The organism is Paenibacillus sp. N22P23 (assembly GCF_059383735.1).
This window is the reverse complement of record NZ_JBXENT010000005.1, coordinates 288,358-346,028: the sequence shown is the minus strand read 5'-3', so window position 1 is coordinate 346,028 and position 57,671 is coordinate 288,358. Positions and strand designations below refer to the sequence as shown.

General features: G+C 49.0%; 36 protein-coding genes (1 of these 36 running past the window's edge). All 36 read left to right on the top strand.

Annotated elements, in window-relative coordinates; all coding sequences use genetic code 11:
* The first annotated feature begins 1,065 nt into the window (after positions 1 to 1,065).
* Positions 1,066 to 2,859 (top strand): sensor histidine kinase, encoded by a 1,794-nt coding sequence (locus AC506A_RS21620; RefSeq protein WP_495463080.1) that lies wholly within the window; start codon positions 1,066 to 1,068, stop codon positions 2,857 to 2,859.
* Positions 2,852 to 4,270 (top strand): response regulator, encoded by a 1,419-nt coding sequence (locus tag AC506A_RS21615; RefSeq protein WP_495463079.1) that lies wholly within the window; start codon positions 2,852 to 2,854, stop codon positions 4,268 to 4,270. The genes AC506A_RS21620 and AC506A_RS21615 overlap by 8 nt, the downstream gene beginning before the upstream one ends.
* A 197-nt stretch (positions 4,271 to 4,467) precedes the next feature.
* Positions 4,468 to 5,367, top strand: a complete 900-nt coding sequence (locus AC506A_RS21610) for an ABC transporter permease (protein WP_495463078.1) — start codon at positions 4,468 to 4,470, stop codon at positions 5,365 to 5,367.
* Positions 5,367 to 6,293, top strand: a complete 927-nt coding sequence (locus AC506A_RS21605) for a carbohydrate ABC transporter permease (RefSeq protein ID WP_495463077.1) — start codon at positions 5,367 to 5,369, stop codon at positions 6,291 to 6,293. The genes AC506A_RS21610 and AC506A_RS21605 overlap by 1 nt, the downstream gene beginning before the upstream one ends.
* A gap of 54 nt (positions 6,294 to 6,347) precedes the next feature.
* Positions 6,348 to 8,036 carry a type 2 periplasmic-binding domain-containing protein gene (locus AC506A_RS21600; protein ID WP_495463076.1) on the top strand — a complete coding sequence of 563 codons (1,689 nt, stop codon included), beginning with the start codon at positions 6,348 to 6,350 and terminating at the stop codon, positions 8,034 to 8,036.
* 465 nt (positions 8,037 to 8,501) lie between these two features.
* Complete coding sequence (locus AC506A_RS21595; protein ID WP_495463075.1) at positions 8,502 to 10,778, top strand: glycosyl hydrolase family 95 catalytic domain-containing protein; 2,277 nt, start codon at positions 8,502 to 8,504, stop codon at positions 10,776 to 10,778.
* A complete protein-coding gene (locus AC506A_RS21590; RefSeq protein ID WP_495463074.1) occupies positions 10,771 to 12,954 on the top strand; it encodes a glycosyl hydrolase family 95 catalytic domain-containing protein in 2,184 nt (727 codons plus the stop codon). Before AC506A_RS21595 ends, AC506A_RS21590 begins: the two co-directional genes overlap by 8 nt.
* Positions 12,951 to 14,648 (top strand): right-handed parallel beta-helix repeat-containing protein, encoded by a 1,698-nt coding sequence (locus AC506A_RS21585; protein WP_495463073.1) that lies wholly within the window; start codon positions 12,951 to 12,953, stop codon positions 14,646 to 14,648. Before AC506A_RS21590 ends, AC506A_RS21585 begins: the two co-directional genes overlap by 4 nt.
* Positions 14,645 to 16,417, top strand: coding sequence for a glycoside hydrolase family 35 protein (locus tag AC506A_RS21580; protein ID WP_495463072.1), 1,773 nt, complete (start codon positions 14,645 to 14,647; stop codon positions 16,415 to 16,417). The genes AC506A_RS21585 and AC506A_RS21580 overlap by 4 nt, the downstream gene beginning before the upstream one ends.
* A gap of 22 nt (positions 16,418 to 16,439) precedes the next feature.
* Complete coding sequence (locus AC506A_RS21575) at positions 16,440 to 18,566, top strand: alpha-galactosidase (protein ID WP_495463071.1); 2,127 nt, start codon at positions 16,440 to 16,442, stop codon at positions 18,564 to 18,566.
* Positions 18,563 to 19,324: an SDR family NAD(P)-dependent oxidoreductase gene (locus AC506A_RS21570; RefSeq protein WP_495463070.1), complete on the top strand. Its 762-nt coding sequence runs from the start codon at positions 18,563 to 18,565 to the stop codon at positions 19,322 to 19,324. Before AC506A_RS21575 ends, AC506A_RS21570 begins: the two co-directional genes overlap by 4 nt.
* A 35-nt stretch (positions 19,325 to 19,359) precedes the next feature.
* Positions 19,360 to 20,457: a mandelate racemase/muconate lactonizing enzyme family protein gene (locus AC506A_RS21565; protein ID WP_495463069.1), complete on the top strand. Its 1,098-nt coding sequence runs from the start codon at positions 19,360 to 19,362 to the stop codon at positions 20,455 to 20,457.
* Positions 20,458 to 20,647: 190 nt separating this feature from the next.
* Complete coding sequence (locus AC506A_RS21560) at positions 20,648 to 20,920, top strand: hypothetical protein (protein ID WP_495463068.1); 273 nt, start codon at positions 20,648 to 20,650, stop codon at positions 20,918 to 20,920.
* 561 nt (positions 20,921 to 21,481) lie between these two features.
* Positions 21,482 to 24,565, top strand: coding sequence for a discoidin domain-containing protein (locus tag AC506A_RS21555; protein ID WP_495463067.1), 3,084 nt, complete (start codon positions 21,482 to 21,484; stop codon positions 24,563 to 24,565).
* Positions 24,566 to 24,737: 172 nt separating this feature from the next.
* Positions 24,738 to 26,699 (top strand): right-handed parallel beta-helix repeat-containing protein, encoded by a 1,962-nt coding sequence (locus AC506A_RS21550; RefSeq protein ID WP_495463066.1) that lies wholly within the window; start codon positions 24,738 to 24,740, stop codon positions 26,697 to 26,699.
* Positions 26,700 to 26,852: 153 nt separating this feature from the next.
* On the top strand, positions 26,853 to 27,779 hold the full coding sequence (locus tag AC506A_RS21545) for an ABC transporter permease subunit (protein ID WP_495463065.1): 927 nt from the start codon (positions 26,853 to 26,855) through the stop codon (positions 27,777 to 27,779).
* Between the two features lie 15 nt (positions 27,780 to 27,794).
* Positions 27,795 to 28,679, top strand: a complete 885-nt coding sequence (locus tag AC506A_RS21540) for a carbohydrate ABC transporter permease (RefSeq protein WP_495463064.1) — start codon at positions 27,795 to 27,797, stop codon at positions 28,677 to 28,679.
* Positions 28,680 to 28,749: 70 nt separating this feature from the next.
* Complete coding sequence (locus AC506A_RS21535) at positions 28,750 to 30,528, top strand: type 2 periplasmic-binding domain-containing protein (RefSeq protein ID WP_495463063.1); 1,779 nt, start codon at positions 28,750 to 28,752, stop codon at positions 30,526 to 30,528.
* Positions 30,529 to 30,678: 150 nt separating this feature from the next.
* Positions 30,679 to 32,298, top strand: coding sequence for a response regulator transcription factor (locus AC506A_RS21530; protein WP_495463062.1), 1,620 nt, complete (start codon positions 30,679 to 30,681; stop codon positions 32,296 to 32,298).
* On the top strand, positions 32,291 to 34,132 hold the full coding sequence (locus AC506A_RS21525; protein ID WP_495463061.1) for a cache domain-containing sensor histidine kinase: 1,842 nt from the start codon (positions 32,291 to 32,293) through the stop codon (positions 34,130 to 34,132). Before AC506A_RS21530 ends, AC506A_RS21525 begins: the two co-directional genes overlap by 8 nt.
* Before the next feature lie 193 nt (positions 34,133 to 34,325).
* Positions 34,326 to 35,309, top strand: a complete 984-nt coding sequence (locus AC506A_RS21520; protein WP_495463060.1) for an ABC transporter permease — start codon at positions 34,326 to 34,328, stop codon at positions 35,307 to 35,309.
* A 34-nt stretch (positions 35,310 to 35,343) separates the two neighbouring features.
* On the top strand, positions 35,344 to 36,237 hold the full coding sequence (locus AC506A_RS21515; RefSeq protein WP_495463059.1) for a carbohydrate ABC transporter permease: 894 nt from the start codon (positions 35,344 to 35,346) through the stop codon (positions 36,235 to 36,237).
* Between the two features lie 99 nt (positions 36,238 to 36,336).
* Complete coding sequence (locus AC506A_RS21510; RefSeq protein ID WP_495463058.1) at positions 36,337 to 37,989, top strand: extracellular solute-binding protein; 1,653 nt, start codon at positions 36,337 to 36,339, stop codon at positions 37,987 to 37,989.
* A 104-nt stretch (positions 37,990 to 38,093) separates the two neighbouring features.
* Complete coding sequence (locus tag AC506A_RS21505) at positions 38,094 to 39,893, top strand: cache domain-containing sensor histidine kinase (protein WP_495463057.1); 1,800 nt, start codon at positions 38,094 to 38,096, stop codon at positions 39,891 to 39,893.
* A gap of 1 nt (position 39,894) precedes the next feature.
* Positions 39,895 to 41,478, top strand: a complete 1,584-nt coding sequence (locus AC506A_RS21500) for a response regulator (RefSeq protein WP_495463126.1) — start codon at positions 39,895 to 39,897, stop codon at positions 41,476 to 41,478.
* A gap of 186 nt (positions 41,479 to 41,664) precedes the next feature.
* Complete coding sequence (locus AC506A_RS21495) at positions 41,665 to 43,011, top strand: ABC transporter substrate-binding protein (protein WP_495463056.1); 1,347 nt, start codon at positions 41,665 to 41,667, stop codon at positions 43,009 to 43,011.
* A 73-nt stretch (positions 43,012 to 43,084) separates the two neighbouring features.
* Positions 43,085 to 43,966, top strand: a complete 882-nt coding sequence (locus tag AC506A_RS21490; protein WP_495463055.1) for a carbohydrate ABC transporter permease — start codon at positions 43,085 to 43,087, stop codon at positions 43,964 to 43,966.
* Between the two features lie 27 nt (positions 43,967 to 43,993).
* Positions 43,994 to 44,836: a carbohydrate ABC transporter permease gene (locus AC506A_RS21485; RefSeq protein ID WP_495463054.1), complete on the top strand. Its 843-nt coding sequence runs from the start codon at positions 43,994 to 43,996 to the stop codon at positions 44,834 to 44,836.
* Positions 44,837 to 44,921: 85 nt separating this feature from the next.
* Positions 44,922 to 47,237 (top strand): glycoside hydrolase family 95 protein, encoded by a 2,316-nt coding sequence (locus AC506A_RS21480; protein WP_495463053.1) that lies wholly within the window; start codon positions 44,922 to 44,924, stop codon positions 47,235 to 47,237.
* Positions 47,234 to 48,367 carry a mandelate racemase/muconate lactonizing enzyme family protein gene (locus tag AC506A_RS21475; protein ID WP_495463052.1) on the top strand — a complete coding sequence of 378 codons (1,134 nt, stop codon included), beginning with the start codon at positions 47,234 to 47,236 and terminating at the stop codon, positions 48,365 to 48,367. Before AC506A_RS21480 ends, AC506A_RS21475 begins: the two co-directional genes overlap by 4 nt.
* A gap of 19 nt (positions 48,368 to 48,386) precedes the next feature.
* Entirely contained in the window at positions 48,387 to 49,223 is an 837-nt protein-coding gene (locus AC506A_RS21470; RefSeq protein WP_495463051.1) for an amidohydrolase family protein, read from the top strand.
* Between the two features lie 24 nt (positions 49,224 to 49,247).
* A complete protein-coding gene (locus AC506A_RS21465) occupies positions 49,248 to 50,048 on the top strand; it encodes an SDR family NAD(P)-dependent oxidoreductase (protein WP_495463050.1) in 801 nt (266 codons plus the stop codon).
* Between the two features lie 59 nt (positions 50,049 to 50,107).
* Positions 50,108 to 54,289 carry a X2-like carbohydrate binding domain-containing protein gene (locus tag AC506A_RS21460; RefSeq protein ID WP_495463049.1) on the top strand — a complete coding sequence of 1,394 codons (4,182 nt, stop codon included), beginning with the start codon at positions 50,108 to 50,110 and terminating at the stop codon, positions 54,287 to 54,289.
* Between the two features lie 119 nt (positions 54,290 to 54,408).
* The gene (locus tag AC506A_RS21455) at positions 54,409 to 55,605 is read left to right on the top strand and encodes a TIM barrel protein (RefSeq protein WP_495463048.1); all 1,197 of its coding nucleotides are present in this window, start codon (positions 54,409 to 54,411) and stop codon (positions 55,603 to 55,605) included.
* A 27-nt stretch (positions 55,606 to 55,632) separates the two neighbouring features.
* On the top strand, positions 55,633 to 57,126 hold the full coding sequence (locus AC506A_RS21450) for a rhamnulokinase (RefSeq protein ID WP_495463047.1): 1,494 nt from the start codon (positions 55,633 to 55,635) through the stop codon (positions 57,124 to 57,126).
* A gap of 220 nt (positions 57,127 to 57,346) precedes the next feature.
* Positions 57,347 to 57,671, top strand: the beginning of a protein-coding gene (locus tag AC506A_RS21445) for a sensor histidine kinase (RefSeq protein WP_495463046.1). It continues 1,466 nt past the right edge of the window; only the first 325 of its 1,791 coding nucleotides appear in the window; the start codon lies at positions 57,347 to 57,349; its stop codon lies beyond the right edge, outside the window.

Below are 57,671 nucleotides of genomic sequence, written 5' to 3'. Positions count from 1 at the left end.
GTGTTACACACAACTTACTTTAGCTTGAATCACACAAAAATAATTGTAATCTGATATCGTCTCCCCAAAAGTTGTGTTACTCGGGCAGCAGATTACAAATCCTCTTTTGTAGCAACCAATACTCCCTAGAGGGACATGCCGCTTAAAAGCAGATAATTTGTGCCATTTATACTTACAGAAATTATTACTTTGTGCCAGAAGTCCATACAACTTGTGCCATTTAAATTTTACAGAATACTACTTTTTAGTACGAAATTTGTGCCAAAGTGAATTACAACTCACATATGATGTGAGTTGTAATTCACTTTGACACTAGTTGTAACATTGTTTGGCACAACAAAGTCAGTCCTGATATTCAAGAATCCTTGATATATCAGGACTTTTTAGTTTAGCAGATCTTACTACATAAAAACGGTTGACTCATCTACACGAAAATTTGCTGGGCATTCATGTTGTCAAAAATCCGGATTAACAATTGACACAGTAGTTTCCATTTATCACACGTTCAATTGTTCGTTAGAAATGCTTCTTACGGGAAATGAACGAACGGAAGATAAGGACCTATCTGATCTGGAATCTCGATTGCTACAGATATATCGTGAGCTAGATAATAAAGATAAAATTGAACTATTAGAGATTGCATCCCTGAAGTTCAAGATTCGTTAATGGTCTCTTACTCTAAGTACTCCATCCTTGCATATGGATTATTTTTAGCTGAATATAGAATATCTTTAGAGAACTCTCCCCCCGGAGAGTTTTTTATTTCTAAATATGTGTTTTTTGCAGGAGTAGGAGATAGAACAGGTACATACTCGGCGGGATTGGTATACAGCATAATGAATTATAATAGCGCTTGCAGTTAGGCTACAGAGCGTCCGAAATTTAAAGACGGCAGACCCTATCGGCACTGCCGTCTTATTGTTTATTAATAGATAGCTTTCAAGTTATATCATATATGGATATAGATATTATACATTCAGCCTCATCCTCACTATAATTAGAACACATTATCGAACCTAATTATGCAATCGCTTTCAATATTTCAGAAGATTGGATTGAGCATGAATGGCTTACTTGAGAAAGTTATCTATTCGATCGCAGTTAATGATTCTTGCGGGTTCAACTGTTGCGGTCATCTTGTTCATTATTTTCTTTACCTACTCCATGATGTCCGGGATGATTACCAGAAATCATGAGGAATACGTGAAGCAAACCGTTTCAGAAATCAATAAGAACGTAACCGCGAATAAGGACGTTATATTCAGGCTGATGCAGAACATTTCGTATAACGAAGATGTTCAAACCTTCTTCGTCGAAAAGAATGAATTAAAGAGATTTCAACTTTACCAGAAGCTGAATAGTTGGTTATCGAATCAAAAAGAGTTGAAAGATGGTATTTTGGACATTGTGGTCGCGGGCAATAACGGAACATGGCTGGATATAAACAGCGGGATGAAGATCGTTTCGAGGTTGAAGACGACCGTTCCGCCGAAGGAGAATGCCTATTATATCGGCATGGTCAATTACGATGAAACCAAGGGTCTTAATATCAACTATTGTACGAATAGCTGCATGATCTTCGCTACCGCGGTCTACTACATGAAGCCGGGAGAAATGTTTAATAAGGCGATTGGGACCCTGTATTTTATTATCGACCCAAAAGCGCTTGTTGGAGAAAAGAAGTACGAGTCAACGGAGTCCTCTGCAACGGAAATCTACTTACTTGACCGGCATCAAATCGTCATTATAAGTAACCAGCAAGTAAAAGCTGGACAAGGACTGCCCGAGATCACCCCGAGTATGCTGCACGCTAACAATGAAATCATCTCGTGGAGAGATAGGCAGTATGTTGTTCAGTCTGTAGAACTACCTGAGATTCAGGGCAGCATACTGACGATGGCTCCCAAGAATAAACTGCTTAGCGAGTTGCTCCAAATACGCAGATTGGAACTCATTATTTTGAGCATCTGTCTCTTGATTCTCGTGATTCCCTTTACCGTTATCATTAATAACATCCTGCTCCCTTTGAAAAAGCTAATTTCGTTTATGACCATGGTCAAACGCGGCGATCTAAGCACATTAAAACGAAACATATCGTTGCACGGTTACATGGAGATAAGTGTCATGGCAACCGAGTTAAACAGTATGCTCGACGAGATCGATCATCTGACCCGTTCATTGCTGGAAACGAATACGAGATTGCATGGGATCGAGCTGGAGAAGAAGAAGTCTGAGCTCGCGTTTTTGCGTAGCCAGATCAACCCTCACTTTTTGTACAATACGCTCGAAGCAATCACTGGTATAGCCGTTGTTGAAGGGCAAAGCAAAATCAAATTAATGACGCGAGCTTTATCAAGCATCTTCCGTTACAGCATCAAAGGGGCAAATAAGGTACCTCTTCGGGATGAAGTGAAAATGATTAATTCCTACATCCAAATCCAGCAAGTACGTTTCGCGGAGCGATTCTCGGTAGAATATGAAATTACTGAAGATGCACTTGAAGTTGTAGTACCAAAGATGATTCTTCAGCCTCTAATTGAAAATGCCGTTTTTCACGGATTTGAGCCTACCTTGAAAAAAGGAAGGCTTCTTGTAAAGGGATTCGTGAATGAAACGAGGCAGCTGATCATTATTGTAGAGGACAATGGTGTCGGAATTGATGCGAATCGATTAACTGAAATTAGAAATCTGCTTTCAGGCGTTGAGCAGGACGAACAAAAAAGCATCGGTATGGTCAACGTAAATAACCGGATTCGCTTAATGGATGGGAACGATTGCGGCATGACAATAGATAGCACGCTCGGCATCGGAACCAGAATACAGTTAACGCTTGCCGCACAGGGGGAACAGCATGTATAAAGTGTTACTTGTTGATGATGAAAGCTGGGTCGTGGAAAGTTTGAAGGATTTTGTGGAGTGGGGTCAGTATGGGTTCGAAATCATCGGTCAGGCTTATAACGGATTCGATGCACTTGAGTTGATAAAGATTCATCGGCCTGATGTTGTGTTTACCGATATCCGCATGCCCGAAATGAGCGGCTTGGAATTGATCCAGAGGGGGAAAGCCCTCTTGCTTCCAATTCATTACATTGTTATAAGTGGTTACGCCGAATTTGCTTATGCGCAGAAAGCGATGAGCCACGGTGCGGCCGCCTATTGCTTAAAACCGTATGATGAATCGGAAATCATTGGCGTATTGCTGAGAATAAAGAAAATTCTTGGTCAAGAAGCAACTCAGAACGTTTCGCCGTTTATCGAGCTATTGGACGCTCAAGATCCGGGGTTGCAGCTGCAGGCGGCGTTAACGAATAAAGGGATTCATGATTGGCAAAAGGAGGGGCTTGTTGCGTTTGTCTCCATCGGCGCTGCCGATCTATTTGAGACGCAAGAAGGTGTGATTCAACTGAAATTAGGCAAATCCAAAGCGGCCTATATTATGAGATACAAGCAAGCGAAAAATAATCAGAAGAGATGGAGCAGCGATATGCCACAAGGGGTATCGTGTATCGGCGTTAGCGATATAATTATGGATCTTGCAGAAGTCCGGCAGGCAATTGAGCAGGCAGATATGATGGCCTATCAATCTTTTATTGCGGCGGACAGGAGAATCCATGCGTTTCAACCGTTTGATCAGACTAACTTGAACGCCAATATGCTGCAACTAAGCGAAGCGATTAACAACAAGAATCATCATGAGGTCAAACAAGCGTTTGAAGAGCTTGGAACGCTCTTTCAGGCAGGTGTGCTGTCAATCCAACATGCATTCCAAGTTTACAATATGGCCATCTCGTTTCTCTTCAACCTAGGGAAGACCGAGAGCATGCTTTACAGCTTTGATCAGCTAACGCAGCATTTCCAGCATGTATACGACATGCTCGAGCATTTAAATCAGATGACCTCTGAGCATATCAAGAACGTGAATGCAGTGCCAGCAGAGTCGAAAAACCATACGATGAATGCCATTTTGGAATATGTACGGCAGCATTTTCATGCTGATATTTCACTTCAAGATTTGTCGGAGCAATTTCATATGAATCCAAGTTACATCAGCCAGTTATTTAAGAAAGAGGTTGGAGAGACGTTGACCGCTTATTTGTCCGGGCTGCGCATTGCGTATTCTTGCGAGCTGCTCGGCAGCAGCGACAAACCGGTTTATGAAATTGCAGAACAAGCGGGCTACAATGATTACTTTTATTTTACGCGTTCCTTCAAAAAGGCAACCGGCTTGACGCCAACGCAATATCGAAACAAACAGCACGAGACGGGCTAAAGCTGTATGGACTTTTTTTAGATCAATATAGCGTATTTTTAGGAAAACCCTCTTGAGAGGGTTTTCTTTTTGTTAAGTATGCGTTTTTTGAATAGGAAACCGATAGAGCGCGTGCATACTCGAACAGGCCATAATCTCGGATAATACAAATATGATAACGCTTGCAGAAAACGATTTCGGAGGTGCCGCAGCACAATATGGTAGGGAACAAATTTTATAAAAATAGATACTTGTATCTTCTCCTTACGCCAACCATTCTTTATTATCTGCTCTTTCAGTATTTGCCGATGTATGGCGTCGTTCTCGCCTTCAAGGAATTTCATATCGGGGAAGGAATCATGAAGAGCCCTTGGGTTGGCCTAAGCAATTTCAAGGAGTTAATGAAGCAGCAAGATTTCTGGAAGGCATTTAACAATACGATCATCATTAGCGGAGGAAGATTACTGTTTGAATTTCCTGTCGCGATCATACTTGCTCTGCTCATCAATGAGGTAACCAGGGAGAAGATGAAGAAGTTTTATCAAACGGTCTATACGTTTCCCCACTTCATCTCTTGGGTCATCATTAGCGGTATTATGCTGAACTTGCTTGGAGACTCAGGCGTTCTGAATCAAATGATCACATACTTGGGCTTCGAGAAGGTGAATCTGCTGACTGAGCCGGGTACATTCAGACCGCTCTTGTTCATCTCAAGTATTTGGAAGGAGATCGGCTGGAGCGCGATCATTTATATCGCGGCGATTGCCGGCATCAATCCTGAACTGTATGAAGCGGCTCATGTTGACGGAGCGAATCGGTTTCAGAAGCTAATGGCCGTAACGTGGCCTTCGATACGCGGAACAGCCGCGATTCTGTTAATTCTCGCCGTAGGCAACACGATGAATGGCGGTTTCGAGCAAATATTCAACCTGTACAATGCAGGTGTATATGAAACGGCTGACATTATCGATACTTATATCTTCAGAACGGCCTTCGATTCCGGGGCAAGCTTTGGAATTACGACGGCGGTAGGGTTATTCAAGGCAGTTATTAACTTCACGATGCTATACGTAGCAAATTACATGGTGAGAAAACTAGGCGGAGAGGGGTTAGTGTAATGGAAGCCGCTATGGCGAATAAGAGTGTTGGTGCGATGCAGCTTACGAAGAAGCGAAGCAGGCTTAGTGTAGTGGATGTCATTATCCATACCATTCTCATGCTGCTCACGCTGCTCACGCTATTCCCTTTCTACAATGTCATTCTGATGTCGTTCAGCGACTCGGCAGCGATATCGAAGCAAGTCGTTTATCTAGTACCGACGACGTTTGATCTCTCAGCCTATAAATATATTTTGCATGATTCCCGGATATTGAAATCCTTTAATGTCACTTTATTTGTAACGGTCGTAGGCACAATTATTAATATGATCACAACTTTATCAGGTGCCTATGTGCTGTCGAAGAGAGGGATTCCGGGGCAAAAGCTCGTTATGGGAGGCATCATCTTTACGATGTTCTTCAACGGCGGATTAATCCCCTTCTACTTAACGATGAAGGATCTGGGGCTTATCAATAACTTGTTCGTCATGGTGCTTCCTGTAGCCGTCAACACCTTCTATCTGATTATCTGTCTTGCGTTCTTCAGGACTTTGCCTGCGGCGCTTGAGGAATCAGCCAAGATCGATGGAGCGAATGACATTCAGATTCTGTATAAAATCGCGCTTCCGATCTCAATGCCCATGATTGCTACGATAGCATTATTTTACGCTGTAGATCGCTGGAATGAGTGGTGGCTCGGTGTCCTGTTTATGACAGATATCAATAAGCTTCCTTTGCAGGCGCTGCTTCGGGAAATACTGACGAACTACCAACAGCTTCTAAATGGTATAAACGCAAGCTCGGTTATGACACAGAATCAGAGCTTGCAGCCGGAAATGATCAAAATGGCCGTATTGGTCGTCAGCGTATTGCCGATCGTGTGCTTGTATCCGTTCCTGCAGAAATATTTCACGAAGGGCGTCATGCTCGGTTCTGTTAAAGGTTAGTAGAAGCCATCGGCTTTTATTATAAAAAAAAGATAGAGGGGAAGGAATTTCAGTATGAACAAACGAACAACGATGAAATCAGCTGCTGCATTAACTGCATTACTCGTACTGCTCACCGGTTGTGGCGCAAAGTCGAATTCTTCAAATGAAAGCAATGAGAATACTGCAACAACGAATGAGGGCACTAACAGCAATACTGCAACGAGCGATAATACTGCCGCTGCAACCAACGAGGCTCCGGTAGAGGATCCGTTGAAAGATCATATGGACATTACGGTTTCTTGGTGGGGAATCGGAGCTGCTTTCCAACCTCACGATGAAGTATTGCAATCAATTGAGAAGAAATTTAACGTTACGTTCCAAGCAATGGATGTAGGTTGGGACAACTGGGCGCAGAAATCCCAAGTGTGGGCGGCTTCCGGCCAATTGCCTGATATTATTACCCATGACCTAGCGAGCGGCTATAACGCGGCTGGTTATAGCGACTGGATTAACCAGAAGCTGATTCGCGCGCTTCCGGACGATTTGAGTCAATATCCGAATGTCGAGAAAGTAGCTACGCTTGAGGATGTTAAGCAAGGTATTGCAAGAGAAGATAAATTGTATGCGTTTCCGCGTTTGACGTATCCAAATAACGATATGTGGGCACTGGATCGAGGTATCTTCGTACGCAAAGACTGGATGGAGAAACTCGGGATCCAGGATCCGAAAACGTTCGATGAATTTGCAGCTATGCTGAAAGCGTTCGAGGAAAAAGATCCGGATGGCAACGGCAAGAAGGATACGGTTGGTCTCGTAAGCAATAATATGAACTTCTTTACAGCAGCTCTCATGCCGCTATTGCCACAGCTTGGAAACAACGGTTGGTTGAAGGAAGACGACAAATGGATACCATTCTATGCGTCTAAGCAAATGGATACCGTCGTAACAGATGCACGTAAGTTGTATGCTGAAGGCGGCATGGATAAGGACTTCGCTGTCGCTAAAGCTGGCGAAGCGAATCAGAAATTTTATTCAGGCAAAGCAGGAGCGCTTGCTGCCGGCATCATTAATCTAGCGGTTAAAAATGAGTGGGAGAAAGCAAATCCGGGTAAAAACTTCTTTGATGCTGTAAAACCTCTGCACTTGTGGCCATCAGCAGACGGAAGCACATACCGCTTCACGACGCTCACTTGGTGGTCTGAAAGTATGTTCAACGCTAATGTAGATGACAAGAAGATGGATCGTATTCTAAGAATCTACGATTACCTGATCTCGCCCGAAAGCAAGGAACTCTTCAACTATGGTATTGAAGGCAAGGATTACACGAAATCCGGCGACGCGATAACAATTACTCGTGCGAAGGATGAGAAAACAAGTAAATTCACAGATATTAAAGGAATGTATCCTTCGATTGATGTTATTAGCCAACTAGCGGTTTGGGCGAATGCCAACGTATTCGATGACAGTGAAGCAAATAAAATCAACATGGGTCAAGATATGATGGACTTCATCAAGAACGAAATGTCATGGCAGATGACGAATGCACAAGCAATTCCAACAGAGTTCCAAATCCTCACAATGTCTACGCCAGGCAAAGACAAGCTTAGCGCGGTTAACTTCAACGACGACTTAACGAAAGTCATACTTAGCAAAGAAGATCCGGTTAAGATGTGGCATGATATTGTGAAGGGCTATGAAAGCAAGGGGCTTTCCGAGGCTATTACGGAAGTTACTGCTGAAATGGCAAAGTCGGGTAAATAAGTTTCTTACAAGCTTGGAGATGCCCTATGAAAGTAGGGTATCTCCAATTTAATAGGATGCAGAATGAACAAAAACCAACTTTAAAAAGGGGAAGAATAATGGAAATGCGAATGTGTATATCGATGGCGTTTTGCAGTCACAGGTAAACACTTACAACCCGACAAGGTTGTTACAGCAATCATTCTTTGAAAAGACAGGACTCGCAAGTGGAGCCCATACGATTAAAGTAGAGTGGCTAAGTGGGAACTGCATTTAGATGCATTTGAAGACAACTGATGTGTTAGAAATAATAAGGGAGCGCTGAAAAGGCGCTCTTCTATTATGGGTTGAAGCACTTTATCACGTATTTATAGAAATGCTCCATAATTCATGCCAGCGCTAAGCTAGATTTTGCATAAATATCCCTTTTTTATAGTTGTTGGGCATCTAGGGTTTTGTTAACGTGGGGATAAAGGGGGCGATTCAATGTTCATATACAACGTTACTCATAAGATGCCTATGGAACTGCACGATCTCCTCTTTCATGAACCAATCGATCGGTGGGACGAGGCGCTTCCACTTGGAAGCGGATTGACTGGATGCTTAGTGTGGGGAAACGGAGCACCACTTTGCTTAAGCCTTGATCGGGGAGACTTGTGGGATACAAGGCCGGTTCCGGAAGTGCTTGATGCGGATTTTTCGTATCAGAACCTAATCGAGCTGGTACGAAAAGGGGATCAGCAGCAAATCTCACGTAGATTCAGCGATTTCTTCTCTGAGTATCCGAACCCGACGAAGCTGCCAGCCGGCCGAATTGAATTGCACGGCAAAGCAGCGGATGCGATGTCCAGCCGGCTAAAACTTCGCGAAGCGATTGCGGAGGTGAGTTGGCAAACCGCAGGTGGTGAATCTTATCGGCTCGAGACGTTCTTACATGCTGAGAACGGACTTGGCTATATCCGACTTCACGGCGGGGAACAGGCAAACCTAATTCGATTAAAGTTGAGTGCACCGGCTTATTCGCAGTCTTCCAACATATCTCAAGAATCTCTGGCTTTGCTAGGATATCCTAATGCGGAATTCGGTAAGGAAGGCGATCTGTCTTGGTTCATTCAGCGAACAAGCCATGAGTTGGAATATGCCATCATTGTGGCCGAACGAATAACTTCCGAACTCATCACGGATTGGGTTTATTTCGTAGCAGCCAAGCACGACGGTGAGGAATGGTTCGAACAGGGAAAGTCCAAGGTAGTCGAAGCCGTACGTACGGGATACGATGCTGCTCTTCCATCCCATTCGGCATGGTGGGTGCGGTATTGGCAGCGGAGTGAGCTAACATTGCCTGATTTCGAGATGGAGAAACAATGGTATGTCACTAATTATTTGTTCGGATCCTGTTCACGGAAATGCGCTCCACCTATGCCGCTTCAAGGCGTTTGGACGGCTGATGAAGGGAAATTACCGCCGTGGAAAGGTGACTACCACCACGATCTGAATACGGAACTAAGCTACTGGCACTATTTAAAGGCGAACCATCTGGAGGAAGGGGAGAGCTTTCTCGACTTCCTATGGAATTTGCGTCCAGCGGCACAGGAATTCGCACAATCGTATTATGAATCTGCTGGCATCAATTTGCCTTCCGTTATGACTCTCGACGGCAAACCACTCGGCGGCTGGCCAATGTACTCGCTCAGTCCGACCAATCAAATATGGCTCTGTCAGTCATTCGATCATTACTGGCTGTATACCGGAGATCGGGAATTCCTTGCCACAAAGGCGTACATATATTTCAAAGAAACAGCGCTTTGTCTGCTGGACTTGCTGATAAAGGGTGAGGATGGCATGCTGAGGCTGCCTATTTCGAGTTCACCGGAAATTCACGACGATAGTTTACAGTCCTGGCTTACTCCAAACAGTAATTACGATTTGGCTTTGCTTCGTTACCTCTTTGAGCGACTATCGCATATGTCTGAGGTTCTTGAGTTGGCAGAAGATTTCGAACGTTGGTCTGCAATCACGGAGGCGCTACCCGAGCTTGCCGTCGATGAGTCTGGATTCATGCTCAGTCCGGACGAAAGGCTGCTCGAAAGTCATCGGCATTTCTCACATGCGATGTCCATTTATCCTTTACAAACCGTCCAATATCGACGCTCCGAGGCAGAGAAGAAAATCATCGATGATACAATAGCTCATCTTGAAGTGCTCGGCAAAGGGATGTGGGTAGGCTATTCGTTCGCCTGGATGGCGGCTCTCTATACAAGACAGGGCAACGGGGAGGCAGCACGGTATCATTTGCGTCAATTTTGGGAGCATTTATGTTCGCCGAACGGCTTTCATCTTAACGGTGATTACCGAAGAACGGGATTGACGCAGTTTCATTATCGTCCTTTTACGCTGGAAGGAAATATGGCGGCTGCCGATGCCTTGCAAGAGATGCTCTTGCAGACAAACGGCGGAATTATAAGACCTTTCGCGGCCGTGCCAAAAGAGTGGCTCGAGAAGGGGGCCGAGTTTCAACGCTTCAGAGGTGAAATGGGTATTGTTATCTCAGCCAAAGCAACCGGAGGCCGTTTGGATTACGTGAGATTGCAGGCAGAGCGTGGTGGAGTATTCTTGCTCGAGAACCGTTTTAATACCGAAAAACTTACTCTTGAGCGAGATGGAATACTGACGGAAATGGAATGTCTGATCGGTGCAGAAATCGCTATTTCTCTAGCAACAGGAGAGCAATGCGTGGCGAGGGGAGCAGATAGTAGTGCATAGTTGGTTCAAAGCTGAAGATAAAGTTTCACGATACAAGGGCGTTTATAACCAGCCTCCGCAGCACGTGCCGTCTACCAAAGTTGTTGATGGACCTATCATCGGCAACGGAGATGTAGGCGTCGTCGTGAGCGGCGAGCCGGAACAGCAGCGATTTTGGATCTCTAAGAACGATTTTTGGAAGGCGAAACGCGTGTTTCCAAACGGAAGTCCCTGTTTGCTTGGAGGCGTCGATATACATATTCCCGAATTGAAGGACAGTTCTTATTATAGCGAACAGCGTTTGTACGAGGCGGAGATTCACTCAAACTTTCAAACCAGCTCATCTCAAGTCGCCATGCGATCATGGGTGGCAGCCTCGCGAAACGTATTGGTCATTGAGCTGTCCTGTTTCGGAGCTCCTGTATCAGTCAGCATTAAATTGCGCTCGGAGTCTGGGAACGAATCCGTCGTACAGAATGGCGGAACCGGCAGTGTCAGTTGGATATCACGGCAATTCACTGGAGAGGACTTGGATTGGCCTACGCAAGGCTGCTTGGCAATGAATGTCTTGTCAGGAACTGGTGATACATTCATGCTCCAAGAGGAACATCCGACCATAATTGTCGTTGCGGTGGGTACGAACCATGATTCGGAAGATTGCCATAACGAAGCTATTCGATCTGCAGAGAAGTCTAGCAAGGAATCGATTGCTTCCGTTCGGGTGGAACACGACCAATGGTGGAGACAGTTTTGGTCGAAATCCGCAATCGAGATTGATGACGATCTGCTTGAACGATTCTGGTACGGATCGCAGTACATTATGGCGAGTTGCAGCCGGAATAAAGCTTTTCCTCCCGGTCTGTTCGGCAATTGGATCACGACTGACAGTCCTGCCTGGGCTGGGGATTATCATTTGAATTATAACTATCAAGCGCCATGGTGGGGAACGTATTCTTCTAATCATATCGAACTAACGGAACCATATGATACGCCGATTCTTGAATACATAGAGAACGGCAGGCAATACGCAGCCCAATATTTGGGCTGCCGTGGCGTCTATTACGATGTTGGTATTGGACCGAAGGGTCTTCCTACGGCGTTATGCGATACCCCTTACGAAGACGGGCACATGTTCTGCGGACAGAAGAGCAATGCCTCGTATGGCGCAATTAATATGCTGATGCGGTTCTATCATACGTATGATCTCGAATACGCAGAGCGGATTGCCTATCCCTATTTGCTGCAGGTCGCTGCCTTTTGGGAAGATTATTTGAAGTTTGAGAATGATCGGTATGTCGTATACAACGACAGCATCAATGAGGTTGATGTTTGGACGACGGATCATGAGGACGACAGTTGGTCAGACGGATTCCACGATATGAATCCGATTCTATCCATTGGATTTATTAAGGTTATTTTTAAAGGATTAGTAGAGATGAGCGTCGAGCTTGGTAGGGATATGGATCGCCGAGCTCATTGGTCACATATTGCTTCGAGCATCAGCGAGTTTCCGACTTTTGAGCGAGAAGGGAAGACCGTGTTTCGTTTGACGGAACGGGGGAGAGAGTGGGGGACGTCAAATTCGTTGGAGGTGCAGCACATCTTTCCGGCCGGAGCGCTAGGACTGGGAGCTGGGCCCGATTTGCTTGGAATCGCTCACAATACGTTGACAGCCATGAATCGCTGGAGCGATTACAATGGCTTTCCGACGATATTCGCGGCGGCCGCGAGGGTTGGTTACGATCCCGAGGTCATTTTGCGGGAGCTTCGGATGCAATGCTCGGAGCATAGCTTTCCTAACTTGTTCATTTTCTTCGGAGGCGGGGGCATCGAGTGCTGCAGCGGAGTACCGACGGCGATCAACGAAATGCTTATGCAAAGCCATGAGCAGATTATCCGGTTGTTCCCTGTGTGGCCAGCTGATCGAAATGCTAGATTCGAGCATCTGCGTGCCGTCGGCGCGTTTCTTGTGTCTAGCGAGCAGGCAGATGGTGAAATCGTCGATGTGAGAATCGTAAGCGAGAAAGGGAAAACATGCAGAATCGTGAACCCTTGGATCGGAGACACCTGCGAAGTGATTGAGGCAGAAGGTGATCTGCAACGCGTAGTCCCATACACAGTCAAGGACGGGACGGTTTCTTTTCATACGGAAGCCGGAAAACAATATCTGCTAAAGAAAGCGGTCGATAGAACATGATTGTTGTTCGTCTAACGGATTATGGAGCCAATCCCAACAGTGGGGAAGATACGGTTGTTCCGATGCAGCGTGCTCTTGAAGCTGTTGCTGCCATAGACGCTCCGGTTGTACTGGAATGTGCTGAAGGCTGCTATGACTTCTATCCGGAACATGCTGCAAAGGTACCGTTCTGTATTTCGAATAGTGCCAGCGAGCAAGAGAATCCGGATGTAACAAAGACGATCGGAGCGCTGTTTCAAGGGCTGAACGATGTCACTATTGAGGGAAATGGAGCGTTGTTCAGATTCCACGGTAAGTTTACGATGTTTGTCTTCGAGCAATGTGAGAACATCGAAATTCGTAACTTGCGGACGGACTTCGCAAGACCGACGATGTCTGAAATGACTGTAGAGGCGATAGCTTCAGGATTTATCGAAGTCAGCGTTCATCGCGATTCGTGGTATGAGCTGGTTGATGGTCAGCTGCGCTGGATAGGAGAAGGTTGGTCCTATCAAGAAGGTCCGACACAACTCTTCGAATCGGCTAGCAATACTACTTGGCGTGTGCCTAATCCGATATCATCAGCCATTCATATCGAAGAGATCGAGCCCGGGCGGCTGAGGCTTCATTATGATCATGGCTTTATACCGGAAACAGCTGTAGGCCTAACCTATCAAATGCGTGACGGCATCCGCGATCAAGCAGGTGTATTCATCCATAGGAGCCGCAACATAACTTGGCGAAACGTGAACCTTCACTATACCCACGGGCTTGGCGTAGTTGGTCAGTTCAGCGAGAACTTGACGTTTGACGGATTAACTCTTGCACCTTGTAAGGATTCGGGGCGAACGGCGGCCGCTTTTGCCGATGGTATTCATATTTCCGGCTGCCGAGGGCTTATACGAATCGAGAACAGCCATATCGAGGGCACACACGACGACCCGATTAACATTCACGGTACTCACTTGCAGGTGGTCGACAAGCCTGCTTTCAATCAGGTGCTTGTCCGATTCATGCACGGTCAAAGCTATGGCTTTGATGCTTTTTACCCGGGAGACGACATCGAATTCGTTAACGCCAAATCTCTTGCTGCATACGAAAGCAATACCGTACTTGCGGTCAAAAAGATAAGCCCGTGGGATATCCTATTGACCCTTCATAAACCAGTCCCCGAGCATCTTGCAACCGAGGATGTTATCGAAAATACGACATGGACGCCGGAAGTGGAAATTCGAAACAATCGGTTTACGCGAATTCCGACGAGAGGCATCCTGGTCACAACCCGCCGTAAAGTCGTCATCGAGCAGAATCAATTCGATAGGCTAACGATGAGCGCCATTCTGATTGCAGATGATGCGGAGAGTTGGTTCGAGTCCGGCCGAGTAGAGGATGTCACGATCAGACAGAACACGTTCAACCATTGCGGGGGGAGAGAGCATCCCGTTATTTATATTGCTCCTGAGAATAGACACGTCGATCTCGATACCCCTGTTCACCGGAACATTCGGATCGAAGGAAATACCATTTTAACTTCTGATGCGCTTCTGCTCGATGCGAAGTGTACACGTGGACTGACATTTCGGAAAAATAAAATCTCATTCACGGATGTTGCTCGTAAACCGGTCGATTTGACTGGGGCGGTTCGTTTAACGGCTTGCAGTGGCGTTCAGATTCAAGGCAACAAGGTCATACAGAATAACGAGGTGCGACAATGAGCGATTTCACAACAGAGGGCAGTCAGTTTTATTACAACGGTCAGCCAGTCCGAATATTGAGCGGAGCCATGCATTATTTTCGAATCGTTCCAGAGTACTGGGAAGATCGGCTGTTAAAGCTCAAGGCGTGCGGCTTCAATACGGTGGAGACATATATTGCTTGGAACTTACACGAGCCTAGGGAAGGTCAATTTTGTTTTGAGGGTATTGCGGATATCGTGCGCTTTATCGGTATTGCGGCAAAGTTGGACTTGTTCGTCATCGTTCGTCCGAGTCCGTACATATGTGCGGAGTGGGAATTCGGAGGGTTCCCGGCTTGGTTGCTTGCCTCTCCGGAGATGAGATTGCGCTGCATGGACGAGAAGTACCTGGAGAAGGTGGACAACTACTACGACAAATTGATCCCGTTGTTAAAGCCACTACTGTGTACCAACGGCGGACCAATAATTGCCATGCAAATCGAGAACGAGTACGGAAGTTACGGCAATGACCATATCTATTTGGATTATTTGCGTAGAGGAATGATAGATAGAGGTATTGATGTCCTCTTATTCACGTCCGACGGTCCGGAAGACCATATGCTTCAAGGCGGATCTCTTCCCGGTGTATTGGCGACTGTCAATTTCGGATCGCGACCGGAGGAAGCATTCGATAAGCTGCAGCAGTATCAGCCCAATGGGCCGCTCGTCTGCATGGAATACTGGAATGGTTGGTTCGACCATTGGGGTGAAGAACATCATGTCCGTGGCTTCGACGACGTAGCGGACGTGCTTGACCGGATTTTGAGATCGGGGGCTTCCGTCAACTTCTACATGTTTCATGGCGGAACGAACTTCGGATTCTATAATGGCGCCAACGACTTCGGCAGCTACGAACCGACAGTTACGAGCTACGATTATAATGCGCTGCTGAACGAGTCAGGTGACATCACGGACAAGTACCGGGCGATTCGTGATGTTATCGCCAAGTATGTGGATATCCCGGAGGTTGCGGTCTCCGATTCGCAGCCGAAACGACATTATGGAAGCGTGCAGCTCACCGAGCAGGCGTCATTATTTGATTCACTTCCACAGCTGTCTTCTCCGGTACGTCGGACTTGCCCGGATACGATGGAAAGCCTCGGTCAAAATTACGGCTTCATCCTATACTCGACCCGAGTAACGGGTCCGCGGGAGAAGAGCAAGTTAGCGATTCAGAATGTGCGAGATCGCGCGCTTGTATTCTTGGATGGGCGCTATCAAGGCGTCATCGATAGAAACACGCATGACATTACGTTAGCTATTAAGGAGAACGACATACTGCTTGAGATTCCTCCGGAAGGAGCGACGCTAAGTATTCTTGTTGAAAACATGGGACGTACTAATTACGGCTGGATGTTAAAGGATAAGAAGGGAATTACGGAAGGCGTTAGGCTGGAACGGCAATTCCTCTATGATTGGACCATTCATACGCTTCCGCTGGACCGATTGTCGGAGCTTGAGTTCCATTCGATTCAGCAGGGCGAAGAGCCTTCCACACCTACGTTCTACAAAGGGAAGTTTTACGTTGAAGAAGCAGGAGACACGTTCCTCAAATTAGAAGGTTGGACGAAAGGCGTGGCCTATGTAAATGGCCTTAATTTGGGACGTTACTGGGATAGAGGTCCGCAACAAACCTTGTATGTGCCTGCTCCTCTCCTGCATAAAGGTGAAAATGAATTGATTCTCTTCGAATTGCACGGTACACATGAGGCTGTCGTTACGCTGCAGGACTACGCCGAGTTAGGATAGCGAATGGTTTAGGAGGAAAACAATGATTCGTTTTGACGAGCAGAGAACGATATGGGTCATGGAAACCAAAACGGCGGCATACGCGATAGGGCTATGCGATACGGGGACGATCAATTACATTTATTTCGGCGAGAAGCTTCCATACCTCTCCGATTACCCAAGCGCTGAGATTGAGGCGAAATATCCCTATACGTTAGGGAGTGAATTAGGCGCCGAGGAATTCATGGGGTGGTCCAAGGCTAAATTTACGGAGCCGTGCTTGAAAGCAACCTTTGCCGATCAGGTAAGGGATGCCGTGCTCGACTATACATCATGGAGTATGACGGAAGATTCGTTGACGATCGTGCTCAAGGATCGGCACTATCCATTATCGGTGCTATTAACTTATAAGCTCTATGAGGATCTCGACATTATCGAGCGAGCTGCGGTGATCGTGAATGAAGCCGAAACCAGCATAACGTTAGAAGCGATTCTCTCCGGTTCGACGTTCGTACCGAAACACCGGAATTACCGGCTCGGTTACTTAACCGGTAAATGGGTCGGTGAGATGCAATTCGATCAGATGATGCTGCCAACGACGAAAGTCGTGTTGGAAAGCAGAAGAGGTACGACGAGTCACTTTGCCAATCCCTTCTATACATTGGACCCGGATGGACAAGCGACGGAAATGTCCGGCGAAGTGTATTTCGGCGCGCTTGCGTTTAGCGGGAATTGGAAAATTACGCTGGAGAAGGATCACTTCGGACTCGTTAAAATAAGCGCAGGCGTGAACGATTTCGATTTTAGCTGGGATTTGAAGTCGCAGAGCAGCTTCAAAACCCCGAGCTATTTTATCGGCTACTCGAATTCCGGATTCGGTGAAGCGAGCCGCAATATGCACCGGCTGCAGCTGCAGCACTTACTACCAGCCCCAGCAAGAAGCGAGCTTAGAAAGATTCTTTATAATTCGTGGGATGCGACTTATTTTGACTTTGACGAAGAACTGCAGGCGAAGCTCGCAGATGAGGCCGCTTCCATCGGCGTGGAGTTATTCGTCATCGATGATGGATGGTTCGGAAAGCGCATGAATGACAAAGCCGGATTAGGCGATTGGCATGTGAACCCGGAGAAGTTTCCTCGAGGATTAAACGCTTTAATCGATAAGGTAAATGCGCTCGGGATGGATTTCGGCTTGTGGGTAGAACCCGAGATGGTGAACCCGGACAGCGATCTATATCGCGCGCATCCCGATTGGGTGTACCATTTCCCGACGCGGCAGCGGACGGAAATCCGCAATCAACTCGTCTTGAATTTGGCGAGGGAAGATGTCCGCGACTATATTTATAGTTTTATGGATGATCTATTAAGCAAGCATTCGATCACATTTATCAAGTGGGACATGAATCGGAATTTCAGCGAACCGGGATATCCCGAGGCGCCCGTCTCCGAACAGCGTGAAATCTGGGTGAGGCATGCCCTAGGCGTATATGAGATCGTGAGAAGATTAAAGGAATGTCATCCTGATGTGATCTTCCAATCTTGTTCCGGCGGCGGAGGAAGAGTCGATCTTGGTATTATTCAGTACTTCGATCAAGTGTGGACCAGCGACAATACGGATGCCTATGACAGACTTCGCATTCAGGAAGGCTTCTCATTCGCTTATTGCGCAAAAATCATGGAGGCTTGGGTGTCGGATGAAGTCCATCCCTTGAATCAAAGAAAGCTTTCTCTGAAATACAGGTTCCATAGCGCCATGATGGGGAACTTGGGGATTGGTGACAATTTGCTGAAATGGTCCGATGTGGAGCGAGCTGAAGCACGCGAACTGATCGAGCTGTATAAGAACATTCGTCCAACGGTTCAACATGGCGATCAGTACAGACTGCTATCGCCGAGAGACAATGAGCTATCCGCGACGATGTATGTGAGCAAGTCGAAGGATGAAGCAGTCGTATTCGCTTTCCTGCGTTCGAACTCTTTCGCAAATACGCTGCCTAATCTTCGCTTGGCTGGTTTGGAAGATCAGGCTATTTATTTAGTCGAGGGCGTGACGGAACCCGTAAGCGGCAAGGCTTTAAAGGAAATCGGGCTTAAGCTGAACCTGGTTGGCGATTATGCCAGCGCACTTATTCGCATCTATAAGCAAACAACAGGGGAGGCAAAAAAATGAGCTTAGCGGGTAAAGCGGTTATTGTCACCGGTGGCGGCTCGGGAATCGGCGAAGCAATTGTAAGATTGTTTGCGGCAGATTTTGCGAAAGTAGTCATTGCCGACTGGAACGATAACGATGGGACAAGGCTCGCCGACGAACTGCGCTCATTCGGAATGGACGTAATTGCAGTGAAGACGGACGTTTCGAAAGAAGCGGACGTTCAAGCGCTCATCCAGGAGACCATCCGGCAATTTGGTCGATTGGATGTGCTGGTCAATAACGCCGCTGTTATTATGCCTAAGTACCTGGAGGACGTTCAAGAGGAAGAATTCGATCGTCTTGTTAGCGTTAACCTGAAAAGCGTGTTTCTCATGATTAAGCACGCGATCCCAGAATTGCGGAAGACGCGAGGAACAATCGTCAACATGGCTTCCCTAAACGGATTGGTCGGGCAGAAGATGAATCCGGTCTATGCCGCAACGAAAGGCGGCGTAATTGCGATGACGAAATCTCTGGCATTGGATTACGCGCATGACGGCGTACGCGTCAATTGCATTTGCCCGGCTGGCGTGTCTACTCCATTATTGCAGCAATGGATTCGGCAGCAGGATAATCCGGAAGCCGCGGTGCAAGCCCTTAACGACATGCACGCATTTGGCCGTCCAGCTAACTCTGATGAGATCGCACAGTCGGCGCTCTTCTTGGCGAGCCACCAATCAGGTTTTGTAACGGGCGTCGCGCTTCCCGTCGATGGAGGAGCATCGCTAGGCTACTAATTACATTCATATCACACGACTGGGAGATGGAACACATGAAAATTACCAAAGTTGAAAGTTTTGTTTTGCATGTGCCGATCACGCCACCGATTACAGATGCCATCAATGTCGCTACGCATTGGGGCTTAGCAGGCGTGCGCATCTATACCGATGAGGGATACGTAGGATATGGTTACACCGGAACATGCGCTCATGGCGACGATATGATCGTCGATACGATTGAGAAGTACTATGCGCCGCTGCTCATAGGTAAAGATCCGTTTATGGTAAAGGAACTGTGGGATGACATGCGATTTGGCAAAATGCATTGGATCGGAAGAGCCGGCGTAACCCATATGGCGTTGGCTGCGGTGGATGTGGCTTTGTGGGATATCATGTCGAAAGCATCAAACAAGCCATTATGGCAATATCTTGGCGGAGCGAAGTCCAAGCGAATTAAAGCTTATAACACGAATGGCGGCTGGTTGAACTGGTCAAAGGAACGGCTGCTGAAGGATGTTACGGAGATCGTGGAATCAGGATTTACGGGTGTGAAGATCAAGGTTGGCAAGCCAGATCCGCGTGAAGACTACGACCGGTGCAAAGCAGTGCGAGAGGCAATCGGAGATGATGTGATCTTCATGATCGACGTCAATCAGCAATGGAACATCAATACGGCAATGACGTGGGGCAAGAAGCTGGAAGAATTCGATCTGTTCTGGCTAGAAGAGCCACTGAACCCGGATGATATCATGGGTCACAAGAAGCTCGCGGATGCACTAAACGTGCCGATTGCGCTAGGCGAACATGTCTACAATAAATATGCTTTCCGTGATTATATTCACCAAGGTGCCATCGAGTATTGCCAAGTGGACGTAACGCGCGTGGGCGGAATTACAGAATGGCTGCAGGTAGCGGGTCTCGCGGCTTCCTATGATATTCCAATCTGCCCTCACGTTGGCGATATGGGACAGATTCATCAGCACCTAGTCGCTTCCACGCAGAATGCAATCATGTTAGAGTACATACCTTGGATTCGCCATATCTTTGAAGAGCCAGCTACTGTGAAGGAAGGGCACTATGTGCTGCCTGAACTGCCGGGCGCATCTACGACGATACTTCCGAAGTATTTTGAAGAGTATCGGGTGAGGTAAGATGGATTAATAAACGGACTACATGCCGCCGTATGGCCAGACTATTTCAGATGATCCATCTGTGTAAAAAATTGGTCAAATTGTTGTCTTAACGTTACACGCCGCTTCCATGCAGAATGCAAGTCATGCTTCCTTAGATTTTCCTTGTTTTTGAAGAGCCGGCTATCAGGCGGAGGCGCAACATTCAATAATGATCTGGATGCCATCTATCATTGGGAAAGTCAACCGCGAGTATGCCTGGGGCATGTCTCTCGGAACACTCCAAAGTGATGGTATTATGAATGAGGTTATTCTACCTCTCCCATCTCAGCCTAAATATGGAGCAGAGCTTGATAAAATCAGATCAGAGGCATACGTGGATATCATTACAGGAAAGCAGCCGATCGAGTATTTCGACAAATTTGTAGAAAACTGGAGAGATGCAGGCGGTAAAGTGCTCGAAGAGGAAGCTGCTGCAAGATAATGTTCTAAGGAAGAAATAGAGATAAGCTGCCGATCAAATTCGGCAGCTTTTTTGTTTGATGAAAGTTAAGCATAGAAAAGACGTGTGAAACGGATCAACTTTTTGTTTATGCTTCATGAACCAAACTTTAACGGTTATCAGCGTGGCTATATCATGAAAATAAGCCTTTTTATAAGTCTAACGGTTGTGACAGACGTTATTTGCAGCAAATTGGTCGATTCCTAATGGAAAACGTTCAATTAAGCTCGCTGGCAACCGTTAGAAAATAAAAAGGGTGTATGTATGCCAAATAAGCACTGTCACAACCGTTAGAGTCAAATAGGAGATAGAGAAAGTACTGAAAGTCATAATTAAATCCATTCCTATTTTAAGTATCTTTTTCTATAATTACCGTGAATTCGACCAGAAGATAAGAGAATTCAACGACGGAGACGAGATGTCACAGACGCGAATCTGCAGAAATCAAAGGAGTTGATGGGTTAATGTCCGGGAGACATAAGAAATCTCCCATGTAATTTCGCGAAGTTTCTTAGCGTTATCAATTATGGGAGGCGAAATCTAATGATCGGTAAAAGGGTCGGGAACGTAATGAAAATGATCGCCGTAATGTCTCTTCTTTTGTTAGGTATATTGCAATTCGGTACTTCGGAGACGTTTGCTGCAGCTGTCAACATTTCGCAAAGCGGCAGCGTCGTTACGGCAACGAACGGAACGATAACGATTACTTACGATTTATCGATAGGCAAGGGGAATTTTAATGCCGGTGCGACAACGATCATGAGTGATTTTTACTCCGATTACACCGTAGCGGGCAATTCTACAAGAATCAGTTCTTACGATGCCGGAACAAGAACGGCTGCTTGGAGTACGATCGGAACGGACGGTTATGGGACGAACGGTATGAAGCTTACGATTACGAACGCGTTGACCGCAGGCAGCACGATTATTCTGAATATTGTTCTGTACGAAGATAAGCCGTTCGTCATTGCGGACATGCAGGTCACGAAAAGCACTTCTCAAACCATTGACTTCTTGGAACCAATCGCCGCATCGAATTTGGACATCGGTTCCGGGTCGGACAAGAGGATTTACACGACTCCTTACACGAATAACTATGACTTTGGCGTTGCGCCGGTCAACGATTTTGGCAACAGCGAAAACGGAGATGACCGTGCGCAAGGCACGCCTGTTCCATGGAGTGCATTTAACGGCAAAAGCTACTGGGTAGCCGCGATGTTTGACAACACGAACAAGCACGGCTTTATCGCCGGAGCGGCGACAACTTTCAAATGGAAGAGCATGCAATCTTTGAACCAAGCCAGCACGGCGAATGGGCCGTTAACCGGCTTCTCTGTCTACAACGCAGGGGGGAAACAAAGCGGAACGTCGGTTTCCTCGGATAAGTTTTTTCTAGGGTACTATGATGACTATCAAGACGGTTTAGAAAAGTTTGGAAGCGTTTACGCTGTCGGAGAACCGATGATGACTTGGAGTGGAGGCGTACCGAAGGGCTTTAATACTTATTACGGCTTTTTGAATTATCCTACCGTTGAAGCGATGAAGGCTACGGTTGATTATTATGCAAGGGTATTACAGCCTCTAGGGTATACCTACTTGAACTTGGATTGCTGTTATCGCGGGGCATCTACGCCGACAACGAAGACCGATTTAACAAATTATGCGAGTTACGTTCATAGCAAAGGGTTGAAAGCGGGGAGTTATACTTCTCCGTTTACGATTTGGGATCCGCTGACGGCTCCGGTTCCAAATGCGCCGACCTACACGTTCCAAGATATCGCGCTCAAGGATGCCAGCGGTAACCCCATTATTTCTTATATCAACACGCCTATCGTGGATGCAACGCATCCCGCCGGTCAAATCTATCTCAAGTATCTTATGAAGGAATATTTCGTGGATCCGGGATTCGACTACGCCAAGCTGGATTTCTTAGATGTGGGGATGTTTGATGGAAGTTTTTACGATTCCTCGAAAAATGGTATGCAGGCTTATCGCATCGGCATGCAAGCGATGAAAACCGAACTGCTTGCCGCAGGCAGACCCATCTATATAGACGAATCGATTGCGCCGTTGCTCCCTTCGGGATATGCGCATGGTAGAAGAACAGGGTGCGATACGAGCATCGGACTACAAAATACGCTCTATTCGGGCATAGAACGGCAAGCTTTCAATACCGCCGCCTCATGGTGGACGAATGGCACGCTGTATCAATACAACGACCCTGACATGATCATGCCAGCTGGTTTTACGAGCGGTTTTAATCAGTATTCCTTCAGTAAGAGCAGGCTGTTATCAACAGCGGTCGTACTCGGTGGAGGTCACCTCCTTGTCGGTGATAACACGCCTTTTCTTCCGGAGGACCGAATGGCGACCTTGTTGAATACCTCCCTTATAGACGTCGTTAATATGGGGAAAGCGGCAAAACCGGTTAAGATGACGAATTTCTATCATAAGCTCGAGCATTCTCCGGCCGCTATTTATTTAACCGCTACGAATGGAGATAAAATCGTAGGGCTCTCTAACTGGGATTTAAACAATTCGGCGACGAATACGATTACGTTCTCCGACCTCGGGCTGAGTCCAAGTGCTACCTATACAGTTACAGAGTTGTATAGCGGAAATAAACTCGGAACTTTCAGTGGAAGTTACACCCGCACGCAGACTCCGGGAGAGTCCGTCATTCTGAGAATCTCGACCAACACGTCTTCGTTGCCATTACCGCCTACCAATCTGGCAATCGGAAAATCCGCTGCTGCATCGACGACGTATCCTGGGGGTTACGGGGCTGCCCTAGTAACGGACGGCAATTTGGGAACGAGATGGAGCGCCGACGGAAGTTCAAACAACAATCAATGGGTCGAAGTGAACTTCGGTACCGCTACGAACGTAAACCGCGTCGTTATCAAAGAATACGGCTACGGGAACCAAAACTTCCAAGTCGATACCTTCCGGCTTCAGTATTGGGACGGTTCGGCATACAAGAACCTGTCGAACGGGTTCACTATTGGGGATGTAAAGATGATCGATTTTCCGACCGTATCGACAACCAAGATCAGGCTATACGCGACGCATGCCCGCTTTATTCCTTCCATTAACGAAATAGAAGCCTACAATATCACCGGAAATACTGGCAATGTAATTAACCAAGATGATAGTACTTCAGCCTACTCCACTTATTCGGATATCCGCGCGAATGTTCAACGCATGCAGACGTTCAAGGTTACGCAGTCCAGTTTGCCGAAAATCGATATGTGGCTGTACGAGAGCTATGTCAACAAACTTCCCGAGGATAATCTGTACGTGGACATTGTTTTGCTCAATGCAAGCGGCAATCCGTCGCAGAAGCTCTTTACGGCGGCACTTCCGCCATTTAACGTCCAGGCCGTCCTTACACCTTACTCGATTTATCCGAAATTGACGGGTCTGGATACGACCAAAACGTATGGCATTATTCTTAGATCTCCGGGCACGCTCGACGACGCTTCCACAAACAATAAATATGGCTTCGGCTATAGCGACAGCAATCCGTATTCGAACGGTCTGGAGAAGCTGTCTGTTGATGGAGGCGTTACTTGGGGCACGGAAAGCGGAGGAAACAGAGATTTGACTTTCACGATTTATAAATAAACAAACCGAAACCGGTCATGCTGAGCAGCTGACCGGTTTTTTATTTGCGCCTAGCATAGGCGACATCTCGGGGTGAAGGGAAGATACTGAAAGTCATAATTAAATCCATTCCTATTCGCACCTTACCTTTTTATAATAACCCTAAATTGCAGAAAAGGAGTCGAGGTGTTCCATGATGGAAACGAGAGCGGCACAGAACGAAAGGTTTGTTTCTACGAGAGGGGACGATAGGAACCCGGGTACGGTTGAGCGTCCTTATCGTACGATAGAACGGGCCAAACAAGTTGCCGGAAGCATGGAGAACAGTAGGGAAGGCGACTTCACAGTTTGGATCAGGGAAGGCATTTATACCTTGTCGAAACCACTCTATTTTGACTCCAAAGATTCCGGAGCAAGTATTCATAGAACAGTCTATCAAGCGTATCCGGGAGAGTCGGTTGTCATTAGCGGTGGAATTAGGCTTGAAGGGTGGGAGGCGGTTGACGACTTGCTCGGGCGTAATTTGTACAAAGTGTCTATTCACGGACTTCCTTACAGCCGGCATCTTTACGTGAATGGCGAACCGGCTCCCCGCCCAAGAAGCCGGGCATTGCAGACAAACGGCTGGGACAAAGCGGAAGACAGTCTGACTTCTTTCTGGAATCTGAAGGAGACGGTGACGACTTACCAGGGCCAGCTATCCGTCTATGAAGGCTACCGTTTGGCAAACCAGGAAGCGCTCGCCTGGAGAAATCCGCAAGACATCGAAGCCGTGTTCGATGTCGGCTGGACACACAGCATTTGTCCGATCGAATCGGTTGAGCCGGATGGAGAGGAAGGCGCGATTATCCGCATGCGAATGCCCTGCTTCCGCGATTGCCAGATTAAAGCAGGCGTGCAGGTTGGCGCGCCAAGCTACTACGAGAATGTGTACGAGTTAATGCATTCGCCGGGAGAATGGTACTACGACCGTTCGGCGGAAGAAATTTACTATTTCGCCCATGAGCACGAGAACGTGCACGAGCTGGAAATTACGATGCCGTTGACCGAACGTCTGATTGACATCAGAGGAACGCTGGAAGCGCCTGTTCGCGGAATATCGTTTATCGGATTGGAGTTTTGCCATACGACTTTCCTGCAGCCCGTTCAGATGGGGCATCCGGAGGTTCAGTCCAACTTGCTCAAGGATAGCCAAGATGATAGGAATGCTCACTCGGCTTATGTAAAAGTGCCTTCGGCAATCGTACTGCATGCGTCGGAAGATGTCCGTTTTGAAAACTGCCATTTTCATCGATTGGGCAGCGGTGCCGTAGATATAGAGTTCGGATCGCGTAACAATGCGTTTGTCGGCAATGAATTCTATCGAATTGCCGGCAGCGGCGTTCAAATTGGAGATTTCTCGTTTGCGGATGCGCATCCGGAAGATCTTCGGGAGATCGTGCAGGACAATCGTATTGAAAACAACTACTTTCATGAAATCGGAACCGATTTTAAAGGAAGCGTTGCCATCATCACAGGCTACGTTGCTGACATTGTCATCGCGCATAATGAAATAACTGAAGTTGCTTACAGCGGAATTTCACTCGGCTGGGGATGGGGATACGCCGATCCGGGAATCGAGCGGCTTGCCAACTTTCCGCCCGAGCAATATCCGGAGTTCCGAGAACCGACTGTTATGAAGGGAAATCGTGTAGCGTACAACCACATTCACCATGTGCTTCGCAAGCTTCATGACGGTGGCGGGATATATACGCTTTCAGCACAGCCGGATTCGGTCATCAAAGGCAATTACGTTCATGATAACGGCAGCCAAGAGGATGTTTGTGTCGAGGACATCGTGCGGCTTACATTCGGTCACTATGAAAAGTATGGTCATTATATCCGTATTCACGGATCTCCCGGAGGCATCTACATGGATGAGGCTTCGGCACATCTGGAGATAGCGGAAAACATCGTCCATAACGTGGTCATTCCGATTTTATACCATGAAGGCGTGAAAAACACGTTTAAGACCATTTCGATTTACGCCAATATTACCAACATCGGGCCGGATTCTCCGAGCTTTCCACACGAGAAGGCTGCCAAAGCGGGATTGGAGGACCGGTATCGTCATTTACTCCTTCGTCCGGATAAGAAAAAAAGCGCATTAATCTGAAGATTATCCAAACCTGTTGAAGACAGATGTTCCCGTATTCCAATTGAGGAACGGACTTCGATACAAATATCCAAGAAGACGGAAAAAGGTCAATTCAGATAAGGCTCAGGCTTTTCTATAATGGATTTGCAGCACATAGAAAGGGGCTTTACCATGATTTCAAGTACTGCGTGGAAATCCGGACAAGGTAAGAAGAGTAGGGACGGATGGAACTTATTTCTCCTCTCGACACCGTTTATCGTCCTGATGATTTTGTTCAATTTTTTTCCGGTGTACGGTTGGGTATACGCGTTCTTTGATTATAGACCCGGCGTACCCTTGTCCGAAACACCATTCTCGGGACTGAAGCACATTCGCGAGATATTCAATTTTTCTGCGGATTTGAAAAATGCACTTGTTAATACGCTAGCGATGAACTTCCTGAATATCCTGCTCTCTCCGCTAGCCATCGTGTTTGCCATTATGCTGAACGAACTGCGATCCGTCCGTTACCAGAAATTCATCCAGACGTTCTCGACGCTGCCGAATTTTATTAGTTGGGTTCTCGTCTATGCGCTTTCTTATGCCATATTCTCGGCGGAAGGGCTTGTCAATACCGCACTGATGCTGCTCGGTATTGATCATGCTGTCGATCCGATGGGCAATGCGGGCGCAACCTGGTATTTTCAAGCGGCGATTACCATATGGAAGGGCCTAGGGTGGAGCGCCATCATCTACATTGCGGCTATCGCAGGCATCGACTCCGAGCTTTATGACGCTGCCAAGGTTGACGGGGCGAACCGTTTCCGGACCATTTGGCACATCACCATTCCCGGTGTCATGCCGACGTTTCTGGTACTGCTGTTGTTAAATATAAGTGCAATGCTGTCCAGTTCCTTCGATCAATATTTCGTATTCTACAATCCGCTCGTTGCCGACAAAATCGAAGTGCTTGATTACTATGTGTATCGTTCGGGGATCAAAGTCGGAGATTATCCTTTCGCGACTGCGGTCGGCATGTTGAAAACGCTTGTCAGCGTTGTGCTTCTGTTTACAGTGAATGTCATTTCGAAACGCGTTCGCGGTCAATCTATGATTTAGGAAGGAGGTCTATCTATGAGTTCGATGCGCCTCAGCAGCAGGTTGTTCGACGCCGTCAATTACATCGTATTGACCGCCTTCGTCCTCCTGTGTATCTATCCCTTTTACTATGTCCTGATTTATTCTGTCAGCGATCCGGCCAAAGTCGTTCAGGGCATTTTCTTCATTCCGGCAGGCTTCAAGTTGGATACCTATCAGAACATGCTCTCGTTGCCTAATATAAAAGATGCTTTTATCGTATCGATCTCTCGCACTGTCATCGGTACACTGCTTACCGTGGTCTGTTCCAGCTTCTTTGCCTACTTGCTGACAAAAGAAAAAATGAAGTTTCGCAAGCTTGTCTACCGGCTGTTGGTTGTGACCCTCTACATTAACGCGGGCTTGATTCCGTGGTATATCACGATGAAGATGCTTCGATTGGACAACAGCTTCCTGCTCTATGTGCTGCCTACGGCCGTAGTTGGATTTTTCGTTATTCTGATCAAGACCTACATCGAGCAGCTTCCAGTCGCTCTGGAGGAATCGGCGATGATGGACGGTGCGGGCTATATCACTTTGTTTACCAGGATAATATTTCCGCTTTGTATGCCGATTGTCGCAACCGTGGCGATTTTCGCTTCTGTCGGTCAATGGAACACATGGATGGATAACTACTTTCTTGTACACAGTCAACATTTGAAAACGCTTCAACTGACCCTGTACGAATTTTTGAGCCAGGCGAGCTCGTTCACGAATATGGATCCTTCCAGCATCACTAGAAATGCGAAGGACATTAAAATGACCCCGGAGACGATCAAAATGAGTATCACCATGATTGTCACGTTTCCGATTCTACTGGTGTATCCGTTTATGCAGCGCTATTTTGTCAAAGGAATCATGCTTGGCGCAATCAAAGGTTAAAAATCGAGTCCGTTATACCGCCATATTGGGCTGTATATAGATTACAATTAACTGGGAGGGTTCAAGGGACATGACAAAGAAAAAAGCAAATCCGATTTCACGGCTTGCTATCGTTCTGAGCTTTGCATTCGTTCTTGGCGCATGCAGCAACGGCGGCAACAACGAGCCGATCAGTAGTTCGACCGAGGCCGGCAGTTCAACGGCTGCCAATACGGAGGGGACTGCCGCATCTGAAAACGCAGCACCGGTCGTGCAGGAACCAATTACGCTCCGTATGAGTTGGAATCAGCAGTTCAACGGCGTCCCAGGGGTTCAAAGCAACCCGGTGGCAGATGCCATCAAAGCCAAAACGGGTGTAACCTTGGATATTACGAGCATGGATCAGGATAAAATCAAGGTGATGCTCGCAGGCGGGGATCTTCCGGATATTATGCTGTTGCCGCCGGATCGGGCCAAGGATGCGCTTGATGGCAAACTCGCCATGCCGCTGAATGAATTCCTTGCCAAAGCACCGAACATCTCGAAGTACAAAAGCGCACTGGATGTCATTAACGCGCGATTGGGCAACGCGGACGGCAACTACTACTTTCTGCCTGTTGCAATCACCCCTGAAGCAAAGCCTTACAGCAATTATTCTCCTTGGATCGGCTGGTTTACTCGCTGGGACTACTATAAAGAAGAGGGCTACCCGGAACTGAAGTCGTATGACGATTTGATCCCCATGATTGCGAGCGAGCTGAAGAAGCATCCGAAAACGGACGAAGGAAAAAAAGTATACGGATTGTCCGGTTGGACGGATTGGGGTCTATGGTCTTACTATGTGCCATTTATTTATGCGGAAGGCTGGACGGAATCCACCAAAAACACGACGACCAAACCCGATGGTTCGTACGTCTATCGGTACGGAGCGGACGGTCCGTTCTGGCGGGGGGTATCCTTCTATAATAAGGCCTATCGCGCGGGCATCCTGGACAAGGAAGCATTCACGCAAAAATATACCGATTATCAGGCCAAGCTGAAAGCCGGCCAGCTCTTGACGATGCATATGGGCTGGGAGTTGGATGGAGCCAACGCGTACTTCAAAGCTAAGGGACAAAACGACAAGGGTTTCGTGGCCCAAGTAGTTGACGGAGCGACGTCGCAGGCGTACAGTCTTCAATCGGTCGTCGGCCTGAACGATCCTTGGATCGTCATCTCGAAGAACGCGAAAAACCCGGAAAGAATCATCGAATTCCTCGATTATTTCTTTTCGCAGGAAGGCACGCGGCTCCTGCTGGATGGTATTCAGGGCACGCATTGGGATATCGAGAACGGCAAACCCGAATTGCTGGATGCGACAATTAAGGCGATAAATGAAGACTCAAGCTTTGCAACCAATACCGGCGTTAGTCTTTACGGGATGTTTGCCGGACTTGGAGGCAGTGCTCTGGATACAGACGGCTCCTACCTGGATCTCCGTTTGACCGACAAGTACTTTAAAACGAAGCTCAACCCGCTTGACGAGGAATATAGCGCTCACTATGGCGGGGCATATCCGGGCGATGCTTGGAACAAGCTTGTCGAACAAGGAAAAGCGAAAAGCTTGAGTCCGGCATACATTCCCGCACTGCCTGCCCTTCAAGCCCAAGGCGATGACGAACTTGCCAAAATCGAAGCCAATATTGAGCAAATTCTGATCAAGGAAACGCCGAAAGCCGTCATGGCGAAGGATGACGAGGCTTTCCAGAAAGAAAAGGAACGCATTATGGACCTTGTAAACAAAGCCGGTTTTGCGGAAGCGGATTCGTTCTGGAAGAAATCCTTTGAAGACGGCATGGCAAAGTATGAACAGCTGATCTCGGGCAACTAATTCCTGTCGGCATTCGCCGACACGGGGCCTGCAAGATACCGGACGGGCAGCAAGCTGCCTGTCCGGTATTTCTATTGCAATTTCGGGAATGAGCAAGCTATAGTATGGTTTAGAGCGGCGGTCGTTGACCTCAGGAAACGAGGTGTTGTCATGTATAAAGTATTGATCGTAGAAGATGAAATGCTCGTCCGCATTGGTCTTAAAAACTCCTTCCCGTGGAGCAAATACGAGATGGAAGTGATCGCCGATGTATCCAATGGCAAAGATGCCCTTGAAGTCTACGAGAAGGAGAAGCCGGATCTCATCATTACGGATCTCAAAATGCCCGTTATGGATGGTATGGAACTGATATCGGCGGTGCGAAGGAAAGATGCGGATACCAGAATCCTGATTCTATCCTGCATCGAGGAGTTTGAATATGCACGTAAAGCGGCGAATTTCAAGGTTTCCGGTTATATCTTGAAGCTGACGATGACATTTGACGAAATGGAATCCATCGTGGGCTCCGTTTATGAGGAACTGAAGAACAGGGTAAACTCCCCCTTTAGGACATTAAACAACAACATGAGTATCGGTACTTTGAAAGAGAAGCTGCTGAAGGATTATTTGTTTTACGGCGTTTATTCGGAGTCCGAAATGACGGTTCTGCTGAAGCAACTGAATTCACGCATCGGGCAGGGCAAGGTCGTGACAGCCATTATGGAGACGAATCAGCACGCACGCCTGTTAAAACGGTTCAATGACGATCGCGGCGAACTGATCCATTTTACGATTTTGAACGTACTGAACGAAATCATGGCCAATCACGGTGCTGGGGAAGCGTTTCACGACAAAGACAACCGCTATTTGGTCGTGCTTTCTTTCCACGATCGGACCACGGATGAAGACGTTGTGGTCACGCTGATCAGCTTGTTCGAGAATGTCCTCCGAGCGATAAAAACGTATTTCGACGTTTCGGTTCATATATGCGTGAGCGAGATCGACCAAGGCTTAGGTGGGTTAAAGAGGCTTTATCAAACATGCAATGCCTGCATGGCAGATCGATATTTCGCCGAAGTTCCGATCCAGATGTTATCCGATCGGCCCAAAGAAATTGCATTTGCGAAGTGGAAACAGGCGGTCAGTACCGTTTGTATCGCCTGGGAAAGTCTGGACGAACCGTTTGCGGGCGATCTAAAGAAGGAAGTGCAGAAGCGGCTGGAGCAGCCTCTTTACGATGAACGCAGCTGGAAACTGCTTTTTATCGGGTTGATGGAGTGGACATGTTCCTATCTAAGCATCCCTGAAGATTCCACGCCGCTCATGGGCTTGACCGGAAAGGAAAGGATCGAAGCCTGCTACTCGATTCGAGATTCGATCGAGGTTTGGGAAAACCATCTTGCGGAAACCGCGAAATTAAAGAGCATGATCAAATCCGTCAGCAAAGAAGTGGCCGACGCCGTGCAGTACATTCACCGCAATTTTGACCAGGATATTTCGCTGAAAGAAATATCCGATCACGTTCGGCTCAGCCCGAATTACTTTAGCCTTCTCTTCAAGAAAGAAATGGGGCGCAATCTCATCGAGTACCTGACGGATTGCCGGATCGAGAAGGCAAAGGAATTGCTGCGCAGCACGACACTCAAAACCTATGAAATTGCCGAAATCGTAGGCGTCCCAGACAGCGCGTATTTCAGCCGCATTTTCAAAAAAACGACAGGTGTTTCCCCTTTGGAATTTAGGAAAACAAGGGTGTTAAACGGTATGGTTGGCGCGTATGAGAATGAGTAAAATCTTGAGCATTTTCAGCGACCGCAGCTTCAATGTCAAATTGAAGACCCAGCTTATCGCGTCATTTGTGGCGATGACCCTGATCATCGTGTGTCTGATTTCCACCCTCGTCTATAATAGCGTGTTGTCTATTCTGAATAAGCAATCCGAGGAGATGGTCACTCGTCAATTTCGCCAGTCCGAAAACAGCATCGTTAATTTTCGCGATCAGCTGGAAAAAATGGCGGGCTTGTTTGCCATCAACAAAGAGATTCAAGAGTTTATCGGAAATCCCGATATATCGGATGAAGCCACCAGGCTGGGCAATATGCAGGAGATCCTCAAGTCGATGGACCGTTTTCTGCTCACATATCCCTATGTCCATTCCATTGCTTTGTATAACCGAAGCGGCGAGGCGGTCTTCAATTCCGGCTCAAGAAGTTGGTACGAGAAGGATGCTAGGGAATCCAGCCCTTTCTATTCGTCCATACTCTATCAAGAAATCACAGAGAAATCGTTTGGTTTTTTGTGGGACGGGTTGACGGACTCCTCTTTATTCAATTTGAAGGAAAGGATTTCACCCGGAGAGGTCCCATTGCCTTACCTATCAGCCGTTCGTTATGTCACCGCTCTAGGACGCGTGGATCTATCCGCGGTGTTGGTCGTTAACGTTCGGCAATCCGAATTTGGATCCCTTTTTAGCGGCAGTGAAGGCACAAACAAGTATGAAGCATCGTATGTGATGGATGACGCCGGCATCATCATATCCCATCCGGACCTGGATCGGATCGGATCGATTGCGCCTTTGGCTGCTCGAATCGACCATTCCCTCTCGAACGGCAGCTTTTCGGCGCAAGTCGAGGGCCGTTCTAAACAAGTTACTTTTTATCGTATCGGACAGACGGGGTGGACGCTGATCAACGAAACGCCGAAAGCGGAATTCATTCGCAATATCCGGACTTTGCGGCAGCTCATCGGTTTAGTTATTATATTGAGCCTCTTTCTAGCGCTTCTTCTTTCCTTCTACTGGATCTATCGGATCACGAGGCCGTTTAATCACTTGGTCTACGCGATGCGGGAGATGGAGAAGGGAAACGTCGGTATTGTTCTTAACGAGACGCCCAGCACGGAACTCGGCATTATAGGGAGACGGTTTAATAAAATGTCGCTAAGCATCGAGGAGCTGATCAAAGAGAACAAATCGATCGAGGAAGAGAAGCGGATGCTGGAGATGGAGTCGTTGCAATCCCAAATCAATCCCCATTTCTTATACAATGCCTTGAACACAATCAAGTGGGTGGCACTGGTTCGGAATGAACTCAGCATCGTGGACAGCATTACAACGCTTGGAAATATGCTTCGTACCATTTATAAGGATCGATCGCCGACCATGAAACTCTCCGAAGAAGTGGCATACATCGATAATTACTTGAAAATCATGAATGTTCGTTATGGGGAAGGCGTTCAGGTGTCTATTTATATCCCGGAAGAGCTGAGGTCGTGCCAAGTGATCCGATTTATTTTGCAGCCAATTGTAGAAAACGCTTTCCAGCATGGTTTGAATACGAAAGGCTATCAAGGCACAATCACGCTCACCGCCGAGAGGGACGGGAACGATCTGAGTATTACCGTTCGCGATAACGGGACGGGTATCTCACCGGAACGGTTGGCACTGATCCGCGAGCATTTGGAGGGCGGCGATTCGTCGAAGCAATCGGCTATCGGCGGCAGCATCGGTCTCGCGAACGTAAACAGAAGAATACAAATGCAACACGGTAAAGCTTATGGCTTGTCTATTGAAAGTCAAACCGATATCGGGACAGAGGTTTGTCTCCGTTTGCCGGCTAATTTGTAGAACTATTAACACAATAGAGTAAAAAAAACGGTGGAAGCCTAGTGGCTTTCGCCGTTCTTTTTTTTGCCCGGAGGTATCGTATTTTTCTGATGTGTCTCGATTTCTACGTATTTAAAGCAATGGCGGATATTTATAATAAGAAATTGTTACCGCTTACAAATATGACTATAGGACGCTCTAGGAGGAGGTTTTTATGGAAGTGACGTTGCAGCAGAGCAATCTTACGGATGCGCGGGCAATTTCGAAGAAAAAGCGCACGTCGCCGTGGAGTAGGATGAAGAGGCAGAAATGGTTGTTTCTTATGATCCTCCCAGGCTTTATATGCACGCTAGTGTTCGCTTACGGTCCTATGTTCGGCTTATATATGGCCTTCATCAATTACTCGCCGGGCGGCGGATCTTTTTTCTATCAGTTTTTTCATAGTGAATTTATCGGGTTGAAGTGGTTTCAATATTTTCTGAATAACGGGGATTTCTATCCCATTCTCAGAAATACGCTGGCGCAGAGCTTGCTCTCCCTACTGATTGGTTTCCCTGCTCCGATTATACTGGCACTCGTCATCAATGAGGTTAGCCAAGGCTTGTTTAAACGGGTTGTGCAAACCGTATCGTATTTGCCGCATTTCGTTTCCTGGGTCATTGCCGCCAACATCATCGTTACGATGCTGTCCTCCCAGGGCCCGCTCAATCAACTTTTGATGGCCCTTCATATCATCGATGAGCCGGTACTGTTCCTTCAGAATGGCCATATGTTCTGGTGGATCATCGCGTTCTCGAATGCCTGGAAAGAGATGGGCTTTAACGCCATTATTTATTTGGCCGCGATTACGAGCATCAACGCAGAGCTTTACGAAGCCGCGAGAGTAGACGGCGCGAACCGGTGGCGGCAGATGATGAACGTCACGCTGCCTGCACTCAAGCCAACGATTACGATTCTCTTGATTCTCGCGCTCGGCAACGTGCTCAATGCGGGCTTTGACCAGCAATATTTGCTTCAGAATACGACGGTGCTGCAATATTCCGACGTTATTGATACGTATACGTACCGTTACGGTTTACAGAATGGGATGTTCTCCTACGGGGCTGCGGTCGGATTGTTTAAATCGGTCGTTGCATTCCTATTAGTCGTACTAGTAAATGCATGGTCTAGAAAGGTCAATCAGCAATCATTGTACTAACGCTTAAGAGAAGAAGAGCAGGAGGCGGCCGGCTTTGGAGAAAATCAGCGGTGCGGGAGAGCGAATCTATACGGCATGTATCTATTTGATTTTGATATTCGTGTTCATGATTACGTTCTATCCCTTTTGGAACATTTTAGCCCTATCACTTAACAGTGCGAGCGATACGGTTCGGGGCGGCATCACGTTCTGGCCCAGGGAGTTCACTCTTGAAAGTTACAAGCAAATATTGCAGGATCGAGAAATCCTGAACGGGCTTAAAGTTACGCTGCTTCGGACGGTGGTTGGCACTCCGCTGACGGTTATGGTCATCAGTTTGCTTGCCTATGCGCTTAGCAAGAAGGACTTAGTGGGACGGCGCATGATCGGTTTGTTCTTCATATTCACGATGTATTTCGGCGGCGGGCTCATTCCGTACTACATGATCTTGAAGAACGTGCACCTGATCGATAGCTTCGCTGTCTATATCATTCCGAATCTAATGAACGTGTTTTTCGTTATCATCGTTCGCACATTTATGCAGGATCTGCCGGCGGAAGTAGAGGAATCGGCGAAAATGGACGGGGCGAATGATCTGCAAATTTACTGGAAGATCGTGCTGCCGGTCTGCCTGCCGGTACTCGTGACGATTGGACTGTTCTCCGCGATCGGCCACTGGAATTCCTGGTTCGATTCCTATGTGTTTACCTACAAGCCACAGCTCAAGACGCTGCAGGCGGTACTCGTCAAAATCCTGAATCAATACCAGACGAGCTCATTCACGAATAGCCGGACCCAATTGGCAGATTCCTTTAAGCGGACGGCTATATCACCGGATACGATCCGTATGGCGGCAACGATGGTCGCGACGATCCCGATCATCCTTGTGTATCCGTTTTTGCAGCGGTATTTCGTCAAGGGCTTGACGCTTGGCGCTGTTAAAAGCTGAGCCGCCGCATTTTTGGGGAGGTGATATTCGTAGGAAGGTACAAGTCTCAGGTAGCGTTGACGTTCGGACTTTATCATTAATTAAGGGGGATCTCCAACCATGGCATCGATCAAGAAAATAGGAACGATTGTCGCAAGCACGATTGTTAGCGCTGCGCTAATAGCGGGCTGCAGCAGTACCGGCAATGATAAGAACGAACCTGCGGCTGCCGCGAATGGGCAGACCGAAGAAAACCTAGCCAGCAACAACGGCGGAAATACCGATAGCTCTAAGGAACCGCTCAAAATCACGTTTTTTGACAAAAATACCGGTGAAAATTTCGATGATCCGGTCGCTCGCGAAATCACGAAAAAGACCGGCGTAACGGTCGAGATCCAGCAACCGACAGGCAATCCGACAGAGAAGCTGAACCTGATGCTGGCCTCCGAGGATTTTCCGGATATCATCATGTTCGACCGAAGCAGCGATATCCTTAACAAGTACATCGCATCAGGCGCGCTCATTTCGCTTGACGACTTAATCAGCCAATATGGACCCGACGTCACGCAAATGTACGGCGACACTCTGAACAAGACGAGGTACTCGGACGGCAAAAATTACTTCCTGTCCAATTGGTACGGATTCGCCGAGAACGAACCGGTATTCGGCTTCAACTTGAAGATGGATATGCTTAAGGAGCTGGCACCGGATAAAGCCGAGGGAGGCGTGCCATTCACGGCTGACGAGTTCGAGCGTGCATTACTAGATTTCAAAGCGAAGTATCCTGAGGTAAACGGGAAGAAGACCACTGCAATGACGATGGACGGCTCTAATATGGGAGCGGTTCTCGGAACGTTCAAAGGCATGTTCGGCATGAAATCGTATTATGAAGTGGACGGCAAACTACAATACGATGTCGAGGATCCCCAGTATCGTGATATGATTCTGTATATGAACAAGCTGTTCCGCGAAGGATTGATCGATCCGGAATGGGCGCTCAACAAACGGGAAACGTGGTTGGAGAAAATGGCGGCGGGCAACATCTTCGCCACTTTAGGCGCATATTGGGATCTCGGTACCGCTAACGAAGCGCTCAAAAAGGACGGCGGAGCGGACAAGCAATACTATGCGTACAAAGTCGTCGCGCCTGGTGTAGATCCGGCAAAGACCACGTACGGTCCGTTAAGCTCGCTCGGCTGGGATGCAATCGGCATCACAAAGGCGAACAAGCATCCGGAAGAAACGATGAAGTTCATCAATTACCTTGCCAGCGAACAGGGACAATACCTGTTGCAGTGGGGGATTGAAGGCGTGGACTGGGACATGAAGGACGGCAAGCATGTGCCTCGTCCGGAGGTACTTCAGAAATTTAAGGCCGATTTCGGCAACACCGTTAAAGAGTCAGGCGTTCGCAAGTGGACCTGGTTCATCAAGGGCGGCAAAGCCGAAGACGGTACGGTGTACGACATGGTGGCCCGTTACGATCGCGGCGAAGTGGACAAAATGGCGATAAAGAACCTGGGCGACTCCGGCTGGAACACGGATACTTATGATAATCTTGGTCCGCAGGGCGGCACGCCTGAAATTCTAACCGCACAGAAGCTGTCGGATATTATGAACCAATCGCTGACGAAGGCGATCAATGCCAAGACGGAAGCGGAAGCGGCAAGCACGTTCGACAAAATGCTGGCCGACATGAAGGCGGCAGGAAGCGAGTCCGTCGAGAAAATCATCAACGACAATTACCAGGCAAGATTGGCGCTTTGGAAATAAGAACGATCGATGGGAGACGGCGTATTGAAGCCGTTTCCCACTATTTCCATACGAGTATTCGAATCTTGCTAGACGAATGACATGGAGAAGGGACTTGAAGCCGGATGACAAAAAGATCTTTCCGCACCTTGCTAATCCGACAAAAAATTATTGCGGTATACATCCCGCTTATTCTTGTCCCGTTATTCATACTTGGGTACTTTACCAGCAATCTCTTTACGAACTCTCTAATTGATAAGACGAAGCAGAACGTGTCTGACGAATCGACGCTGATTCTGACCCGGATCGATACCATGATCGAGAATGCCCAGAGCGGTGCCAACATTATGATGACGGACATTAATCATATCTACGATGATTTACCCAACTCGACGAGCCCGTTTGAAGAAAAGCAGCTTTCCAATCAAATGCAGACACAATTCAGCATCAACCAGCTGAATTTTCCCGATATCGATTCCGCGGCCTTCATAGACTCCAAGGGCCGCCTTTTCACGTCTTACTTCCCGACGAAGGAAAGTGACAGTAAATTTGCCACAAGCGATTGGCTGAAAAGGATTAACGCAATGCCGGGTTATGGCGTCAATAATTGGTTTCCGATGCAGCGCCGGGACTACCTGGTGACGAATGCCCAAGAACCGGTCATTTCGATCGGCAAAAAAATATTGAAGCTGGATTCCGGCCGGCCGTTCGGCACGCTGATTGTCAACGTCAAGGAGAGTTCGATTTCGAACATCTTCGCCAAGATGAATCCGGCTTACGGCGTCAAGAAGCAGTTCATGATTGTCGACCGTGAAGGTCAGGTGATATCGTCGCTGACCAAATCCGAATTGCTGAAGCCACTCCGAGATGAGCGACTGCGCAGCCTCTTGCTATCGAAAGGCTCGTTTTCCCTCATCGTGAACACGGATACCGGCCGCAATCTCGTCACGAGTGTTGTAGACGCTAAGATGGGATGGCGGCTCGTCAATATCGTTCAGGTGGATCTCATTACTAAAGATATCCGGAAGAATGGCATCATGACGCTTATTATCGGCGCGGTTTGCCTCATATTCGCACTGCTGGGGGCGGGGATGCTTTCGAAGATTATCGTCAATCCCTTGTTGAAATTAACCAAGGCGATGCGCCAGGTCAAGGAGGGGGATCTAAACGCAGCCGCACAAATTCAGACCTCCGATGAGATCGGCCTGCTCGCATCCGTGTTCAATTCAATGATCACACGGATCAAGGATTTGCTGCTTCAGGTCGAAGCGGATCAGATCAAGAAGAAGGAAATCGAGCTTGCGCTCATCCATTCCCAGATTAAGCCGCACTTTCTGTACAATACCCTGGACTTGATTTACGTGCTGAATGACATGAACCTGCAGCATGAAGCGCGGGATACGACGAAAGCACTGGCTGATTTCTATAGGGTTGCACTAAGCAAGGGCAGCGAAATCATTACGATCAGCGAGGAAGTCAAAAATGCCAGCGACTATTTGGCGATTCAAAGCGTGCGTTATTCCGATGTATTCGACTACGACATGGACATCGACCCTGCAATCCTAACGTGCGATATTCCGAAACTGACGCTGCAGCCGATTCTCGAGAATGCCATTTACCATGGCTTGAAGCTCAAGGGAAGCAAAGGGCATATCCGAGTTGCCGGTACTATAGAAGGAAACCGCATCATAATTCACGTTACCGATGACGGAGCCGGCATGTCGGAAGACGTGCAGGGTAGGATCGGGAAACATGGATCCGAGATCGGGAAGCCAATTTCCTTCGGATTGTTCAGTGTGCATGAACGCATTCGTCTCTATTTCGGAGATGAATACGGCATTGCAATCAAGAGTCAACCGGGAGCTGGCACGACTGTAAGTGTTTGCTTGCCTGCCGACGGAGAACGGAGGAATCGCATTGCTTAAAGTGATGATAGTGGACGATGAAATTTTGTTCAGGCAGCATATGAAATCGCGCATCGATTGGGAGAGTCTAGGTCTGGTCATTTGCTGCGAGGCAAACAATGGAGTCATCGCGCTTGAACAAGCGGAGACATTCAGGCCGGATCTGGCGCTGATCGATATCAGTATGCCATACATGGACGGTCTGGAGCTCTCCGAAGAGCTGAAGCGGCAATACCCTCACCTTTTCATTATCTTGGTGACCGGACACAACGAATTTGAGCACGCGCGCAAAGCGATGCGCATTGGCGTGAAAGACTACCTGCTCAAGCCCTTCGACAATGAAGAGTTCGTCGTGGCGCTGCAGAAAGCGAGAAGTTTCGTGCTAGGCGCACGAGAGGAAAGCGAACTGTCCAAGGACATCGCGCCACTGCTGCGTGACAGCTTCCTCAACAAATTGATTCGTCCCGGCCTCGACATGGACCGTGCTCAGATTGAAGCATCGATGATTCGCTGCCGGCTTCCGTTGCCGTCGTTCCGATTTCGGGTTATCGCGACGGAGATTGACAACCTCTATGAGCAATGGAGCGATCCACGAGAAATCATGCTATGGAAGCATACCGTAGCGAACATGCTTGGCGATCTTGTACACATCGATGGAGAGCATTATGTTTTCCACGACTCCGAGGGGCGCATTGTGTCTATACTTGCTTTCCGCAGCGAACGGGAGTTTAACGATTACGACGGTCATGCATTCGAGCGACTCGCCCGTCTGGTCGAGCGGCACTTCAAGTTTACCGTGACGAGCGGCTTCGGCAGCCCATGCCGCGAATATGAGCAGCTGCACCAGTCGTACCGCGAAGCGCTGCTTTGCCTACAAAATAAGCTCACCGCGGGTCAGGGCAAGTTCATTTGGTACGATAGATTGAGCAACCGGACGGAAAAGTTCAATTTCTTCCCGGTGGACATGCACGAGGCGCTGATCTTTCATTTGCGCGCCAAAGACGAGGGCGGCGTGAGGGAACGGCTGGAAGCAACGTTTGGCTACATGGACAATGAAGGGGCGACGAGCGAGAACGCCTATACAATTATGATTGGTCTTATTTCGGTTTGTTTGTCGTACGTCATCGAATCCGGCAACTCCATTGAAGACGTGTATGGTGCCAATTTCTCGCCAGTCCGGCATATCCGGGGATTGGCGACGGTTCAGCAAGGGAAAGACTGGATTATGCAGTTATACCAGATGGGCATGGCGTCTACCTCAAGCGAACGGTCATCTAAGTCGCTTAAACTGTACAATGTCGCCAAAACCTACATTCAAGAGCAGTATTCCGACCCCGAGCTGTCCGTGGAAGGCGTCGCCGCCCAATTGTTCATCCACTCCAGCTATTTACGGCGGATCTTCAAACGGGAAGGCAAAGTATCGGTTTCGGATTACATCACCTACGTGCGCATGAAGCGGGCGAAGGAGCTAATCGGGATGGGGGCGGTTAAGCTGCATGGAATCGCGGAGCAAGTCGGATTCAACGACCCTAATTACTTCAGCAAGTGTTTCAAGAAGCAATTTGGACTTACGCCCTCAGAATACGAAAACAGACTGGTGAAATGACCCGAAAGCCGCACCTGGTGCGGCTTTTTACGTTATTTGAGCGGAGCTCGACCAAGTGTCTCGATTTTTGCTGATTGGTCGCGTTCGTTGCGTATTTTAACGTTTCAATCGCTTTTATAATGAACATGTACCTGAGATCGCTATTAACTGGCGGGTCATCAACTAACGAGAAGGTAGGGAGACCGTATGAGAAAGACTAAAAAAACACTTGCAGTCGCAGGGGCGCTGATGCTGGCCTTGTCGCTCACGGCATGCGGCAGCGGAAATAACGACAACCAAGCATCAGGCAACGCGGCGACAGGCGCGGATAGCAGTACGGCAGAGGGAAATAGCGCTAACAGCGAGCCGATCAAGCTCCGTATCTATGCCAAATATTTCGACGACGACACCAAGAAGCCTTATGACTACGCGGTAGCCGAATTGAAGAAGGCAATGCCAAACGTCGAGCTGGAACTGGATCCCATGCAACAGGATAACAATCAGAAGCTGAAAACCTATGCTGCGACCGGTAATATGCCAGATATTTTCGATGCCGACTTTAGCATTATCAAAGCTTTTGCAGAATCCAAAAATATCGAAATGCTCGACGACGCTGGGGCAACAAAAGAGTTGCTGGCTGATTTCAACCCGGGCTACGAGAATTCGCTGGCAGCACCTGATGGGCATATCTACGCCTATACGGCGGGCGGAACGAACTTCCAGCTGCTCTATTACAGCAAGAAACTGTTCGCGGAAGCGGGCGTACAAGCGCCAATCAAGACATACGGTGAGTGGATCGAAGCGATCAAGAAATTCAAAGCTAAGGGAATTATCCCGATGGCGATATTTGCGAAAGAGAAATGGATTTCCAACTCGTTCTACAAAGGTTTGGTCACCCGCGAGCAGCCGGACGGCTACGCGGCACTGGAACAGCAAGGTCTGACGCAATTGCCGGACGCATTTAAGAACGCATCGAAGGAGTTCGAGGCTCTTAAGGAAGCAGGACTGTTCGATGCCAATGCGACGAACACCAATTACGACCAAGCTTCTGCATTGTTCTATACCGGTAAGGCGGCGATGTTTGTTAATGGCCAATGGGAAATTTACGGTTCGGACAAAAATATGGGCACCGACGTCGACTGGATGTACTGGCCGGCCAAGGATGAACAGACATACGAGAAGATGAAATATTATATGAACGGCGCGCCAGCGCCCGGCGGCTTTGCCGTATCGCCTACAAGCAAACATAAAGAGGAAGCCATCAAAGTGGCTGCGTTCGTCGCCCGCAAGTATTCGGAGTATCAATACCTCAAGCTTGGTAACCCGATTGTATCCTTGAAGATCGACCAGGTGGTTTCCGTTACCCCACCGGCAATGATGCAGCGACTGATCGACGAGGTGCTTCCGAACGTTAAAGGCTACGCTAAGTTCAATCAAAGCACGGAGCTCAACAATGCACTGGACGACAATACGCAGAACTTGGTAGTGAAAGGCTTTACCGACAAGCAATTCAACGACAACATCGAACGCGTAATCAAGGAAATCAACAAATAGAGCGAACTGACCCGCGCCGGAACGCAGGTTCCGGGCGCGGGCGCTTGCTAAGTAAAGGCAGGGAACAACTATCATGAAGATCTATTTGAGGAACAGGAAAGCCATCGCACTGTTCACTCTTCCGGCCTTGCTGCTTTATTCGGTCATCGTCAGTTATCCCGTGCTGCAAACGTTGTACCGGAGCTTCTACGACTGGAATGGGCTAGGGGGCGGCACATTTAACGGAATCTCCAACTACGTGAAGCTGTTTCACGATCCGTTGCTGACCCGATCGCTGCGGAACGGTGCGCTATTTGCGCTCGTGCTTGTCGTGTTCCAAATCGGACTTGGCTCGGTGCTTGCATTGGTATGCGCCGATCCCAAAGTGAAAGGCCGGAAGATTCTGAAGGCAGGCTATTTTATCCCAGTCGTGCTGTCGGTCACCGTCGTTTGCCAGCTGTGGATTGCGATGTATGATCCTACGAGCGGGTTCGTGAACCAGCTATTCAAGCTGCTCGGCATCTCGTATCGACAAAATTGGCTGACCTCGTCTGCCGTTTCAATCGTTGCGATTGCCTTTGTGAATGCCTGGCAGTTCATGGGCTTTCAATTCAGCCTGCTATATGCGGGAGTCAAATCTATTCCCGAACAGTATATGGAAGCGGCTAATATCGACGGCTGCACGAAATGGATGGCTCATCTTCGTATTACGATCCCTCTCATGGCCGAGACCTATAAATTCTGTTTCATTTTGGCGATCACCTCTGGCATCGGCGCCTTTATTCAGATGCTGATCATGACAAGCGGGGGACCGGGAACAACCAACTATACCTTGACTTACATGATTTATCGTTATGCGTTTATGGAGTCGAAATACGGCTACGCCTGCGCGATTTCAGTCTTTCTCGTGGCGCTCAGCCTGCTGGCCACGCTGGTCATCAACCGGTTGTTTGCGCGCGAACGCATTACGTATTAGGGGCAGAAAGGGGCGAACAACACGTCTATGTTCTCAGCTAGCAAGATCATGAAGCCCGGGCAACTGCTGCAAGGCTTATTATGGCTTTACTTCATCATTTCCGTTTATCCGCTATTTTGGATGATTTCGTATTCGCTGAAGAACAACAACGAAATTTTCAGCACGAATCCGTTCGGCCTGCCGACGCATTTCCGTATCGAAAACTACATTCACGCTTGGATGAATTTCAACATCCCGCGTTATTTTCTAAACAGCGTCGTTGTGTCCACGATCAGTACGGCCGGCATACTTCTGCTATCCGTTATGTTTTCCTATGCGGCGGCGAGGATGGAATGGAAGCTTCGTGGGGCAGCAAGGGCGTATATGATGGTCGGCATGTTCATTCCCCTTCAGGTCATCATGATACCTCTGGCGATCTTGGTGAAAGATTTTCACCTGATAAATACGTACGGTGCACTAATCGTACCCTACATCGCGTTTGGACTGCCATTCTCTTCCCTTATTTTCTACGGGTTCCTAAGGGGAATTCCATTCGAGCTTGAGGAATCCGCTTGCATGGATGGCGCTAGTATATATCGAACATTCGTCAGTATCATCGTGCCGATCGTCAAACCAGCCATGGCGACGGTTGCCATTTTACAATTTTTAGGTGCGTGGAACGAGTTTTTGCTGGCGTACATTTTGATTTCGGATGAAACCATGAAGACGCTGCCGCTTGGATTATTGTTCTTCCAAGGACAATACAGTACGGACTGGGGCGGCATGGGCGCTGTTATGACCATCGCGAGTCTGCCGACGGTCGTCGTGTTCTTGTTCTTCAGTGAACAGGTGGAACGGGCGATGACGGTGGGGTCCGCGGTAAAAGGGTAAGGGAAAGGAACGTACGAGAGTGGAATTGCGATCATGCTAGAACAAGAATGATAGATTGCTATCAATTTCATGGAGGCAATGTTGAATGAACGAATTCAAACTACGGTATGACAAACCCGCCGCGAAATGGTCCGAAGGGTTTCCTGTCGGTAACGGAAGATTGGCCGCGATGGTCTACGGCGGTGCGAGCCAAGAGATTTGGAACATCACGGAGCTGACTTATTGGTCGGGGAAAAGGGAGCCTGTCGTCAGCCACTCGGATGGAAAGAACGATTTGGCTCGGCTCCGGCAGCATTTCTTTGATGGCGATTACGAAGGCGGGGAGCGATTAGCCCGCGAGCTGCTGGAGCCGGCCAAGGGCAACTTCGGTACCAACTTGCCTATGTGCAACGTTCATTTGCAATTCGGGGATGAGGAGCGGGAGATCGTTCGGGAGCTGGACCTCGAGACTGCTATCGCGCGAACGATTCATCAAGGAGCACATGCAAAGATTCATCGCGAGCTCTTCGCTTCCCATGCAGATGGCCTCCTCGTGTGCCGGTTGTGGACCGAGCAACCGGAAGGGATTACATGTTCCGTCCATCTGGAAGGGATGACGGATCGCTTCGAGAGCCGAAACGATCCACTTGGCTTGACCTTTGAAGGCCAAGCCTTGGAGCGGGTCCATAGTGACGGAGAATGTGGCGTGCGTTGCCAGGGACATCTTCGTGTGTCGACAGAAGGCGGGCAGGTTGCAGGTGAAGACGGACTTATCGTGGTCGCGAACGCGAGTGAAGCGATTCTCTATTTCGCCGTCGACACGAGTTTCGGCCAAGGCGGCGACAGCTGGCTGAGCGCGGCTGCCCTGAGGCTGGAGCAGGCGGAAGCCAAAGGCTATGAACGGCTTAAAGCAGATCATATCGCCGACTATCGGAGCCTATACGCGCGTGTTGGTATGGATTTGGGTCAAACTGGACAAAGCGAGCTGCCGACAGATGTGCGAATCCGGCATCTTGCTGATGGAAGCGACGAAGACCCGGCTATCTACGCGCTGTTTTTCCAATATGGCAGGTATCTAACGATCTGCGCAGCAAGAGAGGATTCCCCGCTGCCGATCAATCTGCAAGGGATTTGGAACGACAACCAAGCATGCCGAATGGGCTGGACCTGTGACTATCACCTCGATATTAATACAGAAATGAATTACTATCCGACGGAAACGACCAACTTATCCGAGTCTCATTTGCCGCTCATGCGCTATATCGAGCGACTTGCTGAAGACGGAAAGGCTGCTGCACGAGACTTCTACGAGTGCGATGGATGGACGGCTCATACCGTTTCGAACGTTTGGGGTTTCACGGCACCTGCTTGGCAGACGTCCTGGGGGCTTAACGTTACCGGCGGTCTATGGCTGGCGCTTCAGCTTCGAGATCACTATGAATTCACGCACGATGACTCGTTTCTGCGTGAAACGGCTTATCCGGTATTAAAAGATGCAGCAGCGTTCTTCCTGGATTACATGGTCATCCATCCGCAGAACGGCTGGCTCGTAACGGGACCATCCATCTCACCGGAAAACACCTTCCATGCCAACGGAACGAAGGAGCATCATCATTTATCCATGGGTACGACACTTGATCAGGTGCTCGTAGCCGATCTGTTCGAATTTTGCCTGGAAGCGGCCGAGAAACTTCAGGTGGACGAAGAACTGCGGATGAAGCTGAATCAGGCCATTGCTATGCTGCCTCCGCTTCAGATTGGAAGCAAAGGGCAGCTGCAGGAGTGGCTGGAGGATTACGTGGAAGCACAACCGGAACACCGCCATCTGTCGCATCTGCACAGCCTGTTTCCGGCGTACCGGATTACGCCTCAACATACACCAGCGTTAAGCGCTGCCGCTCATGTCACACTCGAAGCGCGGAAGTCGAGCGACAACCATGAGGATATCGAGTTCACGGTCGCGGCCTTTGCCGGCTGTTTCTCGAGGCTGCACGATGGAGAACGCGCCTATGAGCAAATTTATCATCTCATCGGGGAGCTGTGCTACGACAACCTGTTGACCTACTCGAAGCCTGGCATTGCCGGGGCCGAGACGGCAATCTACGTCGCCGATGGCAATTACGGCGGTACGGCGGTCATCGCCGATATGCTGCTGCAAAGCCATGCAGGTGAGCTTCATCTGCTGCCGGCTCTTCCCCTAAAGTGGCCTTCCGGCAAGTATTCAGGCTTGCGGGCAAGAGGTGCTCTGGAGGTTGATGTGATTTGGTCTGAGGGGGCCATGGTAGAAGCAACGGTTAAGGCGTACGCAGCGGGACAAACCGTCCTGCGGCAAGGTGGGCGCACGGCACCTTTTCAATATGAAGCCGGACGCAGCTACCGGATTGACAGCGAGCTGCGCATCTCAGAAGGAGAATCGTTATGAGAATCATTGCTGCTGAATCATTTCTGTACCGTGTACCGCCGGCCATGACATGGATTGACTCGACGCATGTCGTATCAGGCATCGAATTCATTGAGATGCGGATCCGGACAGATACTGGCTTGGAAGGCATCGGACTCAGCTATACCGTCGGCATCGGGGGGACGGCGGTCAAGGCGCTGCTTGACGATTACGTCATCAGCTCCCTGATCGGGAAAGATCCGCTCCGCATCGAGGAGATCTGGCAGGATCTGAATGGCCAGCTGCACCGATGCGGCGATGGCATCACGTCGCTTGCATTGGCCGCGGTTGACGTCGGGTTATGGGATTTGGCCGGAAAGCATTATAAGCAGCCGCTGTACAAGCTGCTCGGCGGCTCACGTGAACGGATCGTTACGTATGCCAGCGGTATCGATTTCGAGATGGACCTGCCCACATTGCTGGACTTTATGAAGGAACACAAGAGCCAAGGCTATTCCTACATCAAAATGAAAATCGGCAAGGCGGACATTGCCGAAGATATGGAGCGGATCTCTCGAGTGAAGGAGACCGTCGGCCCCGGTGTGACGGTTTTGGTGGACGCGAACCAGAAGTGGACCGGCTATCAAGCGATTCAATACGGTGCAGAGCTGGATAAGCTTGGCTTGGGGTGGATCGAGGAGCCGATTGCGAACACGGACATTGAGGGACACGCACGGATGAAGGCGGCGATCCGTACGCCGATCGCCGTCGGGGAAAGTCTGTATACGAAATATCAGTTTCTGGAGTATTTGAAGCAGGGAGCCGTCGATTTCATTCAAGCTGATGTCGCCCGGGTGGGCGGCATCACGGAATGGGTGAAGATCGCGCATCTGGCAGATGCTTGGCAGCGGCCGGTTGCCCCTCACTTCCTCATGGAATTGTCTCTTCATTTGCTATGCGGAGTGCCAAACGGTTATATCTTGGAGAACGTCAAGGGTGGCTCTCTAACGGAGCTGGGGCTGCTTGAAGTGCCAGTCCTCGTGAAAGACGGCTATTGCTACCCAAGCGAAGAACACGGACACGGCCTGCGGTTGAATCGTGCAGAACTATACAAGTATGTGGTGACGCCGGAAACGCTCCGTAAAATGGACGTCAGAAGTAAAAAAACGTAATGGAGAAGGAGGAATGACCATGATCGATGCTCATCAGCATTTCTGGCGGGTTTCCCGCGGTGATTATCCATGGATGACGCCGGATTTAAAAGTGCTGAACCGGGATTATTTGCCGGAGGATCTGCGGCTGATTCTGGAGGATAACGGCATTTCGCGGACGATTCTCGTGCAAGCCGCGCCAACGGAGGAAGAAACCGAATTTTTGCTGGAGCTGGCCGAGAAAACCGATTATGTCGCAGGCGTGGTCGGGTGGCTGGACTTGGCGGAGGACGATTTTCCGGAGAAGTTCGCACGGCTACGTGAAAATCCGAAATTGGTTGGCCTTCGTCCGATGCTCCAGGACTTGGAGGATGATGCATGGATATTGAGGCAAGAGGTGCTGAGGCATGTAGAGCTGCTGATCGCGGACGATTTTCCACTCGATTTGCTGGTACATCCCCGTCATCTGCCGCATATCGCGGAACTGTTTAGCCGATATCCTGCGCTGCGAGCCGTGATCGACCATGCTGCCAAGCCGCATATTGCAGAACGAATCATGGAGCCTTGGGGGATTTGGATGGAAGCCATTGCGAAGCACGATAACGTGATGTGCAAGCTGTCCTCTCTGATTACGCAGGCAGACGTGAACCACTGGAAGTTAGAGGACATTGCTCCTTACGTGAATCACGTCATTCGCGTGTTTGGAACGAAAGCTGTCATGTTCGGGAGCGATTGGCCTTATTGCCTGTTGGCAAGCAGCAGCTATGACGAGGTGCTCGAAGTGTTGCGGAACATGCTTCCCTCGAATTTAACAGATGAGGAACTGGCGGATGTGTTCGGGAATAATGCGGCGAGACTATATAAGCTGACGCGCTAGCGCAGGATGAGGGGGATACGATTCATGACCTTCAAAGGTGAGGTTGTTATTGTTACCGGTGGCGGCAGCGGCATCGGTGAAGCGGCGGCAAAACGGTTTGCCGCGGAAGGGGCGAAGGTGATCATTGCCGATATTCAGGCGGAACAGGCGGCTAGGGTAGCCGCCGCAATCCGCCGGGATGGCGGCGAAGCGAGTGATTACCGGACAGACGTTTCCAGCGTGGAGGATATCCGGAAGCTGATGTCGTTTGCTGTGGAGACTTACGGGCGAATCGACGTTCTGTTCAATAATGCCGCGATTCTGATGCCAAAGAGTCTGGACGAGGGAACGGAAGAAGAGTGGGATCGGTTGTGCGGGGTCAATTTAAAAGGCGTGATCTTCTGTACGAAATATGCGCTTCCTGAGCTTCGCAAAACAAAGGGAAGAATCGTGAATATGGCCTCATTGTCAGCGGAAATCGGTCAGCGGAACAATCCGTTCTACCCCGCGACCAAAGGCGGCGTTATCGCGTTTACCAAATCGCTTGCAATCGACTGCGCGATGGATGGTGTGCGAATCAATGCGATTTGCCCGGCTGGCGTATCGACACCGCTTCTGGAGGAATGGTTCAACAAGCACGATAATCCGGATGAGCTGCGCAAATCGATAGACCTGGTCCATATGCTCGGAAGGACGGCAACGGCGGATGAAATCGCAAACGTTGTCCTGTTTCTGGCCGGCGAAGCGTCGTCGTTCATCACCGGACAGGTGATTGACGTGGACGGCGGAGCTTCGCTGGGATATGGTATGGGTCCAAAACCGGAGTGGCTGCAGAATCAGCGATAATGCTTCATGGAATTATGAAAGCGCACACATTTCTAGATAGAGGGAGTTGCGTTTACGTCATGACCATTGCACATCGAAATCGAAGAAAAAGCATTTTTTACGGTTTTCTAGCCTTCATGTTATTAGCCTTTCAAACCACGGTGTTCGTTTATCAGCCTAAACCGGCTGAGGCGGCCGACAATGGCCTGGGCGCTAAGCCGTATATGGGCTGGAGCAGTTACAGTCAACAAGTCATCCATTCTCCCGCATCTTGGCTGACTGCCGAGAACATTATCGCTCAATCCGATGCCATGCATGAGAAGCTGCAGTCGCATGGTTACAACTATATCAACGTCGATGCCGGTTGGAATGGCGGCATCGACGAGTATGGCCGCCCGACGCCGAGCGCGGCAGTATTCCCGAACGGCATGCAGGAGGTCATCGACCATGTACATGCAAACGGTCAGAAATTTGGGTTGTACATTATTCCGGGTTTGGGGCAGGAAGCCTATGATCAGAATTTGCCGATCTACGGCACGGAATGCACAATGAAGGACATCGTTGCACAGCCGCTTCAACAGGCGAACTACTGGGGCTTCGGCTACAAGATCGATTTTTCGAAACCGTGCGCCCAGCGTTACATTGATTCGGTTGCCGATAAGTTCGGGGAATGGGGCGTCGACTTTATCAAGCTGGACAGCGTGATGCCGGGCTCCGGACGATACGATCTGTCGATCGATACGCGCGACAATGTGGCGGCCTGGTCGAAGGCGCTCGCCAAGCACCACATCTGGCTTGAGCTATCGTGGGCGCTTGACATCAACTACGCCGATACGTGGAAAGAATACGCCAACGGCTGGCGCGTGCATTGGGATATCGAATGCTACTGCAGTACGCTGACGAAGTGGGACAACATTTCCAGGCTGTTTCCGACGGCCGCACAGTGGTGGCGGCATGCCGGCCCTGGCGGTTGGAACGATTTCGATTCGCTCAATATCGGTAATGGCACGATTGATGGGTTAACACAAGAGGAGCGCCGAACGGCGATGTCGTTCTTCGCCGTATCCGCGGTACCGCTCTATTCGGGGAACGACTTGACACACCTCGACGATTACGGCTTGCAGCTGCTGACGAACGACGAGGTGATCGCCGTCGATCAGGCTGGCCATCCGGCACGCCCATTGTCCACGGATACGAACCAGCAGGTTTGGTATACCAACAACGGCGACGGGACTTATACGGTCGGCTTGTTCAATCTCGATAACTCCGCCGCCACGATCAATGTCAACTGGGTTGATATCGGCATCGATGGCCCTGCTTCCGTTCGTGACTTGTGGAGCCATTCGGAGCTGGGTATCTATAAATCGGGCTATTCTGCGGTTAATCTGCCCGCGCACGGCTCCAGGCTGTTCAAGGTGACCGTCCAAAGCGGTACATCGTTCGTTAACGACGATGACATTGGCATCCAATATTTAGGGAGCTGGGAGCGCAATAACGGCAACCAATTTCCGGGGTCCGCGCAATCGCTGTTAATCAGCGTGAGCGATTCGAAAGCAGTGAACAGCACGCTAAGCCCGACGTCGGTTCAGTTCGACAAGAAAGCGGAGGCGCAAGCCGACGTGGCCGTGTCATTGACGTTGAACGGGAACACGCTGAACGACATTGCCCGAGGAGGCACGCCGCTAACCAAAGGCATCGATTATACGATCTCCGGCAATACGGTCACAATCAAGAAGGCATACCTTGCCTTGCTTCCAAACGGAAACAGCAATCTGATCTTCTCGTTTTCCGGAGGAGCGATACAGACGCTTGCCGTCATGGTCGGCGATACAACGATTAGGGATAGCAGCGTACTGCCGGCCGTGCTTGATTTCGATAAAGGTGAACAGAACCAAGGAGACGAGACGACCTCCATCGCTCTCAATGGCAACGAGCTTGTTTCCATCGATTATGGCGGCTCGCCGCTAACAGAAGGCGAACAATATACGTACGCCGGGAATGCGGTAACGTTCAAGAAAGCCTTTCTTGAAAAGCTGTCGATCGGCACGAGCGAGTTCAGTTTCGCCTTCAGTGGAGGAGCCGCGCAATCGGTTACCCTCGTCATCAAGGATTCGTCTGTCGGCGGTTCGTTCTCGCTGAATGACGACGATCCGGCGATCATCTATACGGGCACCTGGAATCCGAACACGAACCGGGGGCTCGGGGATTACAAGGACGACATTCACTGGTCCGAGACAACCGGTAATTCCTTTCAATATACGTTCAGCGGTACGGGAATCGAGCTGATCACAGAATTGGATTCGTCCCAAGGGAAAATCGATATTTATGTCGACGATGTTTTGCAGAAGACGGTCAATACGAGCAATACCTCCCGCTCGGCCCATCATGCGGTATTCAGCGTAGCTGGATTGCAACCGAGGCAGCATACCTTGAAAGCGGTGAAGAGAGCCTGGGAAGAAGGTGGCGGCTTCTTCATGCTACTCGATCAATTGCGGGTGACACTGCCAGATTTGGTCAGCCCTGCAGCACTCCGATTTGATAAGAGCGCTCCGACGTCGGATGATATTCAGGCAGCGATCACGTCCGGTTATGAAGTCAACGGCGTCTCCAACGGAGGAACCGCGCTTCAAGAGGGAACCGACTATACGGCTGCTAGCGGTGTGCTGACGATCAAGAAGGCGTATTTGATCGCGCAGCCTGTCGATATGGCCCAGCTTCTCGTCAAATTCGCAGGAGGGGCTGAACAGCAGCTGGCCATCGACGTAACAGACAGCGCGGCTGTGAACAGCACGATCATGCCAGCTATGGCAGGTTTCGATAAGAACGAATCCGCGCAGGCGGATGCTGTAACGACGATGACGCTGAATGGGAACCAATTAAACCGTGTCGTAAACGTTGGAGTGGTTTTAACGGAAGGTATGGATTATACGGTATCCGGCAGCGATGTCACGATCAAAAAAACGTATCTTGCGGGGCAGCCGCTCGGCTTGACGAAGTTGAAATTCGTCTTCGATCACGGCCAAGCCCAGACCTTCGCGATTGATGTCCGGGATACGACCGCACCGAACAGCTCGATCATTCCTAAACTGATCAGCTACGACAAGACGAAAGCGGCGCAGTCCGATGTTTCGACAACGTTGACGTTGAATGGCAACAGCCTCGTCAGCATCACGAATGGCGGAACAGCGCTCGTCGCCGGCAACGACTATACGGTTTCAGGCAATCAAGTGAATTTCAACCGTGCATACTTGGACGGTCTGCCGGCGGGAATGAACAATTTGACGATGACGTTTAGCGCAGGTAAGCCGGCGGCGCTGCCGATCGCCGTCACGGAATCGCTTCGCGGCCGGTATGTAGACGTCAATGATGACGACGCTGGTATTGTGTACGCGGGTACCTGGAATCCGAACACGAACAGGGGACTTGGGGATTACAAGGATGATATCCATTGGTCCGAAACGGCCGGAGATTCCTTCACCTATACCTTTAAGGGCACGGGTATTGATCTCATAACGGAGCTCGACGCCTCTCATGGCGCAATGGACATCTATCTCGACGGCAGATTCGCGCAAACGGTAGACACGTACATTAACACAACGAGAACGACCCATCGAACCGTATACACCGTCGCGGGGTTGCCAGATGGTAAGCACACGATCAAAGCAGTGAAGAAATCGGGACAATTCATGCTGCTGGATCAACTCCGCTATAAAATCACGGATATGATCGGGCCGGACATGGCTTCATTTGACAAATCAAATGCGCATAAGTCCGACGTGACGACCACACTGGGCTTCGACACACGTAATTTGATCGGCATCTCGAACGGCGCTGCCTCGCTCCGGCCTGGTAAAGATTACACCATATCGGGCAATACGGTGAGAATCAAGAAGGCATATCTAGCGCTGCAGCCAGTGGGCATCACATCTCTGAAGTTTTCCATCTTAGGCGACAATCTGGACGATGTGCACGCGACCGCGAACAAAGGCGACGCGTTCGTTTACACATTCAAGGGAAACGGCGTCGACATCATCGCGCCGAAAGCTCCTACACAAGGGGACATGGATGTTTATGTCGATGGCGTATTCCGAAAAACAGTCAGACTGTACAGCGAGAGCCGTTTATCCCGCCAGACCGTCTACACCGTCTCTGGTCTGAAGAACGGTACCCATACCATCAAAGGCGTGATGAAGAACGGCTCGACCATCATCCTTGACGGGCTCCAATTTGACGTACCGACGGTCAGGCCAAATCAGCGATAATAATCCAGGATCCCCTTCGGGGAAGTACGTAAAGGGAAGATGCTGGTAGAAATGTCCGGCATCTTCCCTTTCTGCTTAAGGTAGATTTGCCGGATCATGATGAGAAAGGAGCGTACGCGATGACAGATCCGAAACTATATTTAGCCATAGACAATTGCTTTGCGTCCAAGCGGTGGACCAAACCGGCCGAATGGATGGGCCTGATCCGCAATATGGGCGTCTATTACGCAGAAGCGAGCGCCGATAACGAATGTGATCCACTCTATATGGGAGGGGATTACATACAGCGGTGGATCGATGAAGTGAAGCGAGAGAGCGAGAGAACCGGCGTGCGGATCTCGAACATGTATTCCGGCCACGGCACATATGCGACATTGGGCTTGACCCATCATGATTTTGCTATACGCGAACGGTTCCAGCACCAGTGGATCGAGCCGATGGCAGATATCGCCGCGGAGGTCGGGGCCGGAATCGGCTTTTACTGCCACGCTTTTTCGGACGCCATCCTGCAGAACCCGGCCGCCTACCGCGATACGGAAGCCGATTTGTATGCCAGATTAGCTGAAATCGCTGCCTACTGCCGGGATCGCGGAATCAAGGCGCCCGGCGTGGAACAGATGTATACACCACATCAGATTCCCTGGACGATCGAGGGATCGAAGCGGCTGTTGAAGGAAGTGTATCGCATGTCGCAGGCTCCGTTTTATTTGACCTTAGATACGGGTCATCAGAGTGGACAGCGCAAGTTTCTTCGTCCGGAACGGCAGGCTGTCGCGGAATTGGCGAATGGTTTCCGGAAGAACGAGCGCAAGCGACTGATGTGGTTGGGGCCAAAGACAGCGTATGATAGCTTTCACCTCATGCAGCAATCACCCGAATCGGAACAAAGCCGATTACTGGATCAATTGATGCGGGAAATGGATCGCTATCCGCATCTGTTCGCTGCTGAGACGGACGGCGATACGTACCGTTGGCTGGCGCAATTGGGGTGTTATTCACCGATTGTGCACCTGCAGCAAACAACAGGACTTGCCTCGTCGCATCTGCCGTTTACGGAAGCAAATAATGCAAACGGGATAATCGCCGGAGATCGGTTGCTTAAGGCGATCGGGGAAGCCTACCGGATGCCGGACGTCAAAGAACTTCCGCCCAAATGCGAGGAGATTTACCTAACGCTTGAAATTTTCTCCGGCACCAGCGAGCTGAATGCGGATATTTTGGCGAATATGCAAGAATCCGTTGCTTACTGGAGGCGGTTCATTCCAGTTGACGGTATGCGGCTGAGTGAACTGCTAAATGGATGGAGCCCAACCTGATGCTTTGAAGGATTGGAGGAAGAGAAGATGGAGAATCGATCGACTGTACTTTCCTTTGATTTGGGAGCAAGCAGCGGACGCGCACTGATCGGCGAATTTGCCGCTGGGAAGGATTCAAGTCCAAAGCTGACGATGCACGAAATTCATCGCTTTCCCAATCGAGCAGTCCAAGCAGGCGATCGCCTTCACTGGGATATTTTACGATTGCTTGAGGAAGTGAAAATCGGCATCCGTAAAGCTCATCAATCTGGCTATACTCCCGTTTCGATGGGGATTACCAGCTGGGGCGTGGATTTTGGATTACTTGATGCGAATGGGGAATTACTCGGAAATCCTTATCACTATCGGGATGCGCAGACAGAAGGGATCGTGGCGGAATGCGTCGAACGGATCGGAGAGTGGGAGCTCTATCGGCAAACCGGTCTCCAAAATATGCCGTTCAATACGCTCTTCCAACTCTATGCCATGAAAAAATCCGAGTCTCCTAAACTAGAAATCGCGCATACCTTGCTGATGATTTCCGATTTAATTGCTTACCTTTTGACCGGAGTGAAAACGAGCGAGTTCACGATAGCCTCGACCACACAGCTTTTCCAGCCGACTCAAGGGCAATGGAACGAAGATTTGTTGCGGTGGCTCGGGATTCCGGCAAGCCTATTTCTTGAGCCAATAGCTTCGGGTGCTTCGATCGGAACGCTTTCGAAGCGCGTTTGCGAAGAACTCGATGTTCCTCCACTTAAGCTCGTTGCAGTGGCAGCCCATGATACATCGTCGGCAATCGCCGCGATCCCGGCAGAAGAAGAGGCGTTCATTTTCCTCGTATGCGGGACATGGTCCTTGCTTGGAACGGAGCTTTCTGAGCCGCTTTTGACCCGGGAAGTCATGGAGCTGGCATTCTCCAACGAGGGCGGTATTTGCAGCACGTACGATTTATTAAAGAATATTATGGGACTGTGGATTCTTCAAGAGTGCAAGCGGGAGTGGGAAGAAAGAGGAATTATTGCGGATTATAGCGAGTTGATCGTCCAAGCTGGGGAAGCGACAGCTTTCCGAAGCTTGATTAATCCTGATGATGCCAGGTTCTATACGCCTAACGATATGATCAGCAAAATTCAATCCTATTGCCATGAAACGGGGCAGGAAGTACCAGAGAGCTTTGGAGAAATTACCCGGTGTATTTTGGAGAGCTTAGCATTACGTTATCGACAAACCGTCGAGCAGCTGCAGCAGTTAACCGGTCAATCATTCCCATGTTTGCATATGGTAGCAGGTGGCAGTCAAAACGAACTTCTTTGTCAATTTACAGCGAATGCACTAAACAAACCGGTATGGGCTGGCCCTGTTGAAGCGAGCGCAATTGGAAATATGCTGATGCAGCTCGTTGCGAAAGGCCATTGTGTGGATCGATTTGAAGCGAGGCAGTTAGTAAAGAATTCTTTTCTAATCCAGGAGTATCTTCCTCAAGAAGCCTCTTCGTGGGATATTGCATTTCACACATTTGCAAATCTTTGCGCACGATAGATGATAATGCTTGGGAACCATTGGGACATACGGATACGTATGTTCTTTTTTTGTCTCATTTTTACCGCCTGAGTCGTTTACTTATTGTCTCAACAAAATTTTAAACATAATGAACACGATTTCTTTCCTTGTGCGGCCGAATCGCGATGGTAAAATAGATTAGATATAAATGTGTACATGCAGCTCATGCAATATACCTGCTTTAACGGAGGAGACCCGAATGATCAAGTGGCTGTTTATCAACCGGAGCATACGTACCAAACTCGTCGTGAGCAGCGTGGTCATCTCTCTTATTCCGATGCTCATTCTTTCTTTCCTGTTCTACAGGTCCAGCTCGCTTTCGCTAGAGCGTACCATGGTCAGGAGCGCCGACCAGAACGCCGAATATTTGTCCAATGACTTGGATCAGTTTTTCCGCAGCTTCTCTTCGTCTGCCTTGCAGGTCTACGGCTTCAACCAATTGGTCAATTTGATGCGAAACGGTGCCAACTATAATAATGCAGATATCTTTCAAACCAAAGATGCGCTCGACAACTACTATCGTC

Excerpts from the sequence above, each read along its gene's own strand:
- AC506A_RS21545 (WP_495463065.1), top strand. The coding sequence starts at position 26,853 with ATGATTTCAAGTACTGCGTGGAAATCCGGACAAGGTAAGAAGAGTAGG.
- AC506A_RS21455 (WP_495463048.1), top strand. The coding sequence starts at position 54,409 with ATGACAGATCCGAAACTATATTTAGCCATAGACAATTGCTTTGCGTCC.
- AC506A_RS21610 (WP_495463078.1), top strand. The coding sequence starts at position 4,468 with ATGGTAGGGAACAAATTTTATAAAAATAGATACTTGTATCTTCTCCTT.
- AC506A_RS21470 (WP_495463051.1), top strand. The coding sequence starts at position 48,387 with ATGATCGATGCTCATCAGCATTTCTGGCGGGTTTCCCGCGGTGATTAT.
- AC506A_RS21600 (WP_495463076.1), top strand. The coding sequence starts at position 6,348 with ATGAACAAACGAACAACGATGAAATCAGCTGCTGCATTAACTGCATTA.
- AC506A_RS21580 (WP_495463072.1), top strand. The coding sequence starts at position 14,645 with ATGAGCGATTTCACAACAGAGGGCAGTCAGTTTTATTACAACGGTCAG.
- AC506A_RS21495 (WP_495463056.1), top strand. The coding sequence starts at position 41,665 with ATGAGAAAGACTAAAAAAACACTTGCAGTCGCAGGGGCGCTGATGCTG.
- AC506A_RS21540 (WP_495463064.1), top strand. The coding sequence starts at position 27,795 with ATGAGTTCGATGCGCCTCAGCAGCAGGTTGTTCGACGCCGTCAATTAC.
- AC506A_RS21605 (WP_495463077.1), top strand. The coding sequence starts at position 5,367 with ATGGAAGCCGCTATGGCGAATAAGAGTGTTGGTGCGATGCAGCTTACG.
- AC506A_RS21560 (WP_495463068.1), top strand. The coding sequence starts at position 20,648 with ATGATCTGGATGCCATCTATCATTGGGAAAGTCAACCGCGAGTATGCC.
- AC506A_RS21520 (WP_495463060.1), top strand. The coding sequence starts at position 34,326 with ATGGAAGTGACGTTGCAGCAGAGCAATCTTACGGATGCGCGGGCAATT.
- AC506A_RS21460 (WP_495463049.1), top strand. The coding sequence starts at position 50,108 with ATGACCATTGCACATCGAAATCGAAGAAAAAGCATTTTTTACGGTTTT.
- AC506A_RS21490 (WP_495463055.1), top strand. The coding sequence starts at position 43,085 with ATGAAGATCTATTTGAGGAACAGGAAAGCCATCGCACTGTTCACTCTT.
- AC506A_RS21620 (WP_495463080.1), top strand. The coding sequence starts at position 1,066 with ATGGCTTACTTGAGAAAGTTATCTATTCGATCGCAGTTAATGATTCTT.
- AC506A_RS21585 (WP_495463073.1), top strand. The coding sequence starts at position 12,951 with ATGATTGTTGTTCGTCTAACGGATTATGGAGCCAATCCCAACAGTGGG.
- AC506A_RS21530 (WP_495463062.1), top strand. The coding sequence starts at position 30,679 with ATGTATAAAGTATTGATCGTAGAAGATGAAATGCTCGTCCGCATTGGT.
- AC506A_RS21555 (WP_495463067.1), top strand. The coding sequence starts at position 21,482 with ATGATCGGTAAAAGGGTCGGGAACGTAATGAAAATGATCGCCGTAATG.
- AC506A_RS21565 (WP_495463069.1), top strand. The coding sequence starts at position 19,360 with ATGAAAATTACCAAAGTTGAAAGTTTTGTTTTGCATGTGCCGATCACG.
- AC506A_RS21615 (WP_495463079.1), top strand. The coding sequence starts at position 2,852 with ATGTATAAAGTGTTACTTGTTGATGATGAAAGCTGGGTCGTGGAAAGT.
- AC506A_RS21510 (WP_495463058.1), top strand. The coding sequence starts at position 36,337 with ATGGCATCGATCAAGAAAATAGGAACGATTGTCGCAAGCACGATTGTT.
- AC506A_RS21465 (WP_495463050.1), top strand. The coding sequence starts at position 49,248 with ATGACCTTCAAAGGTGAGGTTGTTATTGTTACCGGTGGCGGCAGCGGC.
- AC506A_RS21505 (WP_495463057.1), top strand. The coding sequence starts at position 38,094 with ATGACAAAAAGATCTTTCCGCACCTTGCTAATCCGACAAAAAATTATT.
- AC506A_RS21595 (WP_495463075.1), top strand. The coding sequence starts at position 8,502 with ATGTTCATATACAACGTTACTCATAAGATGCCTATGGAACTGCACGAT.
- AC506A_RS21480 (WP_495463053.1), top strand. The coding sequence starts at position 44,922 with ATGAACGAATTCAAACTACGGTATGACAAACCCGCCGCGAAATGGTCC.
- AC506A_RS21575 (WP_495463071.1), top strand. The coding sequence starts at position 16,440 with ATGATTCGTTTTGACGAGCAGAGAACGATATGGGTCATGGAAACCAAA.
- AC506A_RS21450 (WP_495463047.1), top strand. The coding sequence starts at position 55,633 with ATGGAGAATCGATCGACTGTACTTTCCTTTGATTTGGGAGCAAGCAGC.
- AC506A_RS21525 (WP_495463061.1), top strand. The coding sequence starts at position 32,291 with ATGAGTAAAATCTTGAGCATTTTCAGCGACCGCAGCTTCAATGTCAAA.
- AC506A_RS21475 (WP_495463052.1), top strand. The coding sequence starts at position 47,234 with ATGAGAATCATTGCTGCTGAATCATTTCTGTACCGTGTACCGCCGGCC.
- AC506A_RS21535 (WP_495463063.1), top strand. The coding sequence starts at position 28,750 with ATGACAAAGAAAAAAGCAAATCCGATTTCACGGCTTGCTATCGTTCTG.
- AC506A_RS21550 (WP_495463066.1), top strand. The coding sequence starts at position 24,738 with ATGATGGAAACGAGAGCGGCACAGAACGAAAGGTTTGTTTCTACGAGA.
- AC506A_RS21570 (WP_495463070.1), top strand. The coding sequence starts at position 18,563 with ATGAGCTTAGCGGGTAAAGCGGTTATTGTCACCGGTGGCGGCTCGGGA.
- AC506A_RS21485 (WP_495463054.1), top strand. The coding sequence starts at position 43,994 with ATGTTCTCAGCTAGCAAGATCATGAAGCCCGGGCAACTGCTGCAAGGC.